The organism is Streptomyces sp. NPDC020875, from assembly GCF_040641415.1.
GTDB lineage: Bacteria > Actinomycetota > Actinomycetes > Streptomycetales > Streptomycetaceae > Streptomyces.
This window is the reverse complement of record NZ_JBFADP010000064.1, coordinates 1-46,940: the sequence shown is the minus strand read 5'-3', so window position 1 is coordinate 46,940 and position 46,940 is coordinate 1. Positions and strand designations below refer to the sequence as shown.

Here is a 46,940-nt window from a genome sequence, read left to right as displayed (position 1 = left end):
TGCGGTGTGGAGCCTAGACACCTCCACCACACCGGAGGTCTTCGCCATGATCAAGACCCGGAACCGTCAACAACGCTCGTGGTCAATACACCTAGGCCGTGTCCTCAAAATCCCGCCTGGCCCGCGACGCCCGGCACGCGCATTCGCCGCGTTGTCGAAATTCCCAAGTACGTCCAGTACGAGGGAACCCCTCCGCCTTGCGACTGCACGCACCGGACGCCGCGGGCCCCGCCCTGCGGGCGGACGGCGCCATTTTGACGACACGGCCTAAGGTCGGCGGATGACACGAGGGCGCTCCGCGCGGGACCGGAAGCTGATCACGGCGGTGTACGAGGGCGATCGCGGGGCGGTCGCCCGGCTGCTGGCCGCCGGAGCGTCGCCGGAGGCGGCCGACGAGGACGGGCGGACCGCCCTGTATCTGGCGGCCGTGCTCGACGGCGACGAGGAGAGCGTCCGGCTGCTGCTGGCGGCGGGCGCCGATCCGGAGCGGCGGTCCGCCGACGGGGAGTCGCCGCTGTGCGGGGCCGCCGTCCACGGCCGGACCGGCGTGGTACGGGCCCTGCTGACGGCAGGCGCCCGGCCCGACACCCCCGAGTCGGACGGCTTCACGGCGATGACCTGGGCGGTCCGGGAAGGCCACGCGGAAACCGTCCGCGTCCTGCTGGAACACGGTGCCGACCCCGCCCTCCCCTCCCCGCACGGCGAACTGCCCCTGGTGGCGGCGGCCGTACGCGGCTCGGCGGCCACGGTACGGATCCTGCTGGAGCACGGCGCGCCGGGCCGCGACGGCGCCCTCGCCGAGGCGCGGACCTGGCGGGAGCGGGACGTGGCGGCCGAGCTGCGGACGGTCCTCACCGCCTCCTACGAGGGGCCGCTGGAGACGGTGACCCGGCTGGAGGACGGGGCGGACGGGACGAACGTGGTGGTGGAGGTGGTACGGGACGGGATCCCGCGCGCGGGCGCCTCGCGCGGTACGGGCCACGCGGAGATCGTGGCCCTGCTGGAGGCCGCGCCCCGGTAGCGCCGCCGGGCCCGGGCGCGGTACCGGGGCCGTATCGGAGCCGTACCGAGGCCGTACGCGCCGGAAAATCCGACATTTCTCGTCGCCATTGCCCCGGGCGGGCGGCGGAAGTGCTGTGCTGGTGGTGGGCGGAAGGCCGCCAACGTGGCGACGGGGAGGCACGGCCCGTCACCGAGGAGGCACCCATGGCGATCTATATGCACGCCGAACTGCCCGGGGTGACCACCGAGCAGTACGAGGAGCTGAACGCGGCGCTCGCGGCGCTGCCGGGCAACGCCTTCGAGGGCGTTCTCGCCCATGTGTGCGTCGCCGGCGATACCGGGCTCGACGTCTACGACCTGTGGGAGTCCCGGGAGGCGATGGACGCCTTCATGGCCCGGATGGCGCCCGTCGCCCGGGGTCTGGGCTGGAACGCGCCGCCAGCGCCCGGGACGGTCGCCGAGGTCCACCGCTACTGGATCCCCGGCGACGGCTGAAGATCCACAAGAGGCTTCCTAGCCGATGACGCCACTGGCCCGGGCCGCCGCGGCCCAGCGGGGGAACTCGCCCACCAGCCGGTCGTACAGCTCGGCGTCGGACACCCGGCGGGGGTCGGTGCCCGCGTGGAAGAAGCCGGCGTTGTCCACCAGCCGCTTGGCGGGCACCGGCAGTTCGTCCAGCTTGCGCAGAAAGTCGAACTGTCTGCTGTTCGGGTCGCCGAAGCCGATGAACTGCCAGAACAGCGGCAGCTTGGCCGACTTGCAGAGATACCGTTCGGCGGCGAGCTTGTTGATCGGGCCGCCGTCGGTCTGGAAGACCACCAGCGCCGGGTCGGTGGCGCCGCTGTCGAGGTAGTGGTCGATGACGGCGTCCATCGCCAGGTGATAACTGGTCTTCCCCATATGGCCGAGCCCGGCGGCGATCCGCTCCACCCGGCCGTAGTGGTCGTCCAGCCGGATCTCGGTGACCGCGTCGACGTCGGTGGAGAAGAAGACCGTCGGGACCCGGCCGTCGTCGTCCAGATGGGAGGCGAGCCCGAGCACCCGGTCGGCCAGCGCCTGCACACTGCCGTCCTTGTAGTAGTCCCGCATCGAGCCGGAGTAGTCGATGACGAGATAGACGGCGGCGCGCAGCCCCTCCATCCCGTGCCCCCGCAGGGACGTTCCCGCCGACTTGTAGAGGTTCACCAGGGCCGGGGCCCGCTCCTCGACCTTGCTGAGACTGATGGCCGGTCCCCCGGCGGTACGCCAAACGGCCATGCGGACGGCTCCGTTCCCCGCCCGGCGGACGGCGGGCGCGCGATTCGTATGCCGAGATTACGGCAGGGGTATGACAATCGGGCCCGAATCGGCTGATCACCGTACCGGCGTCCGTACGGCCCCGGACGCGCCGCGGCGCCCACCCGGGTCCGGTCGGGGACGGGGAGAGCGCCGCGTTCAGTTCCGTACGCCGTTGTACGGGACGTCTTGGGTGGGGTCGCGCGTCAGACGGTGAGCGCGCGGTCGGTCGGACGGATCGGGGCGGGCAGCTCGCTCGCGCCCGTCAGGTAGCGGTCGACCCCGCGGGCCGCCGAGCGGCCCTCGGCGATCGCCCAGACGATCAGCGACTGGCCCCGGCCCGCGTCACCGGCGACGAAGACCCCGTCGACATTGGTGGCGAAGTCGGCGTCGCGGACGATGTTGCCGCGCCCGTCCAGCTCCAGGCCGAACTGGTCGACGAGCCCGTTGGACTGGTCGGTGCCGGTGAAGCCCATGGCCAGGGTGACCAGCTGGGCCGGGATCCGGCGCTCGGTCCCGGGCTTGGAGGTGAGCTTGCCGTCGACGAACTCGACCTCCACCAGGTTCAGCGCCTGGACGTTGCCGTCCTCGTCGCCCTCGAAGCTGGTCGTCGAGACCGAGTAGACCCGCTCGCCGCCCTCCTCGTGGGCCGAGGTGACCTTGTACAGCATCGGGAACGTCGGCCAGGGCTGTCCGGCGACCCGCTCCTCGCCCGGCCGGGGCATGATCTCCAGCTGGGTGACGGAGGCCGCGCCCTGCCGGTGGGCGGTGCCGACGCAGTCCGCGCCGGTGTCGCCGCCGCCGATCACCACGACGTGCTTGCCCTCGGCGGTGATCGGGGGCGCTACGAAGTCGCCCTCCTGCACCTTGTTGGCGAGCGGCAGGTAGTCCATCGCGAAGTGGACCCCCTTCAGCTCCCGGCCGGGGACCGGCAGATCGCGGGAGACGGTGGCCCCGGCCGCGATCACCACCGCGTCGTAGCGGCGGCGGAGCTGGGCGGCGTCGACGTCGCGGCCGATCTCCACCTCGGTCCGGAACTTGGTGCCCTCCGCGCGCATCTGCTCGATGCGGCGGTTGATGTGCACCTTCTCCATCTTGAACTCGGGGATGCCGTACCGCAGCAGTCCGCCGATCCGGTCGGCCCGCTCGTAGACGGCGACGGTGTGCCCGGCCCGGGTGAGCTGCTGGGCGGCGGCGAGTCCGGCCGGGCCGGAGCCGATCACCGCGACGGTCTTGCCGGAGAGCCGGTCCGGAGGCTGCGGGGTGACGTCACCGGAGTCCCACGCCTTGTCGATGATGGAGACCTCGACGTTCTTGATGGTGACCGCGGGCTGGTTGATGCCCAGCACACAGGCCGCCTCGCAGGGCGCGGGGCAGAGCCGCCCGGTGAACTCGGGGAAGTTGTTGGTGGCGTGCAGCCGCTCGGACGCGGCGGCCCAGTCGCCCCGGTAGGCGTAGTCGTTCCACTCGGGGATCAGATTGCCGAGCGGGCAGCCGTTGTGGCAGAACGGGATGCCGCAGTCCATGCACCGGCCGGCCTGCTTGCTGATGATCGGCAGCAGGGAGCCGGGGACGTAGACCTCGTTCCAGTCCTTGACGCGCTCGGCGACCGGGCGGGTCCGCGCGACCTCGCGGCCGGTGGTCAGGAAGCCCTTGGGGTCAGCCATTGATCGCCGCCTCCATCATCTTCTCGGTGGTCTCCTGCTCGGAGAGACCGGCCAGCTCAGCGGCGTCCTTGGCGGCGAGCACTGCCTTGTACGTGGTCGGGATGATCTTGCTGAAGCGGGCCGCGCCGGTCTCCCAGTCGGCGAGCAGCTTCCCGGCGACGGTGGAGCCCGTCTCCTCCTGGTGGCGGCGCACCACGTCGTGCAGCCACCGCCGGTCGGTGTCGGTCAGCGGTTCGACGGCCGCCAGGTTCCCGGGGTTGACGTTGTCGCGGTCGAGGTCGACGACGTAGGCGACGCCGCCGGACATTCCGGCCGCGAAGTTGCGCCCGGTCTCGCCGAGGACGACCGCGTGGCCGCCGGTCATGTACTCGCAGCCGTGGTCGCCGACGCCTTCGGAGACGACGGTGGCGCCGGAGTTGCGGACGCAGAACCGCTCACCGGTCCGGCCGCGGAGGAAGATCTCGCCGCCGGTGGCACCGTAGGCGATGGTGTTGCCCGCGATGGTGGAGTACTCGGCGAGATGGTCGGCGGCCCGGTCGGGGCGGACCACGATCCGGCCGCCCGACAGGCCCTTGCCGACGTAGTCGTTGGAGTCGCCTTCGAGCCGGAGGGTGATGCCGCGCGGCACGAACGCGCCGAAGGACTGGCCCGCCGAGCCGGTGAAGGTGATGTCGATGGTGTCGTCGGGGAGTCCGGCGCCGCCGAAGCGGCGGGTGACCTCGTGGCCGAGCATGGTGCCCACGGTCCGGTTGATGTTCCGGATCGGGACCTGGGCCCGGACCGGCTGCGCGGCCTCGGCGGACTCGGCGCCCAGCGCGTCGGCGGCCAGCTTGATCAGCTGGTTGTCGAGCGCCTTGGTCAGTCCGTGGTCCTGCTCGATCAGGGCGTGGCGGACCGCGCCCTCGGGCAGCTCGGGCACATGGAACAGGGGCGCCAGGTCGAGGCCCTCGGCCTTGAAGTGGTTCACCGCGCGGACGGTGTCCAGCAGTTCGGCGTGGCCGACGGCCTCCTGGAGCGTACGGAAGCCCAGCTCGGCGAGGAGTTCGCGGACCTCTTCGGCGATGAACTCGAAGAAGTTGACGACGTACTCGGCCTTGCCGGAGAAACGCTCCCGCAGTACCGGGTTCTGGGTGGCGATGCCGACCGGGCAGGTGTCGAGGTGGCAGACGCGCATCATGACGCAGCCGGAGACCACCAGCGGCGCGGTGGCGAAGCCGAACTCCTCGGCGCCGAGCAGGGCGGCGATCACCACATCGCGGCCGGTCTTGAGCTGGCCGTCGGTCTGGACCACGATCCGGTCCCGGAGCCCGTTGAGGAGCAGGGTCTGCTGGGTCTCGGCGAGACCCAGCTCCCAGGGGCCGCCCGCGTGCTTGAGGCTGGTCAGCGGGGAGGCGCCGGTTCCACCGTCGTGGCCGGAGATCAGGACGACATCGGCATGGGCCTTGGAGACACCGGCGGCGACGGTGCCCACCCCGACCTCGGAGACCAGCTTGACGTGGATCCGGGCCTTGGGGTTGGCGTTCTTCAGATCGTGGATCAGCTGGGCCAGATCCTCGATGGAGTAGATGTCGTGGTGCGGCGGCGGGGAGATCAGTCCGACGCCGGGGGTGGAGTGCCGGGTCTTGGCGACCCACGGGTAGACCTTGTGGCCGGGCAGCTGGCCGCCCTCGCCGGGCTTGGCGCCCTGGGCCATCTTGATCTGGATGTCGTCGGCGTTGACCAGGTATTCGCTGGTGACACCGAAGCGGCCGGAGGCGACCTGCTTGATCGCGGAACGCCGGGCCGGGTCGTAGAGCCGGTCGGGGTCCTCGCCGCCCTCACCGGTGTTGGACTTGCCGCCGAGGATGTTCATGGCGATCGCGAGGGTCTCGTGGGCCTCGCGGGAGATGGAGCCGTACGACATCGCGCCGGTGGAGAAGCGCTTGACGATCTCGGACGCGGGCTCGACCTCGTCCAGCGGGACGGGGGTACGGCCCTCGGCGAAGCCGAACAGGCCGCGGAGCGTCATCAGCCGCTCGGACTGCTCGTTCACCCGGTCCGTGTACTGCTTGAAGATGTCGTACCGGCGGTTGCGGGTGGCGTGCTGGAGCCGGAAGACGGTGTCCGGGTCGAAGAGGTGCGGCTCGCCCTCACGGCGCCACTGGTACTCGCCGCCGATCTCCAGCGCGCGGTGCGCCGGGGCGATCCCGGAGACGGGGTACGCCTTGGCGTGGCGGGCCGCCACCTCGTCGGCGATCACCGCGAGACCGGCGCCGCCGATCTTGGAGGTGGTGCCGTCGAAGTACTCGGCGACGAACGCCTCGTCCAGGCCGATGGCCTCGAAGACCTGGGCGCCCCGGTAGGAGGCGACGGTCGAGATGCCCATCTTGGACATCACCTTCAGCACGCCCTTGCCCAGGGCGTAGATCAGGTTACGGATGGCCCGCTCGGCCTCGATATCGGTGATGAAGGTGTCGGCGCGGACCAGGTCCTCGACGGACTCCATCGCCAGATACGGGTTGACGGCGGCGGCGCCATAGCCGATCAGCAGCGCGACGTGGTGGACCTCGCGGACGTCGCCCGCCTCGACCAGCAGCCCGACCTTGGTGCGCTGCCGGGTCCGGATCAGATGGTGGTGGACGGCCGAGGTGAGCAGCAGCGACGGGATCGGGGCGTGCTCGGCGTCGGAGTGCCGGTCGGAGAGGACGATCAGCCGGGCGCCGTCCTCGATCGCGGTGTCGGCCTCGGCGCAGATCGCCGCCAGCCGGGCGGCGAGGGCGTCACCGCCGCCGCCGACACGGTAGAGACCGGAGAGGGTGGCGGCCTTCATCCCGGGCATGTCGCCGTCGGCGTTGATGTGGATGAGCTTGGCCAGCTCGTCGTTGTCGATCACCGGGAAGGGCAGGGTGACGCTGCGGCACGAGGCGGCCGTCGGGTCCAGCAGATTGCCGCCGGGACCCAGCGACGAGTGCAGGGACGTCACCAGTTCCTCACGGATGGCGTCCAGCGGCGGGTTGGTGACCTGCGCGAAGAGCTGGGTGAAGTAGTCGAAGAGCAGCCGGGGCCGCTCGGACAGCGCGGCGATCGGGGAGTCCGTGCCCATGGAGCCGATCGGCTCCATACCGGTCCTGGCCATCGGGGCGAGCAGGACCCGCAGCTCCTCCTCGGTGTAGCCGAAGGTCTGCTGGCGGCGGGTGACGGACGCGTGGGTGTGCACGATGTGCTCGCGCTCGGGCAGATCGCCCAGCTCGATGGTGCCCGCGGCGAGCCATTCGGCGTACGGCTGCTCGGCGGCGAGGGTCGACTTGATCTCGTCGTCCTCGATGATCCGGCGCTCGGCGGTGTCCACGAGGAACATCCGGCCCGGCTGGAGGCGGCCCTTGCGGACGACCTTGGCGGGGTCGATGTCGAGGACGCCGACCTCGGAGGAGAGGACCACCAGTCCGTCGTCGGTGACCCAGTAGCGGCCGGGGCGCAGCCCGTTGCGGTCGAGGACGGCGCCGACCTGGGTGCCGTCGGTGAAGGTGACGCAGGCGGGGCCGTCCCAGGGCTCCATCATCGTGGAGTGGTAGCGGTAGAAGGCGCGCCGGGCCGGGTCCATGGAGTCATGGTTCTCCCACGCCTCGGGGACCATCATCAGCACGGAGTGCGGCAGGGACCGGCCGCCGAGGTGCAGCAGCTCCAGGACCTCGTCGAAGGAGGCGGAGTCGGAGGCGTCGGGGGTGCAGACCGGGAAGATCCGCTCCAGCCCGCGCTCGCCGAAGACCTCGGTGGCCAGCTGGGACTCCCGGGCCCGCATCCAGTTCCGGTTGCCCTTGACGGTGTTGATCTCACCGTTGTGGGCGACGAAGCGGTACGGGTGGGCCAGCGGCCAGCTGGGGAAGGTGTTGGTGGAGAACCGGGAGTGCACCAGGGCGATCGCGGTGGCGAAGCGCCGGTCGGACAGGTCCGGGAAGAACGGCTCCAGCTGTCCGGTGGTGAGCATGCCCTTGTAGACGACGGTCCGGGCCGAGAGCGACGGGAAGTACACCCCGGCCTCGCGCTCGGACCGCTTGCGCAGCGCGAACGCCTTGCGGTCGAGGACCAGGCCGGTGCTCTCACCGTCGGTGACGAAGATCTGCCGGAAGGCGGGCATGGTGGCGCGGGCGCCGTTGCCGAGCAGATCGGGGGTGACGGGGACCTCGCGCCAGCCGAGGACGGTGAGACCCTCCTCCTCGGCGATCGTCTCGATCCGCGAGACGGCGTCGCCGGTGGGGTCGCCGCCGTCCTCGCCCGCGACGGGCAGGAAGGCGGTACCGACGGCGTAGGCGCCGGCCTCGGGCAGGTCGAAGGAGGTGACCTCGCGCAGGAAGGCGTCCGGCACCTGGACCAGGATTCCGGCGCCGTCCCCGGAGTCGGGCTCCGAACCGGTCGCTCCGCGGTGCTCCAGGTTGCGGAGCACCGTCAGCGCCTGTTCCACCAGCTCATGGCTGGCCACCCCGGTGAGGGTGGCCACGAATCCGACGCCACAGGCGTCGTGCTCGTTACGGGGGTCGTACATCCCCTGAGGGGCGGGGCGACCGTCCATGGGCGACCAGGCGTCGGAACGCATCGGCTCTCCCGTCGTCGTCGTGGCATGTGCTGTGCCGAGGGACGACGTTGGCCCTCTGCGAAATTTCGTGCAGGTTACATGATGGAATGATTCCCGAAAAGTGGATTCCACATTCCAGCATGCGGACAATCCGGGGTTACGAACAGGGTACGGCAGGCTTACGGACACGGTCCTGGGATCCATGCCGGGTTCTGTGCCGGGGCCCGGCCGACCGCAGGGCCCGGAGGCGGAGCGGGCTTCTTTGCCCGCGGCGCCTACGGCTCATGCCCCGTGGCACACACTCCGAAACCGGCGGTCCGGCCGGGGTCTCGCGATGGGGTCGGCACTGTCCCCACCATGCGCGACGCGGGCGCCGTACGCCATGGGAAGCCCCGGGGGACACCCCGGAGCGGAAAGTCCGCCCGAGTGTATCCGCCCGGGTCGGGGGCGCCGACGGGCACCGCCCCGGCCCCCGGGTCGCCCACCCCGGCACGGGCCCGGTGGAGTGACCCGCCCCGTACGTCACGGCGGTGTGTCCGCCCCGTGAACGGAAACCGCCGCGCCGACGCCAGGGGCGCGACCCGGGGTTCCGGGGGGCGCGGGGAACCACCTGCGGGCCCGGAAACAACCGGCCCGGACCCTCCAGGGGCGCGGGGAACTGCGCGAGAACCACCTGCGGCCCGCGAACAAACAGTAGGCCGCGGGGCGCGGCCCGGGGTTGTGGGCCTCAGCCGGAGGGCCAAGGCGCTGGGGGTCCCCCCATCGCCGAAGGCATAGGGGGCGGAACTGCGCGAGAAACCACCGACAGCCCGCGGCCCGCGAACAAACCCGGCTCTCCGAGCGCGGCTCGGGTCTTTGGGGCACCGGCCCCATAAGGCACAGGCGGCGCGCGGCCCGCGAACAAGCCGAGGCCCCCGGCGCGACCCGCCCCCGAAATCGGCGGCGCCGCTCCGCGTCAGACCGCCGCGCCGATCACATGTCCCAGCCCGTACGTCAGCGCCGCCGCGCCGCCGCCCAGGGCGAGCTGTCGCACTCCGCTGAACCACCAGCTACGGGCGGTGACACGTGCCACGAGCGCACCGGCGCCGAAGAGCCCGGCCAGGGCGAGCAGTACGGCGGGCCACAGGGCGCTCGCGCCCAGCAGATACGGCAGCACCGGGAGCAGCGCGCCCAGCGCGAAGGCGCCGAACGACGAGACCGCGGCGACCGTCGGCGACGGAAGGTCGTCGGGGTCGATCCCCAGCTCCTCCCGGGCGTGGATCTCCAGGGCCTGCTCGGGGTCGCGGGAGAGCTGGGCCGCGACTTCCCGGGCCAGTTCGGGCTCGACGCCCCGGGAGACGTAGAGCGCCGCCAGCTCCGCCTGCTCGTCGTCCGGGTGCTTGCGCAACTCGTGCCGCTCGACGGCCAGTTCCGCCAGGACCAGTTCCCGCTGGGAGGCGACCGAGGTGTATTCGCCCGCGGCCATCGAGAACGCGCCCGCGGCGAGTCCGGCGAGCCCGGTGACGACGATGGTCTGCTGGGAGGCCGAGCCGCCCGCGACTCCGGTCATCAGCGCCAGATTGGAGACCAGGCCGTCCATCGCGCCGAAGACGGCGGGGCGCAGCCAGCCGCCGTTGACGTCGCGGTGCGTGTGGTTGTCGCGGTGCGCCTCGTGCAGGCTCGCGACGGATTCGATGACGGCCACTCTGTTTCTCCCCTTGCCTCGCCGTGCCGTGCCCTCGGGGGCTCCCGGTGTCGCGCGGACCCCGGATTCCGGGCGCGACGGCCTGTCGGCCGTACCCCGGGCATGGCCGGGCGGACCCGTCACTCATCGACGGAACCTTCCGCTCCGCCCCCTCGAACACCCTCGAAAATACGCGCGATGTAAGGGTCTCGCCAGCAAGGCAGTCCATACTTACCTGAGTTCCGTAGGGTGACATTCCGGGTAACAGCGGCGTTTCTCATTCTTTATCGGCGTTTCTCGGTCTGTCGGCGGTGTGCGTATGGCACAGATGCAGACGACAGGCTCGCGCGCGCGAAAGGGGCCCGCCCCATGGAGTTGGTTGCATGCAATCCCGCCGATCCGTTCGACGGCGCGCCGCTGTCCTCGGCGGACCCGGCCGCCACCGCTCCCGCCCCCGGCCTGCGCGACCGGGCGTGCGGCGCGCTGCTGGGGCTCGCGGTGGGCGACGCCCTGGGCGCGCCCGCGGAGAACATGCGGCCGTCCGAGATCCGCCGCCGCTGGGGCCGGATCGAGGGCTTCGTGACCCATGACCCGGCGGGGACGGACGACACGGAGTACGCGATCTTCTCCGGGCTGCTGCTGGCCCGGCACGGCTCGGCCCTGACGGTGGCCCATGTCGAGCGGGCGTGGCACCACTGGATCGCCGATCTCGACGAGGGCCCCTTCCGCGGCGCCGGATTCAGCGAGCGGGGCACACTGGAGAATCTCCGCCGGGGGCTGGCCGCCCCGATCTCGGCCCAGCACAGGCACGCGTGGAGCGACGGGCTCGCCATGCGGGCGGCGCCGTTCGGGGTCTTCGCGGCGGGCCGTCCGCTGGAGGCGGCCCGGCTGGTGACCATCGACGGTTCGGTGAGCCATGACGGCGAGGGCATCTTCGGCGGGCAGGCGGTCGCGGCGGGCGTCGCGGCAGCGATGGCGGGCGCGGGCCCGGCGGGGGTGATCGGCGCGGCCCTGTCGGTGATCCCGATGGACTCGTGGACGGCGCGCTCCCTGCGTCGGGGGGTGGTCACCGCGCAACGCTCCTATCCGGACACCCTGACGATGGAGCGGGCGGTCCGCTCCTCGGTGGTGATCGGCGGATATCCGTGGACGGATCTGGCGCCGGAGGCGGTGGGGCTGGCGTTCGGTGCGTTCGCGGCGGCCCGGGGCGACTTCCGTACCTCGGTCCTCACGGCGGTCAACATGGGCCGGGACGCCGATACGACGGCGGCGGTCGCGGGCGCGCTGGCCGGTGCGGTGCGGGGCGCCTCGGCGATCCCCCCGGAGTGGGCGGCGGCGATCGGGCCGGTCCGGGGCAGTTGTCTGCCCTCGATGGCGGGCCATCACATCCTGGACATCGCGGATCTGCTGGTCCCCGACGAGTCGCCGGAGCCGCCCGGGGAACGGCCGCCGGAAACGACCGAGGAGGCCGGTACGGGAACGGCCCGGGACGCGGCGCCCGAAGCGGCCCCGGACGCGAACCCGGATCGGGCACGGGAGGCGGCCCCGGACGGCGCGCTCTCCGGTACGCGGTCGGGGCGCGGCCCCCGGGCGGCGTCATGACGGCCGGTACGCCGCACGATCCGGCGCGGGCGGCCGGTCCGGGACCGGGGCCCGGGAACCCGCCCGTGAACCGCGTACGGCCCGACGACACCGGCGCTCCCCCACCTCCGACCCCGCCCGCAGTGGCAGCCGCAGCCCCAGCCGCAGGAACGGTCCGCCTCCCCGGGGCGGACGCCCTTCGTCCGGATCGCGCCGCGCCGGACAGCTCCCCTCACCCGCCGCCGGGCGCGTCCGAGCCCCGTACCGGTACGGGGACGAACGAGGAGAGCGGCGCCGGCAGCCCCGTACGCCCCCCGGATCCGCCGGACGGGAGCGGCGGCGCGCCCCGGAGACACCGCGCCCCGGCGCTCTCGCCCCGGGCCCGTACCCGCGCCGGTGCCGCCGCCCGGATCCGTACGGCCGCCGGTGAGACGGCCGGGACCGGTGGCGGGGCGCGGTCCGGGCCCGCCGAGCGGGCCGTGGAAGGGCTGCTGCTCGGGCTGGCCGCCGGGGACGCCGCCGGATGGCCCGCCGCCCGGCACCGGGCGGCCCGGATGCCCGAGTGGACCCGGCGGCTGACCCGGGAGCTGGACACCTTCGCCGAGCAGAACGCCACCACGACCCTCCCCGTCCCGATCGCGCTCAACCAGCCGCCGGAGCCGCTCCGCCTGGGCCCGTCCGACGACGCCGAGTGGGCCGCCTTCGCGGCCGAGACCGTACTGACGGCGGCCGGGGAACTCTTCGCGGCGCTGCCGCCGGAGCACCGCCCGCGCGCGGCCGTCGATCTGGCGTGGAACTCCCTCGCCGCCGAGGTCGCCGCCGCGGCGGCCCGCGCGCCCGAGGTCGAGTCGGCGGTACTGCCGCTGCGGGCCCGGATCTCCGTCCGGGCGGGTCTGGGGAATCTGGCGACCGGGCTGCGGCCCCCGGCGACCGGCCACGACAATCCGCACTACTTCGACGACGCGGCCTGCGTACGGGCCGCCGTGCTGGCGGTCGTCCACCCCGGCGATCCGGTCGCCGCCGCCGCCCTCGCCGAGTTCGACGCCCGGTACACCCAGGACGGTGACGGGGTGTACGGCGCCCGGGCGATGGCCGCCGCGGTCGCCGCGGCGCTCGGCGGAGCGGACGTGGACGGCGCGGTGGCCGCCGCCGTCGACCAGCTGCCCGGCTCCACCGAGATCGGCCGCAACGCCCGGCACGCCGTACGGCTGGCCCGGTCCCTGGCGGGCGAGGCCGCCGCGTTCGCCCTCGTACCGCTGCTGGAGCATCAGATCGTCGACCATGTCTACAGCTACGGCATCGCGGCGGCCGAGACCGTCCCGGTGGCGCTGGCGGTGGCGACGGCGGCCCGCGGCCGGGTCGCCGAGGCCGTGCCGACGGCGGCCTGTCTCTCCCGGGTGGCGGACTCCGCGCCCGCCCTCGCCGGGGCCCTGACCGGCGCGCTCGGCGGCGGCGGGGCCGTGCCCGAGTCCTGGCGCGAGGCGTGCCGGACCCTCGCGGGCTGCGCCCTGCCCCGGCTCGCGGGGACGGATCTGGTGGAACTCGCCGAGCGGCTGACACCCGGGGAACCGGCCGCCCCGGGTGGACAATTCCGACATGACGCCAACACCACACACATCGCCCGGACTCGACGACCGGATCGCGGGCGCGCTGACGGGCGCGGCGGTCGGTGACGCGCTGGGCGGCCCCGTCGAGGGGTACACACCCGAGCAGATCGCCGTACGGCACGGCGGCCGGGTCCAGGGGATCGTCGGACCGTGGCACGGTGCCGAATGGCGCACCGCGCGCCCCGTCGCGCCGTACCACAAGGGCGACGGGCACGTCACCGACGACACCCTGATGACCCATGCCCTGATCCGGGTGTACGCCGCCGTACGCGACCATCTCGACGCCTACGCCGTGGCCGAGCATCTGGTGCCCGATCTGCTCGGGACCCCCCGCTGGATCCCCGAACTGGAGGCGGAGGCGCTGCCGCTGCAACGGATCTTCCTCGCCGAGAAGTGGCTGGTGGCCCGGATCCACTACGGCCATGTCGACCCGCGCGAGGCGGGCGGCGGCAATATCGTGAACTGCGGCGCGGCCATGTACATGGCCCCCGTCGGGCTGGTCAACGCGGCCGACCCCGCGGCGGCTTACCGCGAGGCGATCGATGTGGCGGGCGCCCATCAGTCGTCCTACGGACGGGAGGCAGCCGGGGTCTTCGCGGCGGCGGTCGCGGCGGCCTGCGCACCGGACGCCACCCCCGCCTCGGTCGTGGACACGGCGCTGGCGCTGGCCAAGGACGGCACCCGGGCGGCGATCGAGGCGGTCGCCGAAGTCGCCGTCCGCCATACGGACTTCGAACCGGCGCTCGCCCCGCTGCGGACGGCGGTCGCGCCCTTCGACACGGTCGGCGCCGACTACCGGGCGCCCGGCCTCGGTGCCCGCCGCCCCTCCCGGCTGCACGCGATCGAGGAGCTGCCGATCGCCCTCGGCATGCTGCTGATCGGCGGCGGCGACTACCGGCGCACGGTCCTGGGGTCGGTCAACTACGGCCGGGACTGCGACTCCATCGCCACCATGGCGGGCGCGATCGCCGGGGCGCTGCACGGCTCGGCGGCCGTACCGCGCGACTGGGCGAAGACCGTCGCCGACGCCAGCCGGCTCGATCTGGACGCCCCGGCCCGGGACCTCGCCTCGGTCGCCCGGGAGGTCTTCGCCCGGGACACGGCCCGGCGCCGCGCGCACGAGACCGCGTTCGCCCGGCTGACGGAGGAGGCCCGGTGAGCGCCGGTCCGCCCGGCGCCGGGCGGCGGGAGGCAGGCCGATGACCGCGACGGCGCTGCCCGGACAGCTCGGCACCCCGCCCCCTCCGCCGCGCGCCGACAGGTCCGGCGCGCTCCGGCTCACCTGGGTACAGCCCGAGGACCTCGTCGCCCATGAACTCCGCCAGGCCGTCGAGGACGGGCGCGACCCGGCGACCGTCGCGGCGGTGGCCGCGGCCTGGGAGGCGGCGGGCGGTACGGCCGCTCCCCCGCCGGGCGGGGCCTCCGGCTCGCCCGCGGGACCCCGGCCTCGGTCCGTCGCGGGGCGGCTGCTGGACGAACTCGCCGCCCTGACCGGCGACGTCGAGGACCGCGAGCCCACCGATCTGGCCGCCGTCCTGGCCGCCTGCCCCGACTGGCCCGCCTCGCCCGGAGGCCGGACGACCGGCCCGGCACCGGCCGTCGCCGACGAAGCCCTGCGGCCGGGCGGCCCCCGACGCGACCGCGCCCACCCCGCACCCGGGTCGGCTCCGGGGCCGGGCCCGTACGAAGACGCCCTCCACGCGGCCCGAACCGGCCGCCCCGCCCCCGGGCCCGGGTCCGCCGCCGACGCGACGCGCGCCCCCGCACCGGACCACGCCCGCCCCGACGACCCGGCCACCGCCCCCGCGACGGCCTACGAGGACGCCCTGCACGCCGCCTGGCTCGGCCGGGCCGCCGGGTGTCTGCTGGGGAAGCCGGTGGAGAAACTGCCGCTCGCCGGGATCCGGGCGCTGGCCGCCGCCACCGGGAACTGGCCGCTGCGGAGCTGGTTCACCGCCGACGGGCTGCCCCCGGAGCTGGCCCGGGCCCATCCCTGGAACCGGCGCTCCGCGCCCACGTCGCTGGCCGAGAACATCGACGGCATGCCGGAGGACGACGACCTCAACTACCCCCTGCTCAATCTGCTGCTGCTCCGCCGGTACGGCCGCGGCTTCCGCACCCGGGACGTCGCCGCCCTCTGGCTGGACGAACTGCCTGCGGGCCGGACGTTCACCGCCGAACGGATCGCCTACCGCAATCTGCTCTGCGGCATCGAGCCGCCGTACACCGCCCGGTACCGCAATCCGTTCCGGGAGTGGATCGGCGCCGCCATCCGCGCGGACGTCCACGGCTGGACGCACCCCGGCAACCCGGGCGCCGCCGCGGCCCAGGCCCACCGGGACGCGGTCCTCAGCCATACCGGGAACGGTGTCTACGCCGCCATGTTCATCGCGGCGACGATCGCCCGCGCGGCGGGCGGCGTACCGGTCGGCGGCGTACCGGCGGGCCGCGGGAAGCCGGGCGGCGCGGCGCACCACGCGAGCGGCCCGGCCGGGTCCGCGGTCACCGTCCACCAGGCGCTGGCCACCGGACTGACCGTCGTGCCACCGGATTCGCGGCTGGCCCGGGCCGTCCGGCTGGGTATCGCCACGGCCCGCGCGGAAGCCGACTTCGACACCGTCGTGGACCGGCTCCACCGGGAGCTGGGCCACTACCACTGGGTCCACTCCGTCCCCAACGCCGCCCTGCTCGCCGCCGCGCTCACCCATGCCGACGGCGACTTCTCCGGCTCCATCTGCCGGGCCGTCTCCGGCGGCTGGGACACCGACTCCAACGGCGCCACCGCGGGCTCGGTCGCCGGGCTGCTCGCCGGGCACCCCGACCGGCTGCCCGACCGCTGGACCGCGCCCCTGCGCAACCGGCTCGCCAGCTCCGTCACCGGATTCGACGGCATCGGCTTCGACGCCCTCGCCCGGCTCACCCACCAGGAGGCGCTCCGCCCATGACAGCCATCGTGGTACTCGGCAGCAGCAATATGGACCTCGTCACCTATGTCGACCGCGCCCCGCGGCGCGGCGAGACCGTCACCGGCCGCGCGTTCCGCACGGTCCCCGGCGGCAAGGGCGCCAACCAGGCCGTGGCCGCCGCCCGCGCGGGCGGCACCGTGGCGATGATCGGCGCCGTCGGTACCGACCCCTACGGCCCCCGGCTGCGCCACACCCTGGAGGCGTCCGGGGTGGACACCGATCTGCTGCACACGGCGGACGGCCCCTCCGGCACCGCCCATGTCGTCGTGGACGACGAGGGCGGCAACGCGATCGTCGTCGTCCCCGGCGCCAATGGCTCCGTCACGGCGCTCGGCCCCGGCGACGAGGCGCTCATCGCCACCGCCGACACCCTGCTCCTCCAACTCGAACTCCCCCTCTCCGCCGTCGTCGAGGCCGCCGGGACCGCGCGCCGGCACGGCGTACGGACCGTACTCACACCCGCCCCCGCCCGGCCGCTGCCGCCCCCGCTGCTCGCCACCACCGATCTGCTGGTCCCCAATGAGCACGAGGCCACCCTGCTGACCGGGCTCACCGACCCGGACGCCGCCGCCGACGCCCTGCTCGGCCGGGTCCCCCGGGTGGTGATCACGCTGGGTGCCCGGGGCTGTCTCTACGCCGACCGGGACGGCACCCGGCTCACCGTCCCCGCGCCCCGGGTGACCGCCGTGGACACCACCGCCGCCGGTGACGCCTTCACCGGCGCCCTCGCCGTCGCCCTCGGCGAGGGCCGTCCCGTCGAGGCCGCCCTGCGCTGGGCGACCTGCGCGGCGGCGATCTGCGTCGGCCGTGAGGGCGCGTCGGTCTCGATGCCCTACCGCCCCGAGATCGACACCGCCTACGCAACCATCGCGCCCGCGGACAGCTCCCTGGCGACCCTGTCGGCCGGAACCCCGGCCGCGTCCGCCGGGACCCCGTCCGGCCCCGTATCCGAATCCGACCCGGAGATCGGCAGCGCCTCATGACGCCTCCCCCGGCCCCTTCACCCGCCCCGCCGGACTCCACCGGCCTCCCCTCCTCTTCCCGTCCGCCGTCCGCACCCGCACCCGCCCTGCGCGGGCTGCGGGTCCTCGATCTCGCCACCCTCTTCGCCGGTCCGCTGGCCGCCACCCTGCTCGGCGACTTCGGCGCCGAGGTGATCAAGGTCGAGCACCCCCGCCGCCCCGACCCCTCCCGGGGCCACGGCCCCGCCAAGGACGGGGTGGGGCTCTGGTGGAAGGTGCTGGGCCGCAACAAGCGGACCGTCACCCTCGACCTCTCCTCCCCCGACGGCCGGGACACCCTGCTGCGGCTGGCCGCCGACGCCGATGTGGTGATCGAGAACTTCCGCCCCGGCACCCTGGAGCGGTGGGGCCTCGGCTGGGACGAGCTGAGCCGGGCCAACCCCCGGCTGGTCCTCACCCGGGTCACCGGCTTCGGCCAGTTCGGCCCCTACTCCCACCGCCCCGGCTTCGGCACCCTCGCCGAGGCGATGAGCGGGTTCGCCGCCGCCACCGGCGAACCGGACGGCCCGCCGACCCTGCCCCCCTTCGGTCTCGCCGACTCCGTCGCCGCCCTCGCCACCGCCTATGCCGTGATGACGGCGCTCACCGCAAGGACCGCCTCCGGACGCGGCCAGGTCGTCGATATGGCGATCATCGAACCGATGCTCGCCGTCCTCGGACCGGGCCCCCTCTGGTACGACCAGCTCGGCTATGTCCAGCCCCGGTGCGGCAACCGCTCCCGCAACAACGCGCCCCGCAACACCTACCGCACCGCCGACGACAGCTGGGTGGCCGTCTCCACCTCGGCCCAGTCCGTCGCGGAGCGGGTGATGCGGCTGGTCGGCCGCCCCGAGCTGATCGACGAGCCGTGGTTCGCCTCCGGAAACGGCCGCGCCGGGCACGCCGACGAACTGGACGCCGCCGTCGGGGGCTGGATCGCCCGCCGCCCCCGCGCCGAGGTCCTGGCCGCCTTCGAGAAAGCCGAGGCCGCGATCGCCCCCGTCTACGACGTCCGGGACGTGATGGACGACCCCCAGTACCGCGCGCTGGACACCGTCACCGAGGTCGAGGACCCCGAACTGGGCACCATCCGGATGCAGAACGTCCTCTTCCGGCTCTCGGAGACCCCCGGCGCGATCCGCTGGCCCGGCCGCCCCCACGGCGCCGACACCGACGCCGTCCTCACCGAACTGGGTCTCGGCCCCGCCGATATCTCCGCGCTCCGCGCCCGGGGTGCCGTATGACCATCCCCCTCACCTATCTCTACGCCCCCGGCGACCGCCCCGAGGTCGTCGGCAAGGCCATCCGCTCCGGCGCCGATGTGGTGATCGTCGACCTGGAGGACGCCGTCGCCCCCGAGCGGAAGAAATACGCCCTCGCCGCCACCGCCGAACTGCTCACCGAACCCCAGCCGCTGCCCGTCCACGTCCGGATCAACTCCCCCCGCTCGCCCGAAGAGATCGAGACCCTGACCGGCCTGCCCGGTCTGAGCGCTCTCCGTGTTCCCAAGGTGACACACGGCACTGACATTCCCCCCGTCGCCGGGCTCGCCCCCGGCGTCCCCCTCTATCCGCTGCTGGAATCGGCCCTGGCCATCGAGCACGCCTACGCCATCGCCAGCGCCCACCCCGCCGTCCACGGCATCGGGATCGGCGAGGCCGACCTCCGGGCCGACCTCGGCGTACGGGACGGCGGTACGGCCCTGGACTGGCCCCGCTCCCGGATCGTGGTCGCCGCCCGGGCCGCCGGGCTCGCCCCGCCCGTCCAGTCGGTCTTCCCCGACATCCGCGATCTGGACGCCCTCTACGCGTCCTGCACCCACGGCCGGGCCCTCGGCTTCGTGGGCCGGGCAGCCATCCACCCCCGCCAGCTCCCCGTCATCGAACGGGCCTTCCGGCCCGCCCCCGAGGAGATCTCCGCGGCCGTGGCCGTGGTGAAGGCGGCGGCGGCCGACGGGGGCGCCCAGGCCCTGCCCGACGGCCGGTTCGTGGACGCGGCGATCGTCGCGGCGGCCGAACGCACCCTCGCCCTCGCCCGGCGGGTGGCCCCCTGACCGTCCCCGCGGGGCAACGGGCGCACCCGGAGAGGAGGGAGGCCGCCGGGACACCCCCCGCCCCGGCGGCCTCCCTCCCGCGGCCCCGCCCGCCGTTCCCGTACCCAGCCCCCGCGCGGCGCGCGACGCCGCGGCAGCCCCGATACCGGCACGCGAAGCCCGCGCGTCCGGTGAGAGGAGGACCGAATGCGGTCGGTCATTCCCGACTATCTGGCCGAGGCGCTCAAGAGCGCCGCCTCACTGACCTCCGGCGAACTGGCCGACTACATCCCCGAACTCGCGGCAGCGGATCCCGAGCGCCTCGGCGCGGTCTTCGCCACGGTTCAGGGGGCGGTCTACGGCGCCGGTGACATCGATACCGAATTCACCATCCAATCGATCTCCAAGCCGTTCGCGTACGCCCTGGCGCTCTCCGACCGGGGATTCGACGCCGTCCTCGCCAGAGTCGGTGTCGAGCCGTCGGGCGAGGCGTTCAACGAGGTCTCCCTCGAAAGCGGGACGGGACGCCCGCTCAACCCCATGATCAACGCCGGTGCGATCACCACACACTCGCTGGCCGGGCCGGAGGGCCTGACCCCGGCGGCGCGGACCGAACGTGTGATCGACGGCCTCTCGGCCTTCGCGGGCCGTCGGCTGCGGCCGGACGAGGCGGTGTGCGTATCGGAGATGGAGCACGCGCACCGCAACCTCGCCATCGCCCACATGCTCCGCAGCCACGGCATCCTCACCGAGGACCCGCGAACCGTGGTCGACGGCTACACCCGCCAGTGCTCTGTTCTCGTCACCGCGCGCGATCTGGCCATGATGGCCGCGACGCTGGCCAACCGTGGGGTGAATCCCCTCTCGGGTGAGCGGGTGATCCCCGAACCGGTGGTGCGTCAGGTACTGAGCGTCATGTTCACCTGCGGAATGTACGACGCGGCCGGTGACTGGGCGACCCAGGTCGGCATCCCCGCGAAGAGCGGCGTGGCCGGGGGGCTCATCGGCGCGCTCCCCGGCCAGATCGGCATCGCCACGTTCTCGCCACGGCTGGATCCCCACGGGAACAGCGTGCGCGGAGTGTGCCTCTTCGAACGGTTCTCCTCCGACATGGGTCTGCATCTGATGGGAGTCCCGCCCGCCGCACGCGCGGTCGTGCGCGCCAACCATGTCGTGGGAAGCGGTCCGGACGCGGTACGGGTCTTCCAGTTGCAAGGAGGGATCGGCTTCGCGGGCGCCGAGAGAGTCGTTCACGAGGCCGTCGAATCGGAGCCCCCGGAGACCCGGGTGGCCGTGGACCTCACGATGGTCTACGCGATCGACGACGTGGCCCGGCGCATGATCCTGGAGGTCACCCGCAGGCTGACGCTCGACGGCCACGAGGTCTATCTCGTCGACCCGGAATCGATCATGCCGGATCCCGACCCCGGGGACGGGGGCCGGGTCACCGTCGTCGACACCGTGGAACAGGCCCTGCCCTCACCGCACACGGCGGACCCGGGCCGGAGCCGAGCCCGGACATACGGGGCGTAACGCATAGACGGCGAAGACCTCCGATGCGGTGGGTTACCGGAAAGCTCCCACCACACCGGAGGTCTTCGCCGCGCTCGGACCCGGTCGGAAACCTTAGGGCTGCGTTCCGGCCTCCGCCGCCGCGCCCCGGTTACCGGTCCCGGACTTGCCGTCCCCGGCACCGCCCCCGGCACCGTCCTCGTCGTCGGCCGCGCCGTCACCGGAAGCGGCGTCCGTACCGGAGTCGGCCGACCCGTCGCCGTCGGCGGCGGTCCCGTCCCCGGCACCCGGCGCACCCGGCTCGACAATTTCCTCCCGGCCCGGCCGCAGCCGCGCCGAGACCACGATGTAGACCACCGCGAGCACGAAGACGATCAGCGCCGTCCAGACGTTGAGCCGGAGCCCGAGGACCTCGTGCGCCTCGTCGACCCGGAGGTACTCGATCCACGCGCGGCCCGCGCAGTATCCGGCGACGTAGAGCGCGAAGGCCCGGCCGTGGCCCAGCTTGAAGCGCCGGTCGGCCCAGATCACCAGCAGCGCGACGGCGACGCACCAGAGCGACTCGTAGAGGAAGGTCGGGTGGTACGTCCCCGCCACCCGGTTCGGCCCCTCGGAGATCTCCAGGGCCCACGGCAGATCCGTCGGCTTCCCGTACAGCTCCTGGTTGAACCAGTTGCCCCAGCGGCCGATCGCCTGGGCGAAGGCGATCCCGGGCGCCAGGGCGTCGGCCCAGGCGGGCAGCGGGATGCCCCGGCGGCGGCAGCCGATCCAGGCGCCGACGGCGCCGAGGGAGATCGCGCCCCAGATACCGAGCCCGCCCTCCCAGATCTTGAAGGCGTCCACCCAGTTCTTACCGTCGCTGAAATACAGCTGGTAATCGGTGATCACATGGTAGAGGCGGCCGCCGACCAGGCCGAAGGGCACGGCCCAGACGGCGATGTCGGCCACGGTCCCGGCCGTGCCGCCGCGGGCGATCCAGCGCTTGTTGCCGTACCAGACGGCCACGAAGACACCGAGAATGATGCAGAGTGCGTAGCCGCGCAGCGGCAGCGGTCCCAGGTGGATCGCTCCGGAGGACGGGCTCGGAATGTAGGCAAGGTCCATGACGGGTCCGACGCTACCCTGCTTAGCAGTGGAACCGGCAAGCGGCCGGGACAACGTCTGAATAACTCATGGCCCTCCCCGCCGTCCGCGGCCGTACGGGAGACCGCCGGGACGGGCCCGGACGGCCCGCCCGCTCCCGGTGACGGGAGTGTCACCGGGAGCCCCGCGAGATTGACGGAACCGGACTTACGACCCTACTTCCGCCGAACGTGAGGAGTCGGATGAAGCAGGCGGCACCGTTCCCGGCTTCTTGCCCTTGTTCGCCGCCTCGACCCACTTCGTCAGATTCTCCGGGGAGATCTGCTTCCCGCCCTTCTCCGGGAAGATCGACTCCCCGTTGAGCAGGACGGTCGGCGTCCCCCTGAACCCGCCCTCCGCGAACGCCTTGTTCGACTTGGCGACCCACGAGTCGTGCCGGCCGTCCTTGACACAGCTGCGGAACTCGGGCGTGTCGAGCCCCTCGACCTTGCCCCCCAGCTCGATCAGATAGTCGTTGTCGGCGAACTTGTCGTCCGGCTCCGGCGGCTGGTTCTGGTAGAGCACATCGTGGTACGGGGCGAATTTGCCGAGGTCCTGGGCGCAGGCCACCGCGTTGGCGGCGCGGAGCGAGCCGCTGCCGCCCATGTTCCCGTCGATGATGGTGGCGAAGTGGTATTCGACCTTCAGCTGACCGGAGTTCTCCAGGTCGTGGATGGCCTTCCGCATCACGTTCTCGTACTGGGCGCAGACGGGGCAGCGGAAGTCCTCCCAGACGGTGAGCGTCGAGGGCGCGTCGGCGGCGCCCACGGGGATCGCCAGCCGTCCCTTGCCCTCGGCGCCCGCGGGCGCCAGCAGCGGGCCCGCGGTGGAGCTGCCGTCGCTGCCGCCGCCCCCCTTGTCCGCGTTGGCCGCGATCACCCCGACCACGGCCGCCAGGCCGAGGACGCCGACCACGGCCGAGGAGACGATCAGGGTCCGCCGCCGCCGTTCGCGGGCCCGTTCCAGCGCGTGTTCCCGCTCGATCCGCTCGCGCGCGGACCGCTGCCGCCCGCCACCCGCCGTGTTCCTGGCGCTCTTGTCGTTCTTCTCGTTCACACCCGGCAAACGAACCGGGGAGGCGCACCCGCGCCTCCCCGGTCCAGATCCACCCGTACGAGCTATCCGTACGAAACCCGGGCCCGGCGTACGGAAGCCGGGCGCGGGCTCAGGTCCGGGCCGCCCGCGCGCCCGCGCGCGCCCCGGCGGCCAGTTCGGCGGCCAGCTCGCGGACGGCCGTGAGTCCGGCCTCGGTGTCGGGGGCGTCGAGGAGCCGCTTGACGAAGGCGGAGCCCACGATCACCCCGTCCGCGAAGGCGGCGACCTGCTCGGCGTGGGCGGCGGTGGAGACCCCGATGCCGACGCAGACGGGCAGCTCGGTCTTGGCGCGGACGCGCCGTACCAGATCCTCCGCCTGCGCCCCGACGGACTCGCGGGTTCCGGTGACGCCCATCAGGGACGCGGCGTAGACGAAGCCGGATCCGGCCTCGGTGATGGTCGCGATCCGGTCGTCCCGGCTGCTGGGGGCGAGGACGAAGACCGTGGCGAGGCCGTGCTTGGCGGCGTGCTCCCGCCAGAGCGCCGACTCCTCGACGGGCAGGTCGGGCAGGATGCAGCCCGCGCCGCCCGCCGCCGCGAGTTCGGCGGTGAACCGCTCGACGCCGTAGCGGTCGACCGGGTTCCAGTACGTCATCACCAGGACGGGCTTGCCGGTGGCGGCGTGGGTCTCGCGGACCGTGCGCAGGACGTCGGCGATCCGTACGCCGCCGCGCAGGGCGATGTCGTCGGCGGTCTGGATCACCGGCCCGTCCAGGACCGGGTCGCTGTGCGGCAGCCCGATCTCGACGATGTCCGCGCCGCCTTCGAGCGCCGCCGTGGCGGCGGCGATCCCGCCGTCGACGGTGGGGAATCCGGCCGGGAGATAGGCGACCAGCGCGGCCCGGCCCTCGGCCTTCGCCGCGGCCAGCGTCTCGTCCAGCAGGGTCACGTTCCCGGTCACTTCGCGTCCTCCCCGTCGTACAGCCCGAAGTAGCGGGCGGCGGTGTCCATGTCCTTGTCGCCGCGGCCGGAGAGATTGACCACGATCAGCCCCTCCGGACCGAGTTCGCGGCCGACGTCCAGCGCCCCGGCGAGGGCGTGCGAGGACTCTATGGCCGGAATGATGCCCTCGGTACGCGAGAGCAGCCGCAGCGCGTCCATGGCCTCGGCGTCGGTGACCGGGCGGTACTCGCCCCGGCCGCTGTCCTTGAGATAGGCGTGCTCGGGGCCGATGCCGGGGTAGTCGAGCCCGGCGGAGATCGAGTACGGCTCGGTGATCTGGCCCTCGTCGTCCTGGAGGACATAGGAACGGGAGCCGTGGAGTATCCCCGGCTCGCCGACGGTGAGGGTGGCGGCGTGCTCCCCGCTGTCGACGCCGTGGCCCGCGGCCTCGCAGCCGATCAGCCGTACCCCGGTGTCCGGGATGAAGGCGTGGAAGAGGCCGATGGCGTTGGATCCGCCGCCGACGCAGGCGACGGCGGCGTCGGGCAGCCGTCCGGCGCGCTCCAGGATCTGGCGGCGGGCCTCGACGCCGATCACCCGGTGGAAGTCGCGGACCATGGCCGGGAAGGGGTGGGGCCCGGCGACCGTGCCGAAGAGGTAGTGGGTGTTGTCGACATTGGCGACCCAGTCGCGGAACGCCTCGTTGATGGCGTCCTTCAGGGTGCGACTGCCGGAGGCGACGGGGACGACCTCGGCGCCGAGCATCCGCATCCGGGCGACGTTCAGCGCCTGCCGCCGGGTGTCGATCTCGCCCATGTAGATGGTGCATTCCAGGCCGAACAGGGCGCAGGCGGTGGCGGTGGCCACCCCGTGCTGTCCGGCGCCGGTCTCGGCGATGACCCTGGTCTTGCCCATCCGGCGGGTGAGCAGGGCCTGCCCCAGCACGTTGTTGATCTTGTGCGAGCCGGTGTGGTTGAGGTCTTCCCGCTTGAGGAAGATCCGGGCGCCTCCGGCGTGCTCGGCGAACCGGGACACCTCGGTCAGGGCGCTGGGCCGGCCCGTGTAGTTGACCAGCAGGTCGGTCAGCTCGGCCGTGAAGGCGGGGTCGGCCTTGGCCTTGTCGTACTCGACGGCGACCTCGTCGACGGCGGCGACGAGGGCCTCGGGAATGAACTTGCCGCCGAAGGCGCCGAAGTAGCCCGCGGCGTTCGGGACCTGCCCCTCCGGGTCGGGGACGAAGAAGTCAAAGGATTCTGCGGAAGCGGAAGAGGTCATCCGGCGTACTCCTCGGGGGCCCGCGGCCCCCAGCCTGGTGTGCGGATCTGATCGTCGTTCGGGAGGGCGTACGCGTGCCCCGGCCGGGTGCCCGGCCACCGCGGTACGGGCGGCCGTACGGGTACACCGAGCCACGGGTAACCGGAACGCTCCGGTCACCCGGGCCCGCGGTCGTACCGCGCGGGCGTCGGCGAAGGGGTCAGCGGCTGGCCCGGCCGCGGGGCCATCGCATCCCGTTGACCTGGCCCGGCTCGGAACCGATCACATACCGCACCCGGCGTCCGTGCACCCGTCGCGCCGGGGCGCGGCAGCCACGGGGACGGCAGCCGCGCGCGAGACGCGCGGACACCACCCCGGTGGCCGGGCGCGGGCGGCGGACGGTGCCGGGCACGACGGGGTCAGCCCCGCCCGTGCCGCAGCGCCGGGTGGGCGCCAGCGGCGACCAGATCGGCGACGGCGGTCCTGGGGTCACGGCCGGTCACCAGGGACTCGCCGACCAGGACGGCGTCGGCGCCCGCGTTGGCGTAGGCGATCAGATCGTGCGGACCGCGGACCCCGGACTCGGCGATCTTGACGACATGGGCCGGGATCTCGGGGGCGACCCGCTCGAAGGTGGAGCGGTCCACCTCCAGGGTCTTCAGATTGCGGGCGTTGACGCCGATGACACGGGCACCGGCGGCCAGGGCACGCTCGGTCTCGTCCTCGTCGTGCACCTCGACCAGCGGGGTCAGCCCGATCGACTCCGCGCGCTCGATCAGGGAGACCAGCGCCTCCTGCTCCAGGGCGGCGACGATCAGCAGCGCCAGATCGGCGCCGTACGCCCGGGCCTCCCACAGCTGGTACGCGGTGACGATGAAGTCCTTGCGCAGCACGGGGACGTCGACCCGGGCCCGGACGGACTCCAGATCGGCGAGGGAGCCGCCGAAGCGGCGCTGCTCGGTGAGGACGGAGATGGCGGCGGCGCCGCCCGCCTCGTAGTCGGCGGCGAGCCCGGCGGGGTCGGCGATCGCGGCCAGGGCGCCCTTGGAGGGGCTGGACCGCTTGACCTCGCAGATGACCCGGACGCCCTCACCGCGGAGCGCGGCGGCGCCGTCCTTGGCGGCCGGGGCCTGGGCGGCGCGCTCCTTGAGCTCGTCGAGGCCGACCCGCGCCTGCCGCTCCGCGAGGTCGGCGCGCACGCCTTCGATGATCTCGTCGAGCACACTCACGCGAGGGGCCCCCTTCCGGGACGGTCATGCTGATCAGCATCGTTCATCTCGATGGTATCCGCAGCGCGCGGCCCGCCCCGCATCCGGTCGAGGCCCGTCCCACGGGCTGGGACCGCGCGGGGTGCCCGGGAGCCGCGTAAAAGTGGGTTCAGGGGGCGATGGCGGAGCCGAGGGGCAGATTCCGCAGCACGCTGAAAACCAGCACGACGGCGCCCGTCACCCACCACCAGAAGGGCCGTACGGCGATCCGCCAGGTCGCCCCGGGGACACCCCGGACGGCCCGGACCGTCCACAGGACCCAGAGCGCGAAGAAGACTCCGTAGCCGACGACGGCGAGGGCGTTGGCGCCGAAAGCGGTGCCGAGATCGCCGTGGACGAAGGCGTGCGCGCTGCGGAGCCCGCCGCAGCCGGGGCAGTAGATGCCGGTGAAGCGGAGCAGGGGACAGGTCGGGTAGTGGCCGGGTTCGTTGGGGTCCACGGTCCCGACGTAGGCGAAGGCGGCGCCGACGGCGGCGATCGTCCCCAGGGGGGCGGCGAGCCGCCGCCACAGGGGCGGGGTGGGCGCCGGAAGGGTTCGGGGGTCCCCGGAGGGCCGGAACCACTCGGGGGCGGCTCCGGGGCGCCCAGGGGCGCTCAGGGGGCCCTCGGGACCGGGGCGCGCGCCGCCGGGGGTGGTATCCCCGGGATCCGGCGCGGCGGACCGTACGGTGCCGTCGGCGGCCGGGGGCCCCGGCGGCGCCGCGGGACCGGACCCGGCCGGAGCGGCGGGGGCCCGTACCCGCCCGGCGGTCGGGGCCGGATCTCCGGGCGCCGGGGCCGGGGGCGGGCCGGGCGGAGGCTCGGATGCGGGTACGGCGGGCGGTGTCGTGGCGTCCACCGTGCGATTCTCCCCCGGAGATACGGAAAGGCGCAGCCCGGCCCCGCCGGTCTGCGCCTCGCGTCGTGGCACCGTCACCCCTCGCGGGGCCGGTCCGTGGGTCGTGATCAGGCGCCGCCGCGGGCGGCGACACGCTCGGCCACGACCCGGCCGGCCTGCTCACGGGCGTTCTTGCGCTCGGCGCTCTCACCGCGCGCGCCGAGGCCCGCGGCCCGCATACCCATGCCCACCACTCCGCCGAGGACGACGATCACCATGCCGAGCCAGAAGCCGGCCGGGCTGGCGGCGACCATGAAGACACCGGCGACACAGAAGCCGATGAACGAGATGGTGGAACCGGTCCAGGCGGCCGGGGTGTGTCCGTGGTCGTGGCCCGACATGTAATGACTCCCTTGTTGCTGTGAGTGCGCGCGGCGCGCGAATGAGGCGAACGCGGCGGCGGTCCGACGCGCCCAGGGGGTGTGAGCCGGGGGGCTCGCATCCCATTGTCCCGTACTCCCGGTCCACCCGGACGGCAGGGTGACCGGTCTGACATCACGCTCCGCCGCGCGGTGCCTCCGGACCGTGCGGGGCGTCCGGCCCGCCGTCCCCGTCGGTCGGGTCCTCGCCCCGGTCCAGGGCCTTCCAGAGGTCCTCGGGACGGTCGGGGTCGACCGCGGGAGCCCGCCGGGCGGCGGCGCCGGGGCGCTCGTACCGGCCCGACATCGCGGGCCAGAGCGTGCCGTAGCGCAGGGCGAGCACCCCGGCGGCCATGATCAGCACTCCGGCGGCGGCGGTGACGTACGGCCACGGGGTGTGGCTGAGGGAGCCGATCACGGCCGCGGTGTCGCCGGTGGTCTCGGCCGCCTTCTCGTCGAGGGCGGCGCGGTCGGAGGCCCCGAGGAAGGCGGCGACGGCCGCGCCCGCGCCGCTGAGGGTCAGCAGGGCGGAGACGGTCTTCCGGCCCTTGCCGCGGACGGCGAAGACCGCGACGAGAGCGGCGAGACCGACCACGGCGAGGGCGCTGGGCACCCCGGTGATGTCACCGCCCTCGGCGCTCAGCGACAGGGCTCCGCCGGGGGCCTGGGCCGTGCCCTCGGCCCAGGTACGACCGGACGCGAGCAGCGCGACGGTCGCTCCGGCGGCACCGAGGAGCAGGGCGGCGGCGAGGGTCCGGCGGCCCGTGGCGGCACCGGCGGCCGACGCGGCGGCACCGGCCTGGGCACCGGCACGGGGCTGGGGTACGGGAACAGCGCTCACGCACCCCACTATCCCTCATGCCCCGGCGGGACCGGCAAGCCCCCCTGGGGCGCCCCGGCCGCACCCTCCCGTTACGGGGCCTGGTCCGATGTCCCGGTCCCCGCCATGCGGTTGGCGGTGTGGACGGCCCGGAGCACCGCCGCCGCCTTGTTGCGGCACTCGATGTCCTCGGCGACCGGATCGGAGTCCGCCACGACCCCGGCCCCGGCCTGCACGAACGCCGTTCCGTCCCGCAGCAGGGCGGTCCGGATGGCGATCGCGGTGTCGGAGTCCCCGGCGAAGTCGAGATAGCCGACACAGCCGCCGTACAGGCCGCGCCTGGACGGTTCCAGCTCGTCGATGATCTGCATGGCCCGGGGCTTGGGCGCGCCGGAGAGCGTCCCGGCCGGGAAGCAGGCGGTCAGCACGTCGAAGGCGGTCCGCCCGTCCGCGACCTTGCCGGTCACGGTCGAGACGATGTGCATCACATGCGAGTACCGCTCGACGGACATGAAGTCGACGACCTCGACGGAGCCCGGTTCGCAGACCCGGCCCAGGTCGTTGCGGCCGAGGTCGACCAGCATCAGATGCTCGGCCCGCTCCTTGGGGTCGGCCAGCAGCTCCTCGGCCAGGTCGTGGTCCTCCTGCGGGGTCGCGCCGCGCGGCCGGGTACCCGCGATGGGGTGCAGCAGGGCCTGCCCGTCCGCGACCTTCACCAGGGCCTCCGGGCTGGAGCCCACCACGTCGAACGCGGAGCCGCCGTCCGCGTCGGGGAACCGGATCAGATACATGTACGGGCTCGGGTTCGTGGCCCGCAGCACCCGGTAGACGTCGAGGGCGCTCGCCGTACAGGGAGTCTCGAACCGCTGCGACGGCACCACCTGGAACGCCTCGCCCGCGCGGATCCGCTCCTTGATGTCGTCGACGGCCTTGCGGTACTGCTCGCCGCCCCAGAGCGCGGTGAACTCGGGCAGCTCGGACGGCGGCAGCGCGACCGGCGAGGAGGCGAGCGGCCGGGCCAGGTCGCGCTCCATGGCGTCGAGCCGGGCGACGGCGTCCGCGTACGCCTCGTCCACGCCGGTGTCGAGGTCGTTGTGGTTGATGGCGTTGGCGATCAGCAGGACCGTGCCGTCCCAGTGGTCGAGGACCGCGAGATCGGAGGTGAGCAGCATGGTCAGCTCAGGCAGCCGCAGATCGTCCCGGTCGCCGGGGCCGATCTTCTCCAGGCGGCGCACGATGTCGTATCCCAGATAGCCGACCATGCCGCCGGTGAACGGCGGCAGTCCGTCGCCCAGGTCGTGCGGCGGGGTGTGCAGGGTCTCGACGGTGGCCCGCAGGACGGCGAGCGGATCACCCTCCCCGGGGACACCGACCGGTGGGGTGCCGATCCAATGAGCCCGGCCGTCGCGCTCCGTCAGGGTGCTGTCGCTGCGGACGCCGACGAACGAGTAACGCGACCATGACCGGCCGTTCTCGGCGGATTCCAGGAGGAAGGTGCCGGGGCGTTCGTCGGCGAGCTTGCGGTAGAGCGCGACGGGGGTGTCGCCGTCGGCGAGCAGCCGACGCGAGACGGGGATGACCCGGCGGTCGGCGGCCAGGGCACGAAAAGTGGAGAGGTCCATGGTCATGGCGGGCGACCCTACTCGCCGAGCGGGAGGACGTCGGCGTCGAAGCAGGTCCGGTCGCCGGTGTGACAGGCGGCGCCGACCTGGTCGACCTTGACGAGCACGGTGTCGCCGTCGCAGTCGAGGGCGACCGACTTCACGTGCTGGACATGGCCGGAGGTGTCGCCCTTGACCCAGTACTCCCCGCGGCTGCGGGACCAGTACGTGGCACGGCCCGTGGTGAGGGTGCGGTGCAGCGCCTCGTCGTCCATCCAGCCCAGCATCAGCACCTCACCGGTGTCGTACTGCTGAGCGATGGCGGGGACGAGCCCGTCGGCGGTGCGCTTGAGACGCCCGGCGACGGCCGGATCGAGGGGGCCTGTGGTGCCACTGCTGGTCATGCCGCCATTGTGCCGTGCCCGGCGGACCGGTCCGCCGGTTGTCCACAGGCCGGACCCGGCGGGCTCCCCCACTGGGCGCCGGTGCCGCCCCCGCCGTACGCTGGCGGACATGTCGACCCATGCCAAGCGTGAACGACTCCTGCTCGCCGATCTCCTCGAAGGCGTCGGCCCGGACGCCCCGACCTTGTGCGACGGGTGGCGGACCCGTGATCTGGCCGCCCATGTCGTGGTCCGGGAGCGTCGCCCGGACGCGGCGGGCGGCATTCTGATCGGCCCTCTGAAGAGCAGGCTGGAACGGGTCCAGGCGGAGTTCGCGGCGAAGCCGTACGAGGAACTGATCCAGCTGATCCGGACGGGCCCGCCGAGGATGTCCCCGCTGGGGATCAAGCAGTTGGACGAGGCCGCGAACACGGTCGAGTTCTACATCCACTCCGAGGACGTCCGCCGGGCCCAGCCCGACTGGACGGCCCGACCGCTGGACCGGGTCTTCGAGGACGCGCTGTGGGTACGGCTGGAGAAGGCGGCCCGCCTGCTGGGCCGCAAGTCCCCGGCGGGCCTGGTGCTGCGCCGCCCCGACGGGCAGACGGTGGTCGCCCACCGGGGCGCCCCGGTGGTCACCGTCACCGGCACTCCCGGCGAGCTGACGATGTTCGTCTTCGGGCGGCAGTCGGTGGCACAGGTCGACCTGACGGGCGACCCGGAGGCGGTGGAAAAAGTCCGCGGCTCCCGCTTGGGCCTCTCCATGTAGCACCCGGGCCGGCCCGGCGACCTGCTGTTGTACGCGGCCTGCGGACCGTGCGTGGCTGGTCTCGCAGTTCCCCGAGCCCCTGGTTGCCCTCCTGAACGCTCTCGCAAAGGGAACCCGCTCCCATAAGGGGCGGAGCCCTTTCCAGGACCGGGTCGGGGAGAGCATTTAGGGGCGCGGGGAACTGCGCGACCAGCCACGACGGTGGTGCGGACCGCGAACAACGGCAGGTCGCCGGGCGGGACCCGGGGTTGTGGGCCTCAGCCGGGGGGCCAAGGCGCTGGGGGTCCCCCCAGTGCCGAAGGCGTAGGTTGGGGGTCCCCCCAGTGCCGAAGGCATAGGGGGAGGAACTGCGCGACAAGCCACGCACGGTCCGCAGGCCGCCGACAACATCAGGCCGCCGGGCGGGGCCCGGCCGGGAGGGGCCGTCAGCGGACGGGGTGGCCCGCCTCTCGGAGGGCTGATTTCACCTCGGTGATCCGGAGGTCGCCGAAGTGGAAGACGGACGCCGCGAGCACCGCGTCCGCGCCCGCCTCGATCGCGGGCGGGAAGTCCGCGAGCCGCCCGGCGCCGCCGCTGGCGATGACGGGGACGGTGACGTGTTTCCGTACGGCCGCGATCATCTCGGTGTCGTAGCCGTCCTTCGTGCCGTCGGCGTCCATCGAGTTCAGCAGGATCTCGCCCGCGCCGAGTTCGGCGGCCCGGTGGGCCCATTCGACGGCGTCGATGCCGGTGCCCCGGCGCCCGCCGTGGGTGGTGACCTCGAATGCGCCGGCCGGGGTGCGCCGGGCGTCGACCGAGAGCACCAGTACCTGGCGGCCGAAGCGTTCGGCGATCTCCCGGATCAGCTCGGGCCGGTCGATGGCGGCGGTGTTGACGCCGACCTTGTCGGCGCCCGCGCGCAGCAGCCGGTCCACGTCGTCGGCGGAGCGGACCCCGCCGCCGACGGTGAGCGGGATGAAGACCTGTTCGGCGGTGCGGCGGACCACGTCGTAGGTGGTCTCGCGGTTGCCGGAGGAGGCGGTGATGTCGAGGAAGGTCAGTTCGTCGGCGCCTTCGGCGTCGTAGAGCTTGGCCATTTCGACGGGGTCGCCCGCGTCCCGCAGGTTCTGGAAGTTGACGCCTTTGACGACGCGGCCGTTGTCGACGTCGAGGCAGGGGATGACCCGTACGGCGAGTGTCATACGGAGGCCACCGCGGCGAGGGCGTCCTCCAGGGTGAACGCCTCGGCGTACAGGGCCTTGCCGACGATCGCGCCTTCGACGCCGTTCGGTACGAGTCCGGCGATGGCCCGCAGGTCGTCGAGGGACGAGACGCCGCCGGAGGCGACGACGGGCTTGTCGGTGGCGGCGCAGACGTTCTTCAGCAGGTCCAGATTGGGGCCCTGGAGGGTGCCGTCCTTGGCGATGTCGGTGACGACGTAGCGGGCGCAGCCCTCGGAGTCGAGCCGGGCGAGGGTCTCGTACAGGTCGCCGCCGTCGCGGGTCCAGCCGCGGCCGCGGAGGGTGGTGCCGCGGACGTCGAGGCCGACGGCGATCCGGTCGCCGTGCTCGGCGATGATCTTGGCGACCCATTCGGGGGTCTCCAGCGCGGCGGTGCCGAGGTTGACCCGGGTGCAGCCGGTGGCGAGGGCGGCGGCCAGCGACGCGTCGTCGCGGATGCCGCCGGACAGCTCGACCTTGATGTCCATGGCGGCGGTGACCTCGGCGATCAGGGCCCGGTTGTCGCCGGTGCCGAAGGCCGCGTCCAGGTCGACCAGGTGGAGCCACTCGGCGCCGGAGCGCTGCCAGGTGAGGGCGGCCTCCAGCGGGGAACCGTAGGAGGTCTCGGTACCGGACTCGCCGTGGACGAGGCGGACGGCCTGTCCGTCGCGGACGTCGACGGCGGGGAGGAGTTCGAGCGTGGTCACAGTGTTCCGATCCAGTTGGTCAGCAGCTGGGCACCGGCGTCGCCGGACTTTTCGGGGTGGAACTGCGTCGCCCACAGGGCGCTGTTCTCCACGGCGGCGACGAAGCGCTCGCCGTGGGTGGCCCAGGTGACGTGCGGGGGGCGGATCGCGGCGTTGGTGATCTCCAGCTCCCAGTCGTGCGCGGCGTAGGAGTGCACGAAGTAGAAGCGTTCGTCGGGGCCGACTCCGGCGAAGAGGGCGCTGTCGGCGGGGGCGTCGACCGTGTTCCAGCCCATGTGGGGGACGACTGGCGCCTTGAGGGGGGTGACGGCGCCGGGCCATTCGTCGAGCCCTTCGGTCTCGACGCCGTGTTCGATGCCCCGGGCGAAGAGGATCTGCATGCCGACGCAGATGCCCAGCACGGGCCGTCCGCCGGAGAGCCGGCGGCCGACGATCCAGTCGCCGCGGGCGGCGCGCAGTCCGTCCATGCAGGCGGAGAAGGCGCCGACGCCGGGGACGAGGAGTCCGTCGGCGTTCATGGCGCGGTCGAAGTCGCGGGTGATCTCGACATCGGCGCCGACCCGGGCGAGGGCGCGTTCGGCGGAGCGGATGTTGCCGAAGCCGTAGTCGAAGACGACGACCGATTTACGGCTCATGACCACACGTCCAGCCGGAGTACGCCCGCGGTGAGGGCCATTCCGGCGCCGATGGCGAGCAGGACGACGACGCCCTTGGGCAGGCCCTGCTTGGCGAAGGAGTAGACGCCGCCGAGGAGGAAGAGGCCGACCACGATCAGGATGGTGGAGAGGCCGGTCACAGCGCGCCCTTCGTGGAGGGGAGGATTCCGGCGGCGCGCGGGTCACGCTCGGAGGCGTAGCGCAGGGCCCGGGCGAGGGCCTTGAACTGGCATTCCACGATGTGGTGGGCGTTGCGTCCGTAGGGGACGTGGATGTGCAGGGCGATCTGCGCCTGGGCGACGAACGACTCGAAGATGTGCCGGGTCATCGTGGTGTCGTAGGCGCCGATCATCGGCGCCATGTTCTCCGGCTCGGTGTGCACCAGGTAGGGGCGGCCGGAGAGGTCGACGGTGACCTGGGCGAGGGATTCGTCGAGGGGGACGGTGCAGTTGCCGAAGCGGTAGATGCCGACCTTGTCGCCGAGGGCCTGCTTGAAGGCGGCGCCGAGGGCGAGGGCGGTGTCCTCGATGGTGTGGTGGGTGTCGATGTGCAGATCGCCCTCGGTCTTGACCGTGAGGTCGAAGAGGCCGTGGCGGCCGAGCTGGTCGAGCATGTGGTCGTAGAAGCCGACCCCGGTCGACACTTCGGTCTTTCCGGTGCCGTCGAGGTCGATCTCGACGAGGACGGCGGTCTCCTTGGTGGTGCGTTCGACCCGCCCAACGCGGCTCATGTGCTCTGCTCCTTCTTCAACTCACGTACGGCGTCGAGGAACGCGTCGTTCTCGGCGGGGGTGCCCGCGGTGACCCGCAGCCAGCCCGGGACGCCGTTGTCGCGGACGAGTACTCCCCGGTCGAGGATGCGGCGCCAGGCGTCGTGCGTCCCGGCCGCGTCGCCGAACCGTCCGAACTGGACGAAGTTGGCGTCGGACTCGGTGACCTCGTAGCCGATGGCCCGCAACTCGGTGACCAGGCGGTCACGCTCGGTTTTGAGCTGCTCGACGTACCCGAGCAGGGTATCGGTGTGCTCCAGGGCCGCGAGGGCGGTGGCCTGGGTGACGGCGGAGAGGTGGTACGGCAGCCGGACCAGCTGGACGGCGTCCACGACGGCCGGGTCGGCGGCGAGATAGCCGAGCCGGAGTCCGGCGGCGCCGAACGCCTTGGACATGGTCCGGGAGACCACCAGGTTGGGCCTGCCCTCGATCAGCGGCAGCAGGCTGGGGCGGTGGCTGAACTCGACGTACGCCTCGTCCACCACGACCAGGGACGGCCGGGCGGCCTGGGCCGCCTCGTAGAGGGCCAGGACGGTCTCTTCCGCGACGGCGGTACCGGTGGGGTTGTTGGGGGAGGTGATGAAGACCACATCGGGCCGGTGTCCGGCGACGGCCCGGCAGGCGGCCCCGGTGTCGATGGTGAAGTCGTCGTTGCGCGGTCCGGAGAGCCAGCGGGTGCCGGTGCCCCGGGAGATCAGTCCGTGCATCGAGTACGACGGTTCGAAGCCGATCGCGGTCCGGCCGGGGCCGCCGAAGGTCTGCAGCAGTTGCTGGATGACCTCGTTGGAGCCGTTGGCCGCCCAGACCTGGTCGGTGCCGACCCGGTGGCCCGCGGTCCTGGTCAGATACTCGGCGAGCCGGGTCCGCAGCTCGACCGCGTCCCGGTCGGGGTAGCGGTTGAGGCCGCGGGCGGCCTCCCGGACCCGTTCGGCGATCCGCTCGACCAGCGGTTCGGGCAGCGGGTACGGGTTCTCGTTGGTGTTGAGCTGGACGGGCACATCGAGCTGGGGGGCGCCGTACGGGGACTTGCCGCGCAGTTCCTCCCGGATCGGCAGATCGTCGATGGCCGTGCGGCGGGGAGTGGTGCGGTCGGTCACTTGCCCGGCACCTCCCAGCCGAAGCGGGCCTTCAGGGCGGCGCCGTGGGCGGGCAGGTCCTCGGCCTCGGCGAGGGTGACCACGTGGTGGGTGACCTCGGCGAGGGCGTCGCGGGTGTAGTCCACGACGTGGATGCCGCGCAGGAAGGACTGGACCGAGAGTCCGGAGGAGTGGCAGGCGCAGCCGCCGGTGGGCAGGACGTGGTTGGATCCGGCGGCGTAGTCGCCGAGGGAGACCGGCGACCAGGGGCCGACGAAGACCGCGCCCGCGTTGCGGACCCGGTCGGCGACGGCGGCGGCGTCCGCGGTCTGGATCTCCAGGTGTTCGGCGCCGTACGCGTCGACGACCCGCAGGCCCTCGTCGACCCCGTCGACGAGGACGATCGCGGACTGCCGGCCGCCGAGGGCGGGCACGATCCGCTCGTCGGCGTGGCGGGCGGCGGCGACCTGTGGCTTCAGCTCCCGCTCGACGGCGTCGGCGAGTTCGGCCGAGTCGGTGACCAGGACGGCGGCGGCCAGCGGGTCGTGCTCGGCCTGGCTGATCAGGTCGGCGGCGACATGCGCCGGGTCGGCGGTCGCGTCGGCGAGGACGGCGATCTCGGTCGGACCGGCCTCGGTGTCGATGCCGATCCGGCCGGTGAAGTAGCGCTTGGCGGCGGCGACCCAGATGTTGCCGGGGCCGGTGACCATGTTCGCGGGGGCGCACTCGTCGGTGCCGTAGGCGAACATGGCGACGGCCTGGGCGCCGCCGACCGCGTACACCTCTTCCACGCCGAGCAGGGCGCAGGCGGCGAGGATGGTGGGGTGCGGCAGTCCGCCGTGTTCCTTCTGCGGCGGGGAGGCGAGGGCGATCGAGCCGACCCCGGCCTCCTGCGCGGGCACCACGTTCATGATCACGGAGGAGGGGTAGACGGAGCGGCCGCCGGGCGCGTAGAGCCCGACCCGCTCGACGGGGACCCACTTCTCGGTGACGGTGCCGCCGGGGACGACCTGGGTGGTGTGGTCCGTACGGCGCTGGGCGCGGTGGACGATCCTGGCCCGGCGGATCGACTCCTCCAGGGCGGCCCGGACGTCCGGGTCGAGGTCGGCGAGCGCCGCGTCGAGGGCGGCGGCGGGTACCCGGATCCGCTCCAGGGCGACCCCGTCGAAGCGTTCCGCGTAGTCGATCAGCGCCGCCGTGCCGCGATGGCGTACGTCCTCGCAGATGGGCCGCACCTTCTCCAGGGCGGCTTCCACGTCGAACTCGGCACGGGGCAGCAGGTCGCGCAGGGCGGTCCCCTCGGGGAGGGCGTCGCCGCGCAGATCGATTCGGGAGATCACACCGACAATTCTCGCAGACCCGGAACGGGGGCCGTTTCCCGTATCACTGGCTGATACGCGCTCCGTGGTGCCCGGGGGTGATCCATGACCACTAGCGTTCACCCCGTCACTCAGGGGGAATAACGGCAGTACGCGCCCGGGTACGGGAGTCGCGCGACGCCGTCGAGGAACGGGGGATGCGCAGTGACCGAGCCGTCGGCCGACGGTCCGCCGGACGGGCTCAGCCCGATCGAGCTACGTATGTGGAACGCCTTCAGAAATGGCAGCACCCTCGATCTCAGCGATCCCGATCCGCTGCGGAACGACCCCTTCTCGCCCCACCCCTGGGGCCCGGAACGACAGGTCCGGGCCGATATCGTGGCCCTGCTGCTGCTCGACGGCCCGCCGCCGCGCCCCGGGCGCGTCGCGGCCCTCAAACTGCGGGGTGTGCAGATCACCGGCACGCTCAAGCTGGCGGGCGGCACGGTCGATCCCTATGTCGAACTGCATTCGTGCCGCTTCGACAGCGAGATCCTGATGCCGGAGGCGCATGTCACCACCCTGCGGATGGTGGCGTGCCTCATTCCCAAGCTGGAGGCGGCCCGGCTGCGCACCGAGGGCGATCTGCATCTGCCGAGGTGCCGGGTGGAGCACGGGATCCGGCTCACGGACGCCCAGATCGGTACGGATCTGCTGATCAACCAGATCCAGGTACGGCCCGACCGCCGGGGCCGGGCGATCGTCGCGGACGGTCTCTCGGTCGCCCAGGACCTCCAGGCCGAGTTGATCCAGACCTTCGGCGAGTTCAGTCTGCGCGGGGCGAAGATCGGGGTGTCCCTCAGTCTGCGGGGCAGCCGGCTGCGGGCGGCGGCCGAGCGGCGGGCGCTGAACGCGCCACAGCTGAGTGTGGAGCGGACCCTGTATCTGACCGGGGCGTGGGTGAGCGCCGCGACCGGGGAGTCGAGCGGCACTCCCCCGTACGGAGTGATCCACACCGGGGCCCGGCGCGGTACCCGGCTCCAGCCCTTCGAATGCCACGGCGGGGTCCGGCTGGACGACGGCCGGTTCGGCGACGCGGTCGATCTGCACCGGGCGCGGCTGGTGATGAACGCGGGCGAGGAGCTGTCGCTGCGCCGGATCACCGCCCCCGAACTGCGGTTCAACGCGGACCGGCCCGAGGAGGGCCGGGTGGTGCTGAACGGCGCCAAGGTGGTGACCCTGGTCGATCTGGCGGCGAGCTGGCCGGGCCCCGGCGGGCTGGCGATGAGCGGTTTCGTCTACGAGAACCTGGTCCCGATCGACTCGTTCCCGCTGGCCAGGCGGTTGGCGTGGGTGGAGTCGGCGACCCCGGAGTACTCCCCGGAGCCGTACGAGCGGCTGGCGACCGTGCTGCGGAACAGCGGCGAGGACGCCGACGCCCGCGAGGTGCTGCTGGCCAAGCAGCGGCGGCGGCGCGAGACGCTGCCGCTGGCGGGCAAGTTGTGGGGCCATATCCAGGATCTGACCGTGGCGTACGGCTACCGTCCGGGCCGGGCGGCGCTGTGGATGGCGCTGCTGTGGGCGGCGGGCGCGCTGGCGTTCTCCCGGGGCGAGCCGCGGGCGCTCAAGCCGGGTGAGCATCCGGAGTTCAATCCGCCGCTGTACGCGCTGGATCTGCTGATCCCAGTGATCAACCTCGGCCAGGAGGGCTATTGGCGGCTGGAGGGCAACTGGCAGTGGGGCGCCGCGGTGCTGATCATGCTCGGCTGGATCCTGGCGACCACGGTGGCGGCGGGCGCGACCCGGCTGCTGAACCGGAGCTGACGGGCGCACCGGGGCCAGCGGGCGCACCGGGGCCGGGGTCGGCGTAGGGGGCTCCGGCGGCAGCGCCGACGTACCGGGCTCCGGTGCGGCGCGCCGGACCGGTTCGGTGTCGGACGGCCGGCGGATTCCTCACGCTCCGGAATCGTCGCCCCCGGGTTCCGTAGCCGGATACGCTGCCGTACGGTCGACTTTCGGCCATGCCGTACGGCGCCGGAACGGGCACCCCGCCCCGCCGGGCGGACGGCCGAAAGCCGCCCCCGTACGGAGCCCGGAGCCGCCCGGCTGCGGAAGATCGACAACAGCCACCACCATCGTTGCGGTTGTGACGAAAGCGGCTGTCGAGGCCCCTGAGGCAGAAGGGGCTCATGGGTCCTCGGAGGCGGCGGGCCGGGTCGTTTCCCCTCCCGTTCACCCCACAACCACCCTCTTTCTTTACGCTCTTTACGGTCTCTTGCCCTGCTCCAGTACAACCTTTCGGCCGCCACCAAAACTTCACAGCGTTCCGCTGGCAAAGTCGGGGGCCGGGATTTTCAATGGTCCGCACCATGCCATTGCTCCGCGCCCTGCTGCGCACCGCACGCGTGCTCCGCCATACCCCGCGGCTTTCGGACGGGTTGCCGCCCGACGACGCGGTACTGCTGGACGTCCCCGACGCGCGGACGGCCCCGACCCTGGTGGCCGCCGCGCTCGGCGACTGGCAGCCCGCGGCGGCCCTGCTGTCGGCGGTCCGGGCGAACGGCGACTGGGAGAGCCGGGACCGCCACGTCAGACGGCTCGCGGCCTTCGCGTACGCCCGCGACGACTGGCTGGTCCGCTGGCTGGCCGACTCCCCACGCGACCCGGACGCCCTGGTGGTCAAGGCTGAACTGGAAGTCCGCCGGGCCTGGGACTCCCCCGCCCGCGGCGAACGGCTGCGGGAGATCGGCCCGCTGATCGACGCCGCCGCCGACCGCGCGCCGCGCGACCCGGTGCCGTGGCGGATCGCCCTCGACCACGCACGCGGCACCCACGCCACGCACACCGCCTTCGAATCCCTCTGGGAACAGGCCGTCCGCCGCTCCCCGCACCACTACGGCTGCCATGTGGCCGCCCTGCGCTATCTCTCCGCCCAGTGGTACGGCTCGCACCGCGAGTGCTTCGACTTCGCCGAGAAAGCCGCCGAGGACGCCCTGCCGGGCTCCCTGATCAAGGCGCTGCCCGTCCGGGCCGCCTTCGCCCAGCTGATCAGCGGCGGCTACAGCCCGGTCCACGCCGACCGGATCGACCGCGCCACCGATCTCGCCGTCCAGCTCTCCGCCGGATATCCGGCGGCCCAGCCGGGCCCCGCGGAGGTCCGCAACCTGACGGTCTCCGTACTGGTCCGCCGGGGCCGCTGGGAAGCGGCGCTGGAACAGTTCCGGCTGATCGGACCGTACGCGACCTCGTTCCCGTGGACGTACTTCTCCGACGATCCGCTGGGCCGGTTCCTCCAGGACCGCGACGGGGTCCGGGCCCGGCTGGCGTCGATGACACCACTGCGTACGGGACCCCAGCGGGGCCGAACCGACCGGGACCGGCCCGCGGCCCATTAGTCTTGTCGGTCGTGACCACCGCACGTCTGCCGCTCTTCCCACTGAACTCGGTGCTGTTCCCGGGGCTCGTCCTGCCCCTGAACGTCTTCGAGGAGCGTTATCGCGCCATGATGCGCGAACTGTTGAAGACGGACGATTCCCAGCCACGCCGCTTCGCCGTGGTCGCGATCCGCGACGGCCACGAAGTGGCCCCCTCCGCACCCGGGATGCCGGATCCGACCGGGCTGCCCGAACGCGGCCCGGCCGCGGGCTTCGGCGCCGACCCGATCGCCGCGTTCCACTCCGTGGGCTGCGTCGCCGACGCCGCGACGATCCGGGAGCGCGAGGACGGCAGCTTCGAAGTCCTCGCCACCGGGACGACCCGGGTCAGGCTGCTCTCCGTCACCGCCGACGGGCCGTACCTCACGGCCGAACTGGAGGAGATCCCGGAGGAGACCGGCGACGGCGCGGGGGCCCTCGCCGAAGGGGTGCTGCGGGCCTTCCGCGCCTACCAGAAACGGCTCGCGGGCGCCCGGGAACGGACCCTGTCCACCCCGCCCGAGCTGCCCGACGAACCGTCCGTGGTGTCGTATCTGGTCGCCGCGGCGGCCGTCCTCGACACCCCCGCCAAACAGCGGCTGCTGGAGGCGTCGGACGTGGCCGCCCGGCTCCGCGACGAACTGGAGCTGCTGCGGTCGGAGACCGCCGTCATCCGCCATCTGCCCTCGGTACCCGCCGTCGATCTGACCCGGGCGCCCACCAGCCTCAACTGATCAGCGCCCGGCCGCCCCGGCCGGGCCCGACCCCGCCGCCGATCCGGCCCGCCGGACCGGACGGCGACCGCGCGAGGAGATCCTGCGCCGTGGCGAAGAAGAAGCAGCAGAAGACGGGCGGCACCCCGGCGACGGTCGCCCTGACGGCCGCGGGCACCGCGTACACCGTCCACGCCTACGAGCACGACCCCGCGTCCGCGTCGTACGGCGACGAGGCGGCCCGGGCGCTCGGTGTCGGCCCCGACCGGGTCTTCAAGACCCTCGTCGCCGATGTCGACGGCGAACTGACCGTCGCCGTCGTCCCGGTCGCGGGACAACTCGACCTCAAGGCGCTGGCGTCGGCGGTCGGCGGCAAGCGCGCGGCGATGGCCGACCCGGCGGCGGCCGAGCGGACCACGGGCTACGTCCGCGGCGGGATCTCCCCGCTGGGGCAGCGCAAACGGCTGCGGACCGTACTCGACGCGTCGGCGGCGGACCACGCGACGATCTGCGTCTCGGCGGGGCGGCGAGGTCTCGAAGTCGAACTCTCCCCCACGGACCTCGCGTCCCTCACCGCGGCGACACTGGCCCCGATCGCCCGCCCGTAGCGCCTCCCGCCCCGGGGTACGCCGCGTCTTGATGTCCCCGCCTTCCCGAGCCCCGCCCAGCGGCCTACTGTTGTTCGCGGTCTGCACCACCGTCGTGGCTGTTCGCGCAGTTCCGCCCCCTATGCCTCCGGCAATGGGGGGACCCCCAGCGCCTTGGCCCTCCTGGTGAGGGCCACAACCCCCGGTCTCGCCCGGCGACCTGGCGTTGTCTGCGGTCCGCACCGCCATCGTGGCTGCTCGCGCAGTTCCCCGCGCCCCTAAATGCTCTACCCGGCGCCGCCCCTGGGTAGAGGGAGCCCGCCTCATGACAAGGACGGTGAGAAGGGCAACCAGGGGCGCGGGGAACTGCGCGACAAGCCACGACGGTGGCGCGGACCGCAGACAGCATCAGGCTGCCGGGCGAGACCGGGTATTTGGCGCGGTGCCCCCGACGGCCAAGGCGCTGGCGGTCCCCCCATAGCCGGAGGCATAGCGCGCGAACAGCCACAGACGGGGCGGCGGCGCGGCCGGGGCTGCGGAGGGGCGCGCGGGGGGTCGACGGGCGGCGCGTTGTCGGATACGACCGTACGGACGCCCTCGAAGGGGCGCCCCGGGAAGGAGCCGCCATGTCGAAACGCACCCGTAAGCGCAAGTGGCGTACCCGTAAGGCGAACCACGGCCGTCGCCCCGCGTGACGCCGCGCCGCGCCCCGGCGACGGGGCGCGGCACACCTGCCGGGGCGACCGGGCGTCAGCGCGGCGGGGCGCCCCAGTAATAGCCGACGGGGAGGTCCTTCGATTCGGCGTCCCGGGCCGGGAAGATCGCCGTGAGGAGGAGATGGACCACCATCGCCGCGAGCGGCCAGGTCAGCAGGGCGCCGTAGGAGCGCAGTTCCAGCGGGCCGTCGAAGGCGACCCCGGGGCCCGCCTTCCGGGCCGCCGCCGCCACGTCGTCCAGCGGGCCGAACCAGAGGCCGAACCGCCAGGCCAGGACCGAGCCCAGCAGGCCGCCGAGGGCGAGGGCCACCACGAGCAGTACACCGCCGCGCCGCCGGTAGAGGAAGACGCCCGCGGCGCTGATCGCGCCGAACGCCAGACCGAGCAGGGCAAACGTTCCGTCCGCTCCGATCGCGGCCTCGCCCTCGGAGTTCTCGAGGAAGACCGCCTTGCCGTCGGAGATCAGCGGGATCCGGGGGGCCAGCCAGAGCCACAGCAGACCGAGGACGACCCCGAGGACGGTGACCGCGACTAGGACGACGGCGCCGTCCCGGAGGTCGGCCCGGCGTTCGGCGGCGCGTTCCGCCGGGTCCGGGGCGTCGAAGACCGGCGGCCAGCCGGTGGGCACGGGGCCCTGTCCGGGCCCCGGCGCTCCCCAGGGGTTGTGTTCCGGGCCTCCGCCGGAGTCGGGATCCGGCCGGTGCGGCGGTGTCAGCGGTGCGGTCACCACGCCATCGTGCCAGGCCGGGGGCGCCCGCGCCTCACCGGACGGCCGCCCGGCGATACGCCAGGGTCGCCACGGTGAGCGACACCACACCGACGACGGCGCAGATCCCCAGGTCGACGGCGACGCCCGCCCAGTCGGGCCGGGTGTCGAAGGCTCGGGCGAGTGCCTCGACGCCGTAGGTGGAGGGCATCAGATCGCGGAGGTAGGTGATCGGCTCGGGCAGTCTGGCCGGGGGCAGCACTCCGAGGAGCAGCGCGGCGGACATGCCGAGCTGGCCGAGAAGGGTGGCGAGTTCCGGCCGGGGCGCGAGCAGTCCGAGGGCCGCGCCGAGTCCGGCGAGGGCCGCCCCGGCGAGCGGTACGACGGCCACCAGGACCCAGAGATGGGTCATCGGGAGGCCGAAGAGGAGGCTGCCGGAGACGGCGGTGACGATGGTGCCGGGCGCGGTGAAGGAGGCGTAGGCACCGGCCGCGCCGAGGACCACGGCGGCGGGCGGTACGGGCAGGGTGGCGTAGTGGTCGAGTCCTCCGCTGCCCCGGAGCTGGCCGAAGTACTGGGCGAGCAGATTGAGCGCCACGAACGCGACGACCAGGACCGACGACCCGGCGACCACGGCCCGTGCCTCGGCGCCGCCGTCGACCACGCCGCGCATCAGGATCATGATCCCGACGGACTGGAAGGTGGCTACGAAGAGCAGCGGGATCCGGGCCACCCGGGCCCGGGAGAGCTGGGCCCGGTAGACCGCCGCGAGCGACGGCAGCAGCCGGGCCCGGGGTGCCAGCGGGGCCGGGGCGACCGCCGCCGCCCCCGGATCCGCCGATTCCGCCTCCGTTGTCCGGCTCCGCCCGGACACCGCTTGTACGGGCACGATGCTCACGCCTTGACCAGCCCCTTCGTCGCGTTCCCCCCGAGCGCCAAGTACACGTCCTCCAGGCTGGGCGTCGCGAGTGTGAAGTCGTCGAGCGCCGCGAAGGCGGCGCCGCCCGTGACGGCGGCGACGGCGGCCCGTGCCTCGTCGGGTGCCAGCCTGAGCACCCAGCGCCGCCCGGACTCGCTCGCGAAGTCGCGCAACGCGGCGACCTCGGGGACGTCCAGGGGCGCGCGTTCCCGCCACACCAGTTCGACCCGGACCTCGCCCGCGATCCGCTCCTTGAGCCCGCTCGGCGTGTCGCAGGCGATGACCCGGCCGCGGTCGAGGACGGCGACCCGGTCGAGTACGGTCTCGGCCTCGATGACGTTATGGGTGACCAGGACGACGGTCGTGCCGTGTTCGGCGCGGCGCCGGTCCACGGCGGCCCAGACGGCGCGCCGGGCGACGGGGTCCATCCCGGTGGTGGGTTCGTCCAGGACGAGGAGGGGTCGCTCGCCGACCAGCGCGGCGGCGACACAGGCGAGCCGGCGTTCCCCGCCGGAGAGCTTCTTCAGGGCCCGGCCGGCGAGCGGGGTGAGGCCCAGCTCGTCGAGGACCGCGTCGCGTTCGGCCCTGGCCCGGGCCAGGGTGAGGCCCCGCAGCCGGGCGGTGGTCTCGGCGGCGAGGGCGACGGTGAGTTCGTCGAGCGCGGTGGATTCCTGGCCGAGATAGCCGACGAGCCGGGCGGCGCGCTCGGGGTGGCGTACGAGATCGTGGCCGAGGACCTCGACGCTGCCCGCGTCGGGTCGCATCAGGCCGGTCAACTGGCGGACGAGGGTGGATTTCCCGGCGCCGTTGGGTCCGAGGAGTCCGAAGATCTCCCCGCCCTCGACCTCCAGGCTGATCCCGTCGGTGGCCCTGACCTCGGGTGTCGCGGGGACGCCCCGGCGGGCACGCACGGCAGGGTACGTCTTGACCAGCCGCCGCACCACGCACACCGTACTCACGAGGTACGAGAGTACGGGGTCCCCGCCCCGCCGCCGTGCCCGGGTGCCCTTTCCGCCCCGGCCCGTCACCGGAGATTCCGGACAGTACGGGCGCGTCTACTCGGCGGCCGGAGCGTGCTCGGCCGCCGCCCGGACATCGATCTCGCGCCAGAAACCGGCCCGGATCGCATAGCGGTCGTGTTCGTCGATCTGGTCGTCCTTGTGCGCCAGCAGACCGAAGCGGGCCGCGTAGCGGAGGAGTTCCCCGTCGATCCGGTGCGGGATCCTGGGGTACATCGTGGCGAGCTTCTGGACATGGCCGTTCTCGGGGAGGCGGGCCGTCCAGCGGCGGGCGAAGACCTGGCCGACCTCGAAGGGGTCGCCGCCGACGGTGGTGATGTCCTCCTCGCGGTCGGCCCAGCGCTGTTCGGCGCTGGTCAGCTGGGCGAGGGTGGGCAGTGAGGCGGTCTCGGGCGGTTCGCCGAGGGTGCCCGCGCGGTCGATCCACCCCTTGTCGGAGGACCAGCGGAGGGTGGCGGAGGGGAGCGGCTGCGGCGGGTGGAGGCCGGGGGCGCGAAGTCCGGCCAGGTCCTTGGGGGTGGGGACGCCCTTGGCCGCGGGCGCGGCGGGGGCGTCGGCGGGTACGGCCCCGTGACCTGGCGCGTCGTCCCCGCCGGGTCCGGCGGCGCCGGCCGCCCGTTCCTGGGCGGCGGCGATGGCGGACTCGGGCAGCGGCGCGGAGAGGATGGCGGCGATCTCGGGCCGGGGCGCGGGCGGCGGGGTGACGGCGGCGGCGAGGTCCTTGGCGCGGACCGCGCCGGTGATCCAGCCGCGGTCCAGTACCCGCCGCTCGTCGGCCTCGGCGACCAGGTCCTCGGACTGGTTGTAGTCGCCGTCGGCGGCCTGGACGGCCCAGAGGTGGACGGCGACGCCGTGTTCCTTCGCCGACATCAGTCCGGGCAGCAGATCGCCGTCCCCGGTGACCAGGACGATATCGGAGCAGGCGTGGTTTCTGGCCAGTTCGGTCAGTTCGGCGTGCATGGCCGCGTCCACGCCCTTCTGCGCCCAGCGGCCGTCGCTGCGGGTCAGGGCGCCGAGCCGGACGGTGACCCGGGGCATCACCCGCAGTCTGCGGTGCTCGGGCTGCGGCACCCGGTCGGGGGCGCCGTCGAACCAGTAGATACGGAGCAGGGGGCGTCCGGTGTCGCTCTCGGCGAGTTCGCGCAGCCCCTGGATGAGGGCGGTGTGGTCGACCGTGATCCGTGACCTGGCCGGTTCTCCGGCCAGCAGGCTGGCGGCGGCCCCCAGCAGATACCCGGCGTCCACCAGGACAACACAGCGGTCCACGCGCTCCACCCTCTTTCGGAAAACCCCGGGACCGGCCCGGTGTCGTACTCCGGGTCTCCCCCGAGTCTGCCCGAACGGATCGGGACAACCGGCCGGAACTCGATCTTCCGGCGTGGCGGATCCCCAGGTCCAGGCCCTTGACAAGGCACCTTTACCCACCGCGATGATCCAAAATGCGGCCTATGGACCGGTATGTGAGTCTGGTCGCGATCTCACAGGGCCGCCGAGTCGCCCTGCCCCGAGAAGAACGCGATGTGGAGGCATTTCCCATGGCCAAGAACAAGAATCGCAAGGATCGTCAGCAGAACCGCTCCGAAGCGCCCGCGCAGGGCCAGGAGCAGGCGAAGGCCACCGCCTACGAGGCGCAGAACAGGCCGCAGACGCAGGCCCAGGGCAGCCCGGCGGATGTCGCCCGCAAGCACCAGCGGCGTTTCGGCCACAACTGACGCCACCCCGTCGCGGCGGAAGCCGCCGTTCTCCGTACCGCCGGGCGGGATCCCGGTCCGGACGGGGATACGGGCCTACCGGTGCTCCTGCGAGCGGATCGGCTGTCCCACCCCGGGCCGCCACCCCGTCTCCTTCGCCTGGCAGACCCAGTCGACGACGGACCC

Annotated in this window: 41 protein-coding genes; 16 read left to right on the top strand and 25 right to left on the bottom strand. The window is 73.3% G+C overall.

Annotated elements, in window-relative coordinates; genetic code table 11:
* Positions 1 to 280: 280 nt before the first annotated feature.
* Positions 281 to 1,021, top strand: coding sequence for an ankyrin repeat domain-containing protein (locus AB0G74_RS29340; protein WP_361152208.1), 741 nt, complete (start codon positions 281 to 283; stop codon positions 1,019 to 1,021).
* A gap of 185 nt (positions 1,022 to 1,206) precedes the next feature.
* Entirely contained in the window at positions 1,207 to 1,497 is a 291-nt protein-coding gene (locus AB0G74_RS29335; protein WP_361152205.1) for a hypothetical protein, read from the top strand.
* Between the two features lie 18 nt (positions 1,498 to 1,515).
* Here AB0G74_RS29335 and AB0G74_RS29330 read toward each other — a convergent pair whose 3' ends face one another.
* The 4 genes from AB0G74_RS29330 to AB0G74_RS29315 all read right to left on the bottom strand — a co-directional run bounded on the left by AB0G74_RS29330 (position 1,516) and on the right by AB0G74_RS29315 (position 10,177).
* Positions 1,516 to 2,259: a VWA domain-containing protein gene (locus tag AB0G74_RS29330; RefSeq protein WP_361152202.1), complete on the bottom strand. Its 744-nt coding sequence runs from the start codon at positions 2,257 to 2,259 to the stop codon at positions 1,516 to 1,518.
* A gap of 224 nt (positions 2,260 to 2,483) precedes the next feature.
* Positions 2,484 to 3,944, bottom strand: a complete 1,461-nt coding sequence (locus AB0G74_RS29325) for a glutamate synthase subunit beta (RefSeq protein ID WP_361152199.1) — start codon at positions 3,942 to 3,944, stop codon at positions 2,484 to 2,486.
* On the bottom strand, positions 3,937 to 8,514 hold the full coding sequence (gltB, locus tag AB0G74_RS29320; RefSeq protein WP_361152196.1) for a glutamate synthase large subunit: 4,578 nt from the start codon (positions 8,512 to 8,514) through the stop codon (positions 3,937 to 3,939). The genes AB0G74_RS29325 and gltB overlap by 8 nt, the downstream gene beginning before the upstream one ends.
* A gap of 934 nt (positions 8,515 to 9,448) precedes the next feature.
* The gene (locus tag AB0G74_RS29315; protein WP_361152193.1) at positions 9,449 to 10,177 is read right to left on the bottom strand and encodes a VIT1/CCC1 transporter family protein; all 729 of its coding nucleotides are present in this window, start codon (positions 10,175 to 10,177) and stop codon (positions 9,449 to 9,451) included.
* Positions 10,178 to 10,525: 348 nt separating this feature from the next.
* Here AB0G74_RS29315 and AB0G74_RS29310 point away from each other — a divergent pair, with 348 nt between their 5' ends.
* The 8 genes from AB0G74_RS29310 to AB0G74_RS29275 all read left to right on the top strand — a co-directional run bounded on the left by AB0G74_RS29310 (position 10,526) and on the right by AB0G74_RS29275 (position 20,876).
* A complete protein-coding gene (locus AB0G74_RS29310; RefSeq protein WP_361152190.1) occupies positions 10,526 to 11,758 on the top strand; it encodes an ADP-ribosylglycohydrolase family protein in 1,233 nt (410 codons plus the stop codon).
* Between the two features lie 389 nt (positions 11,759 to 12,147).
* The gene (locus tag AB0G74_RS29305) at positions 12,148 to 13,410 is read left to right on the top strand and encodes an ADP-ribosylglycohydrolase family protein (protein ID WP_361152220.1); all 1,263 of its coding nucleotides are present in this window, start codon (positions 12,148 to 12,150) and stop codon (positions 13,408 to 13,410) included.
* Positions 13,334 to 14,503 (top strand): ADP-ribosylglycohydrolase family protein, encoded by a 1,170-nt coding sequence (locus AB0G74_RS29300; protein WP_361152187.1) that lies wholly within the window; start codon positions 13,334 to 13,336, stop codon positions 14,501 to 14,503. The genes AB0G74_RS29305 and AB0G74_RS29300 overlap by 77 nt, the downstream gene beginning before the upstream one ends.
* A 40-nt stretch (positions 14,504 to 14,543) precedes the next feature.
* Positions 14,544 to 16,289, top strand: coding sequence for an ADP-ribosylglycohydrolase family protein (locus tag AB0G74_RS29295; RefSeq protein WP_361152184.1), 1,746 nt, complete (start codon positions 14,544 to 14,546; stop codon positions 16,287 to 16,289).
* Positions 16,286 to 17,293 (top strand): ribokinase, encoded by a 1,008-nt coding sequence (gene rbsK, locus AB0G74_RS29290; protein WP_361152181.1) that lies wholly within the window; start codon positions 16,286 to 16,288, stop codon positions 17,291 to 17,293. The genes AB0G74_RS29295 and rbsK overlap by 4 nt, the downstream gene beginning before the upstream one ends.
* Positions 17,290 to 18,555, top strand: a complete 1,266-nt coding sequence (locus AB0G74_RS29285; protein ID WP_361152178.1) for a CoA transferase — start codon at positions 17,290 to 17,292, stop codon at positions 18,553 to 18,555. Before rbsK ends, AB0G74_RS29285 begins: the two co-directional genes overlap by 4 nt.
* A complete protein-coding gene (locus AB0G74_RS29280) occupies positions 18,552 to 19,364 on the top strand; it encodes a CoA ester lyase (protein WP_361152175.1) in 813 nt (270 codons plus the stop codon). Before AB0G74_RS29285 ends, AB0G74_RS29280 begins: the two co-directional genes overlap by 4 nt.
* Positions 19,365 to 19,550: 186 nt before the next feature.
* On the top strand, positions 19,551 to 20,876 hold the full coding sequence (locus tag AB0G74_RS29275) for a glutaminase (RefSeq protein WP_361152172.1): 1,326 nt from the start codon (positions 19,551 to 19,553) through the stop codon (positions 20,874 to 20,876).
* 93 nt (positions 20,877 to 20,969) lie between these two features.
* On the opposite strand, the gene lgt is transcribed toward AB0G74_RS29275, so the two are convergent.
* From lgt to hisI, 10 genes are all read right to left on the bottom strand, one after another.
* Positions 20,970 to 21,959 carry a prolipoprotein diacylglyceryl transferase gene (gene lgt / locus AB0G74_RS29270; RefSeq protein WP_361152169.1) on the bottom strand — a complete coding sequence of 330 codons (990 nt, stop codon included), beginning with the start codon at positions 21,957 to 21,959 and terminating at the stop codon, positions 20,970 to 20,972.
* A 186-nt stretch (positions 21,960 to 22,145) separates the two neighbouring features.
* The gene (locus tag AB0G74_RS29265; RefSeq protein WP_361152166.1) at positions 22,146 to 23,033 is read right to left on the bottom strand and encodes a thioredoxin domain-containing protein; all 888 of its coding nucleotides are present in this window, start codon (positions 23,031 to 23,033) and stop codon (positions 22,146 to 22,148) included.
* Between the two features lie 109 nt (positions 23,034 to 23,142).
* On the bottom strand, positions 23,143 to 23,973 hold the full coding sequence (gene trpA / locus AB0G74_RS29260) for a tryptophan synthase subunit alpha (protein ID WP_361152163.1): 831 nt from the start codon (positions 23,971 to 23,973) through the stop codon (positions 23,143 to 23,145).
* The gene (trpB, locus tag AB0G74_RS29255) at positions 23,970 to 25,229 is read right to left on the bottom strand and encodes a tryptophan synthase subunit beta (RefSeq protein ID WP_361152159.1); all 1,260 of its coding nucleotides are present in this window, start codon (positions 25,227 to 25,229) and stop codon (positions 23,970 to 23,972) included. Before trpB ends, trpA begins: the two co-directional genes overlap by 4 nt.
* Positions 25,230 to 25,627: 398 nt before the next feature.
* Positions 25,628 to 26,437, bottom strand: coding sequence for an indole-3-glycerol phosphate synthase TrpC (gene trpC / locus AB0G74_RS29250; protein ID WP_361152157.1), 810 nt, complete (start codon positions 26,435 to 26,437; stop codon positions 25,628 to 25,630).
* A gap of 148 nt (positions 26,438 to 26,585) precedes the next feature.
* Positions 26,586 to 26,987 carry a DUF2752 domain-containing protein gene (locus tag AB0G74_RS29245; protein ID WP_361152217.1) on the bottom strand — a complete coding sequence of 134 codons (402 nt, stop codon included), beginning with the start codon at positions 26,985 to 26,987 and terminating at the stop codon, positions 26,586 to 26,588.
* A gap of 434 nt (positions 26,988 to 27,421) precedes the next feature.
* The gene (locus AB0G74_RS29240) at positions 27,422 to 27,694 is read right to left on the bottom strand and encodes an HGxxPAAW family protein (RefSeq protein ID WP_361152155.1); all 273 of its coding nucleotides are present in this window, start codon (positions 27,692 to 27,694) and stop codon (positions 27,422 to 27,424) included.
* Between the two features lie 154 nt (positions 27,695 to 27,848).
* Positions 27,849 to 28,562, bottom strand: coding sequence for a TIGR02234 family membrane protein (locus tag AB0G74_RS29235; protein WP_361152152.1), 714 nt, complete (start codon positions 28,560 to 28,562; stop codon positions 27,849 to 27,851).
* Positions 28,563 to 28,624: 62 nt separating this feature from the next.
* On the bottom strand, positions 28,625 to 30,154 hold the full coding sequence (locus AB0G74_RS29230) for an anthranilate synthase component I (protein ID WP_361152214.1): 1,530 nt from the start codon (positions 30,152 to 30,154) through the stop codon (positions 28,625 to 28,627).
* A gap of 17 nt (positions 30,155 to 30,171) precedes the next feature.
* The gene (gene hisI / locus AB0G74_RS29225; RefSeq protein WP_358823736.1) at positions 30,172 to 30,537 is read right to left on the bottom strand and encodes a phosphoribosyl-AMP cyclohydrolase; all 366 of its coding nucleotides are present in this window, start codon (positions 30,535 to 30,537) and stop codon (positions 30,172 to 30,174) included.
* A 109-nt stretch (positions 30,538 to 30,646) separates the two neighbouring features.
* Between hisI and AB0G74_RS29220 the strand changes: the two genes are divergently transcribed.
* Entirely contained in the window at positions 30,647 to 31,285 is a 639-nt protein-coding gene (locus AB0G74_RS29220; RefSeq protein ID WP_361152148.1) for a TIGR03085 family metal-binding protein, read from the top strand.
* A 425-nt stretch (positions 31,286 to 31,710) separates the two neighbouring features.
* Here the strand turns inward: AB0G74_RS29220 and hisF are convergent, their stop codons facing one another.
* The 7 genes from hisF to hisD are packed head-to-tail and all read right to left on the bottom strand — an operon-like array spanning position 31,711 to position 37,032.
* Entirely contained in the window at positions 31,711 to 32,466 is a 756-nt protein-coding gene (gene hisF / locus AB0G74_RS29215) for an imidazole glycerol phosphate synthase subunit HisF (protein WP_361152145.1), read from the bottom strand.
* A complete protein-coding gene (gene priA, locus AB0G74_RS29210) occupies positions 32,463 to 33,191 on the bottom strand; it encodes a bifunctional 1-(5-phosphoribosyl)-5-((5-phosphoribosylamino)methylideneamino)imidazole-4-carboxamide isomerase/phosphoribosylanthranilate isomerase PriA (RefSeq protein ID WP_361152142.1) in 729 nt (242 codons plus the stop codon). Before priA ends, hisF begins: the two co-directional genes overlap by 4 nt.
* A complete protein-coding gene (gene hisH, locus AB0G74_RS29205; protein WP_361152140.1) occupies positions 33,188 to 33,826 on the bottom strand; it encodes an imidazole glycerol phosphate synthase subunit HisH in 639 nt (212 codons plus the stop codon). The genes priA and hisH overlap by 4 nt, the downstream gene beginning before the upstream one ends.
* A complete protein-coding gene (locus AB0G74_RS29200) occupies positions 33,823 to 33,987 on the bottom strand; it encodes a hypothetical protein (protein ID WP_361152137.1) in 165 nt (54 codons plus the stop codon). The genes hisH and AB0G74_RS29200 overlap by 4 nt, the downstream gene beginning before the upstream one ends.
* On the bottom strand, positions 33,984 to 34,577 hold the full coding sequence (hisB, locus tag AB0G74_RS29195) for an imidazoleglycerol-phosphate dehydratase HisB (protein WP_361152134.1): 594 nt from the start codon (positions 34,575 to 34,577) through the stop codon (positions 33,984 to 33,986). Before hisB ends, AB0G74_RS29200 begins: the two co-directional genes overlap by 4 nt.
* The gene (locus AB0G74_RS29190; protein WP_361152132.1) at positions 34,574 to 35,713 is read right to left on the bottom strand and encodes a histidinol-phosphate transaminase; all 1,140 of its coding nucleotides are present in this window, start codon (positions 35,711 to 35,713) and stop codon (positions 34,574 to 34,576) included. Before AB0G74_RS29190 ends, hisB begins: the two co-directional genes overlap by 4 nt.
* On the bottom strand, positions 35,710 to 37,032 hold the full coding sequence (hisD, locus tag AB0G74_RS29185; protein ID WP_361152129.1) for a histidinol dehydrogenase: 1,323 nt from the start codon (positions 37,030 to 37,032) through the stop codon (positions 35,710 to 35,712). The genes AB0G74_RS29190 and hisD overlap by 4 nt, the downstream gene beginning before the upstream one ends.
* 240 nt (positions 37,033 to 37,272) lie before the next feature.
* Between hisD and AB0G74_RS29180 the strand changes: the two genes are divergently transcribed.
* From AB0G74_RS29180 to ybaK, 4 genes are all read left to right on the top strand, one after another.
* On the top strand, positions 37,273 to 38,814 hold the full coding sequence (locus AB0G74_RS29180) for an oxidoreductase (RefSeq protein ID WP_361152211.1): 1,542 nt from the start codon (positions 37,273 to 37,275) through the stop codon (positions 38,812 to 38,814).
* A gap of 533 nt (positions 38,815 to 39,347) precedes the next feature.
* Positions 39,348 to 40,385, top strand: a complete 1,038-nt coding sequence (locus AB0G74_RS29175; protein ID WP_361152127.1) for a hypothetical protein — start codon at positions 39,348 to 39,350, stop codon at positions 40,383 to 40,385.
* A gap of 11 nt (positions 40,386 to 40,396) precedes the next feature.
* The gene (locus AB0G74_RS29170; protein WP_361152125.1) at positions 40,397 to 41,137 is read left to right on the top strand and encodes an LON peptidase substrate-binding domain-containing protein; all 741 of its coding nucleotides are present in this window, start codon (positions 40,397 to 40,399) and stop codon (positions 41,135 to 41,137) included.
* 89 nt (positions 41,138 to 41,226) lie between these two features.
* Positions 41,227 to 41,724 (top strand): Cys-tRNA(Pro) deacylase, encoded by a 498-nt coding sequence (ybaK, locus tag AB0G74_RS29165; RefSeq protein ID WP_361152123.1) that lies wholly within the window; start codon positions 41,227 to 41,229, stop codon positions 41,722 to 41,724.
* Positions 41,725 to 42,453: 729 nt separating this feature from the next.
* Here the strand turns inward: ybaK and AB0G74_RS29160 are convergent.
* The 4 genes from AB0G74_RS29160 to AB0G74_RS29145 all read right to left on the bottom strand — a co-directional run bounded on the left by AB0G74_RS29160 (position 42,454) and on the right by AB0G74_RS29145 (position 46,338).
* A complete protein-coding gene (locus AB0G74_RS29160) occupies positions 42,454 to 43,146 on the bottom strand; it encodes a hypothetical protein (RefSeq protein ID WP_361152121.1) in 693 nt (230 codons plus the stop codon).
* Between the two features lie 34 nt (positions 43,147 to 43,180).
* Positions 43,181 to 44,023, bottom strand: coding sequence for an ABC transporter permease (locus tag AB0G74_RS29155; protein ID WP_361152118.1), 843 nt, complete (start codon positions 44,021 to 44,023; stop codon positions 43,181 to 43,183).
* Positions 44,020 to 44,994 (bottom strand): ABC transporter ATP-binding protein, encoded by a 975-nt coding sequence (locus AB0G74_RS29150; RefSeq protein WP_358823820.1) that lies wholly within the window; start codon positions 44,992 to 44,994, stop codon positions 44,020 to 44,022. Before AB0G74_RS29150 ends, AB0G74_RS29155 begins: the two co-directional genes overlap by 4 nt.
* A 105-nt stretch (positions 44,995 to 45,099) precedes the next feature.
* Positions 45,100 to 46,338, bottom strand: coding sequence for an NYN domain-containing protein (locus AB0G74_RS29145; RefSeq protein WP_361152115.1), 1,239 nt, complete (start codon positions 46,336 to 46,338; stop codon positions 45,100 to 45,102).
* Positions 46,339 to 46,598: 260 nt separating this feature from the next.
* On the opposite strand from AB0G74_RS29145, the gene AB0G74_RS29140 reads away from it, so the two are divergent.
* On the top strand, positions 46,599 to 46,775 hold the full coding sequence (locus tag AB0G74_RS29140; protein WP_358823751.1) for a hypothetical protein: 177 nt from the start codon (positions 46,599 to 46,601) through the stop codon (positions 46,773 to 46,775).
* Positions 46,776 to 46,940: the final 165 nt, after the last annotated feature.

Excerpts from the sequence above, each read along its gene's own strand:
- AB0G74_RS29140 (WP_358823751.1), top strand. The coding sequence starts at position 46,599 with ATGGCCAAGAACAAGAATCGCAAGGATCGTCAGCAGAACCGCTCCGAA.
- AB0G74_RS29240 (WP_361152155.1), bottom strand. The coding sequence starts at position 27,694 with ATGTCGGGCCACGACCACGGACACACCCCGGCCGCCTGGACCGGTTCC.
- AB0G74_RS29220 (WP_361152148.1), top strand. The coding sequence starts at position 30,647 with ATGTCGACCCATGCCAAGCGTGAACGACTCCTGCTCGCCGATCTCCTC.
- hisI (WP_358823736.1), bottom strand. The coding sequence starts at position 30,537 with ATGACCAGCAGTGGCACCACAGGCCCCCTCGATCCGGCCGTCGCCGGG.
- rbsK (WP_361152181.1), top strand. The coding sequence starts at position 16,286 with ATGACAGCCATCGTGGTACTCGGCAGCAGCAATATGGACCTCGTCACC.
- AB0G74_RS29340 (WP_361152208.1), top strand. The coding sequence starts at position 281 with ATGACACGAGGGCGCTCCGCGCGGGACCGGAAGCTGATCACGGCGGTG.
- AB0G74_RS29335 (WP_361152205.1), top strand. The coding sequence starts at position 1,207 with ATGGCGATCTATATGCACGCCGAACTGCCCGGGGTGACCACCGAGCAG.
- hisF (WP_361152145.1), bottom strand. The coding sequence starts at position 32,466 with ATGACACTCGCCGTACGGGTCATCCCCTGCCTCGACGTCGACAACGGC.
- hisB (WP_361152134.1), bottom strand. The coding sequence starts at position 34,577 with ATGAGCCGCGTTGGGCGGGTCGAACGCACCACCAAGGAGACCGCCGTC.
- lgt (WP_361152169.1), bottom strand. The coding sequence starts at position 21,959 with ATGGACCTTGCCTACATTCCGAGCCCGTCCTCCGGAGCGATCCACCTG.
- AB0G74_RS29330 (WP_361152202.1), bottom strand. The coding sequence starts at position 2,259 with ATGGCCGTTTGGCGTACCGCCGGGGGACCGGCCATCAGTCTCAGCAAG.
- AB0G74_RS29295 (WP_361152184.1), top strand. The coding sequence starts at position 14,544 with ATGACCGCGACGGCGCTGCCCGGACAGCTCGGCACCCCGCCCCCTCCG.
- AB0G74_RS29310 (WP_361152190.1), top strand. The coding sequence starts at position 10,526 with ATGGAGTTGGTTGCATGCAATCCCGCCGATCCGTTCGACGGCGCGCCG.
- AB0G74_RS29300 (WP_361152187.1), top strand. The coding sequence starts at position 13,334 with ATGACGCCAACACCACACACATCGCCCGGACTCGACGACCGGATCGCG.
- AB0G74_RS29285 (WP_361152178.1), top strand. The coding sequence starts at position 17,290 with ATGACGCCTCCCCCGGCCCCTTCACCCGCCCCGCCGGACTCCACCGGC.
- hisH (WP_361152140.1), bottom strand. The coding sequence starts at position 33,826 with ATGAGCCGTAAATCGGTCGTCGTCTTCGACTACGGCTTCGGCAACATC.
- trpB (WP_361152159.1), bottom strand. The coding sequence starts at position 25,229 with ATGACCTCTTCCGCTTCCGCAGAATCCTTTGACTTCTTCGTCCCCGAC.
- AB0G74_RS29325 (WP_361152199.1), bottom strand. The coding sequence starts at position 3,944 with ATGGCTGACCCCAAGGGCTTCCTGACCACCGGCCGCGAGGTCGCGCGG.
- AB0G74_RS29275 (WP_361152172.1), top strand. The coding sequence starts at position 19,551 with ATGCGGTCGGTCATTCCCGACTATCTGGCCGAGGCGCTCAAGAGCGCC.
- AB0G74_RS29180 (WP_361152211.1), top strand. The coding sequence starts at position 37,273 with ATGTGGAACGCCTTCAGAAATGGCAGCACCCTCGATCTCAGCGATCCC.
- AB0G74_RS29175 (WP_361152127.1), top strand. The coding sequence starts at position 39,348 with ATGGTCCGCACCATGCCATTGCTCCGCGCCCTGCTGCGCACCGCACGC.
- AB0G74_RS29280 (WP_361152175.1), top strand. The coding sequence starts at position 18,552 with ATGACCATCCCCCTCACCTATCTCTACGCCCCCGGCGACCGCCCCGAG.
- gltB (WP_361152196.1), bottom strand. The coding sequence starts at position 8,514 with ATGCGTTCCGACGCCTGGTCGCCCATGGACGGTCGCCCCGCCCCTCAG.
- AB0G74_RS29230 (WP_361152214.1), bottom strand. The coding sequence starts at position 30,154 with ATGGACCTCTCCACTTTTCGTGCCCTGGCCGCCGACCGCCGGGTCATC.